A 55958-nucleotide genomic window follows, 5' to 3' on the forward strand; every position below is an offset into this window, starting at 1 on the left:
GGCACCGAGGCGGGCGTCGGCGTGAACGTGGGCGGCAACCTGGTTGCACTGACCGGCGACCTGGAAGTCAGCGCATCGGGCGACGTCCGTATCGCGCCCAGCGCCGCCGTGCAGGCGGCGCGGGATCTGCGCCTGGCATCCGGGCGTGACGTGTCGGTGGACGGCGCCGCGCAAGCCGCGGGCAACGTGGCGCTGGCCGCCGGCGGCAATGCCGCGATCACGGGGGCGGTCGGCGCGGGCGGTTCGATCGATGTGAACGCGGCAGGCAACGTAAGCGTCGCCGCGCAAGCCTCGGTGCAGACGCAGGGCGCGCTTCGCGTCGCGGCCGGACAGGACCTGTCGTTGGGCGGCACGCTGCTGATGGGCGGACAAGACGTGCGGGTTGAATCCGCGCGGAATGTGCGGATCGGCGGCGACATCGCGCCGGGAGGGACGCCGCCGGGCAGTGGCGCAGGCACGGGGAACGCGGGCTCCGGTGGTTCGAGTTCCGGTTCGGGCTCCGGCTCCGGGTCGGCGGCGGGCGGTTCGAACGCGGGCAACGGCGGCGCGGCGGGCACCGCCACCGGCGCGGCGCAAGTCGGCACGAATTCCAGCGGTCTGGTCACCGCAGCAGGCGCGGTAGCGCTCAAGGCGGGCCGCGACATGGTGCTGCCTGGCCAAGTCACCGCCGCGGGCGCGTTGCATGCGCAGGCTGGCGGCGACCTGACGACGGGGGCGACCGCTCAGATTCAATCAGGGGGACCCGCCCAGATACGTGCAAGCGCGGACCTGAACCTGGGCGGACTTGTCGGCGCGCGCGGCGACTTGTCGCTGATGGCCGGGCGCGACGCACGGGTGACGGGCAAGGGGTCTGCCACCGGCCGCATCGGCATCGACGCGGCGCGCGATCTGCGCATGGACGCGCCCGCCCAGTGGGACGCCGAAGGCGAGATTGCCGCCAAGGCGGGCGCCGGCATGACGCTGGCTGGCACGCTCCGCGCCAACGGCAACACTGCGCTGACGGCGGGCCAGACGCTGGCGGTCAACGGCACGATCACGGCCGCGTCCGGCAGCATGACGGTCTTGACCGACGGCGACGTCGCCCTCGGCGCGAATGCACAGTTGGCGGCGGCCGGTCCCGTTGGCCTGACGGCTGGCGGCAGCCTGCAAAGCCTGGGTAAGGTCACGTCGCTGAAAGACCTGTCGATGCAGGCGGCGCGCGACATGACGCTTGATGGCGCAACGCTCGCGACTGGCGATCTGCAGGTGCAGGCGGGCGAAACTCTCGCCACATCTTCCGCCTCACGCCAGCAAGCGGACGGGTCGGTGACGGCCATGGCAGGCGACGCGTCGCTGGCGGGCGCCCTCATCGCGGGCCAATCCGCGCAGATCACTACGCAAGACAGTCTGCGGGTGGACGGCACGCTACTGGCCGACGCTGGCACGCTTCAGGCCGCCAGCGGCGGCGACATGACGCTCGGCTCGGCCAGCACCCTGCAGGCCGCGCAGCAATTGACGGCCCAGGCTGGCGGCAACCTGCTCGCAAATGGCGCCCTCTCCGGTGAAGCCGACATTCATCTTTCCGCAGATTCCCGCGCCGAACTGAACGGCAAGACGGTCGCCAACGGCACCCTGCGCGCCGAAGCGGGCACGGACCTGACGGTGGGCCAGGGCGGGCTGGCGCAAGGCAACGCCAATCTTTTCCTCGGCGCAGGCCAGGACCTGCGCGTCGCTGGCACCGCAGGCACCGCGGAGCCTGCTGCGGGTCAGGCAGGCCTGCTGCAAGCCCAGGCTGCCCGGGATCTCTTTGTGACCGGCCTCGTCACGGCGGGCACGCCCGCGAGCCTGACGGCACAGCGCAATTTGGGCGTCGACGGCACCGTGGCGGCGCTTGCCGGCAACCTGACCGCCGACGCGGGCGGGCAATTGCGCGTCGGCGCCACCGGCCGCATGCAGGCCGCGCAGAACCTCATCGCGCAATCGGGCGCCGACCTGGCGTCCGACGGCGTCATCGTCGCGGGCGGCGGCCTGACGCTGGCGGCGACCGGCGATGCGCGTCTGGGCGGCACGGCTGCTGCGCTGGGCGAGGCGGGCGCGGGCAATTTGCTGGTTACCGGGCGCGATGTGATCGCCAAGCAGGGCGCGCAGTTGCAGGCGGCGGGCACCCTCACGGCGCAAGCCCAACGCGACGTCAGCGCCGCCGGAGCGTTGGCGTCCGTGGGCGACATGATGCTGTCGGCCGCGCGCGATGCGCGCGTGGACGGCACCGCCGCCAGCGATGCGAACCTGACCCTGACCGGCCGCAACGTCGCGGTCGGTGCGGCAGGCCTGGCGCAAGCCGCCGGCACGCTCACGTCCACCGCGCAAGGCACATTGCTTGCCGCCGGCAGCATGCTGGCAGGCATCACGCAAACCCTCAGCGCGGGCAGTGGCATGACCCTCAACGGCACCGTGGCCGCGTTGGAAGGCGACCTGAAGCTGGAGACGCAAAACGGCAATCTCGACACGGGTTCTGCGTCCAGCCTGCAAGCGGGCGCAGCGCTGACCGCCACCGCGGGCGGCGCGCTGAACCTCATGGGTTCGGCTGCCGCCGGACAAGCCATGACGCTGCGCGCGGGCGGCGACGCCACGCTGGGCGGCGTCGCGGCCACCCAGGCCGGCAACGTCACCATCGATGCCCAGGGCGCGCTCTCAACCACGGCCGACGGCCGCATCCAATCCGCCGCGGATATCGGCCTCCGGTCCGGCAGCCTCTTGAAGAACGCAGGCATTGTGTCCGCGGCAGGCGCAGCCTCCCTGCTGTCAGATACCGGCCTGACCAACACCGGCTCGGTGCTCGCGGGTGGCGACGTCACCGCCACGGCAAAAAGCGCGCTGAACAACAGCGGCCGCTTCATCGCTGGTGTCGGCGAGGACGGCACGCTCAGTCTGCCCGGCAGCGTCAACTTGACCGCAGCCTTCATCACGCACCCGGGCATCAGCGCGGCCGGCAAGGACATGACCCTGGCCGCAGGCGGTATGGATATGTCCGGCGGCAACGTCTCGGCCGTCGGCAAGCTCGGGCTCACAACCTCCGGCGACATCACCACGCGCAACGCCGTCCTGCACGGCGGCAGCGTCGACATCGCCGCCTCCAACTTGCGCAATCAAGACGGCAAGATCACGTCTGCCAGTGAGGCCGTCGTCAAACTGGGCGGCGAACTGGATAACACCGCCGGCCTGATCGCCGCTGCGGGCGATGCACGCATCGACGCCGCGCGTATTGGCAATGCCGGCGGCACGCTGGCGGGCGCGAATCTCACCTTGGTTGCGACCGGCACCGTCGACAACCAGGGCGGCCTGATTCAGGCCGACGACACCCTGACCCTGAACGCCGCCAGCCTGGACAACCGCGCCACGCTGACCGCATCCGGATCGCCGCCCAAAGGCGTGCTGGCCAAAACGGCCACCATCGTCGCCGGCGGCATCAACAACCAGTCCGGCGCCATCAGCGCGGGCCAAGACCTGACGCTGGATACCGGCGATCTGGACAACACCGGCGGCAACATCGCCGCTGAGCGCTACGCGACCATCAAGGCCGCAATGCTGAAGAACCACCAGGGCAAGTTGCTGGCCGGCGAACGCCTCGCGGTCACGATCCAGGCGCTGCAAGGCCTGGGCCTGCTCCAATCCGCGCAGGACCTGTCCTTCACCTACACCGGATCGCTCAACCAGACCGGCGACCTCGCCGCCGGCCGCGACCTGACGATGTCGGTCGGCGGCAACATGGACAACAGCGCCACCGTCAGCGCCGGCCGTGACCTGACCATCACGGCCAACGCGCTCAACAACCAGGCCAGCGGCGAACTGCTGGCCGGACGCAACAACACCATCAACGTCACCAACGGCCTCACGAACTCGGGCCTTATCGACGGCGGCGCGACCCACATCAACGCAGGTCGCGTCGACAACTTCGGCCGCATCTACGGCAACACCATCGCTATCCGTGCGGGAGAAATCGTCAACGGAGCAGGGCCCGGCGGCGGCGCGGTCATCGCGTCCCGCGGCGATCTGGATATCGGCGTGGGTTCGCTCGTGAATCGCGAACATGGGCTGATCTACGCGGCCGGGGATATGCGCATCGGGAGCGCGCTGGACGCGAATCGCAAGGCTATCGGGCAGGCTGCGTCGCTCGTCAATGCGTCGGCGACGATTGAGGCTGCAGGGAACGCGGTGATTTCCGCGGTGTCGCTGCAGAACATCAATACGAACTACGCCAGCGAAGTTGTGCCGGTGTTGACCGTGCCGAAGGTGTACGTGACGCCGGCGGGCTCCACCGAAATGTACGACATGGAATCCAACTGGTTCTGCGTCAAAGACCGCCCAAGGTGCGAAAAGGGCATCGACCTTCTTGAAAACGACTCCCAGCACGGGTTCTTGCTTCCGTCCGACAACTATCCCGCCTCTCGATATGGTCCTCCCTTCGATTACGCGCCTTGGTACACGGGCATTACGGATGATGAGGGTCCCATCGCACGGGTGGAGGTTCCGCGCAGAATTCATTGTTCAATCACGAATGACATCGAAGTTTGTACGCCCGAAACTCGGTTTGGGGACAACTGGGTGTACCCGCCGGTTACGCACCCGTACGGTACCGATGAGCGAGTCTGGGCCGTCTTCGGTGTGACGCCGCCGGTTGGCCCGGAGCCGCAGTGGGTACCGCGAGATCCTCCATGCCGCGCGAACGACGGCGCTTGCTATGCGGCGGAAAAAGTCCGACGGCAGGCCTACGAAGAAGCGCATTACGCTTACAAGGTGCCGTTCGATGAGCTGGATGCGCGCATAGCGGCGTTCAATCTGGATTTCCAGAATCGCATGAGGTACACCCTCACGATCTACGACGTCCAGGAAACCGTCACCGAAACCCGCACCATCTCATCGGATCCTGGAAAGATTCTGTCTGGCGGCGCCATGACGCTCGTCGGGACCGTCACCAACGATAAGAGCCAGATCGCGGCTGGCGGCACGCTGTCGGTAAGCGGGCCGGCCATCAACAATATTGGAGCGGGAGGCGAGCGCGTGGTGACGCGCGTTGGCCGCGCCATCTTGTCCCAGCCGAGCGGCAGAAAGCGCAAGGAACACATTGAGGACTACAACCGCACCCTCGCCGCCGAAGCCATCGAGCTGCCCGTCGGTACCTCCGGTGGCAACCTGTCGGTCTCACTCAGCGGCGCGGCGCCTGGCGCCAACGGCGCCACCGCAACCGGTCCCGTACTGGTTGCCAGCCTTGGTCTGCCCGGCGGCAACGTCGTGCGCACCGTCTCCAACCCGGCCACGATTCCCGACAGCCAACTCTTCGCCGTCAGCGGTACACCCGATGCCCCCTACGTCGTTGCAACCGACCCGCGTTTCATCGGCAACCACGAGTCCGTTTCCAGCGACTACCTGTTCGGCCTCCTGCAACAGCCCGGCGCACCGGTCGGCAACGCGGGCGCTTCCGGCGCCATCAAGACGGGCTTGGGCAACACCCCCGGAGGTCTTAACGCCCTGATTCCCGCCGGCGCAAAATTCCTCACGCCGTCCGGCGAACCCCGCCGCCTGGGCGACGGCTTCTACGAACAGAAACTCGTCTCCGACCAGATCCTCGCCACCACCGGCCAGCGCTTCCTGGACGGCTTTGGCGACAACGACAGCCAGTACAAGCAACTGCTCGCCAATGGTGCGCAGTTCGCCCTGACCAACGGCATCAAACTCGGCGCCGCGCTCACCGACGCCCAGCAACGCCAGCTCACCACCGACCTGGTCTGGCTGGTCGAGCAGACCATCACGCTGCCCGACGGCACCACCGAGACAGTGCTAGTCCCGCAGGTCTACCTCTTGGTGCGCGAAGGCGACCTGAAGGGCGACGGCACCCTCATGGCCGGCCGCGACGTCAAGCTCGCCGCCGACGGCGATATCACCAACAGCGGCACCATCGGCGCGCGCGATGCCACCGTCATGACCGCCGCCAACATCGTCAACCAGGCCGGCGGCCGGATCCAGGGCGCCATCGTCGACCTCGCCGCACGCGAAGACCTGATCAACCTGGTCTCGCTCATCAAGGGCGACAACGTCGCCCTGTCGGCAGGCCGCGACATCGCGCTTACGTCCACCTCCGCCTCGGAGAACAACGGCGCCACCTGGGGTTCGTACGTCTCGGGCGTGTCCCGCGTCGACGCCGGCAACCTCAGCATGCAAGCAGGCCGCGACATCAACCTGACGGCCGCGCAAGTCACCGCCACGGAAGACGCACGCCTGCAAGCGGGTCGCGACATCAACCTGGCCACACTGCAGGAAAGCCACGGCGAATCCCTGGTCCGCAACAAGAAGAACCGTCACGACCTGAGCACCAGCTCGGAAGTCGGTTCGTCCATTGCGGCGGATGGCAACCTTACGCTGATTGCCGGGCAGGACGTCAATGCGCGTGCCGCGGACGTGACGGCGGGCGAACAGCTGGCCGTGGGTGCCGGACGAGATATCAACCTGATGGCGGGCGTGCAGACCGGCTCGGCGTATGACGAAAGTCACTACACGAAAAAAGGGTTCATGTCGTCGAAGACGACGCACATCAAAAAGGCAGTTGACTGGGAGCAGTCCCTGGCCACTACCTTTACCGGCGACTCCGCTGTTCTGATGGCAGGGCGTGACCTGAATGTATCGGGCTCGAACGTTGGCGCGCAAATGGACTTGGTGCTGTCCGCCGAGCGCGACGTCAACATCCTAGCCGGTCAGAACGCCCAGGACAGCTACGACTACAAGATGGTCAAGAAGTCCGGCTTTGGCGCGATGGGTGGTCTTAGCTACGGTTCCAGAAAACAGACGGACTCGCTCGACAGCAAAAAGGTATTCCACAACGCCAGCACCGTTGGCAGCGTTGAAGGCGGTGTCCTGATCAACGCCGGCAACGCGCTGAGCATCACGGGCAGCAACGTCATTGCACGCCAGGGCGATATCACCTTGATCGGAAAAGAGGTGAACATCGGAGCGGCATTTGACACCACGCAGGAAAGGGAATTTCACGAGATCAAGCAGTCTGGGCTGACCCTTACTGCCAGCACTCCAATCGCCGATGCCGTGCAGACGGGCGTGCGCATGGCTGATGCTGCGGGTAAAACGGACAACTCTGTGATGAAGGGGCTGGCGGGCGCGACGACTGCATTGGCAGCCGTCAACGCGTACGATGCCGTCCAGCAAGCGGCCAATGTGAAGGACGCCAATGCGGTCCAGCAAGCCGGCGGCGTCAGCATCAAGCTCAGCCTAGGCAGCAGCAAGAGCAGCAGCACAACCGACCGCAACGCCTCAAGCGCCTTTGGGTCGACCGTTGCCGCAGGCAAGGATCTGACCGTCGTTGCGCAAGGCGCGGGCAAGGACTCGAACATCACGGTCACCGGCTCCACGCTGTCGGCTGGCAACAACGCGGTGCTCAAAGCCGAAGGCGACATCGTGCTGGAGGCCGCGCGCAACGTCTTCGAGCAAAAGACCACCAGCAAGAGTAGCAGCGCCAGTATCGGTATCGGGTACTCCTCCGGCGGGCAGCAAAACGGCTTCACGCTTGAACTTGGCGCTTCGGTGGGTCGAGGCAACGCCAACGGCAAGGACGAAAGCTGGACCAACACCAACGTGACCGCCGGCAATGTCTTGGCGATCCAGTCCGGCGGCGACACCACGCTAAAGGGTGCGGCCGCCAAGGCAGATCAGATCATCGCGTCAGTCGGCGGCAATCTCTTGCTGGAGAGCTTGCAAGACAGCAGCAAGTACGACTCGAAGAACAAGAGTGCGGGTTTTGGCATAAGCCTGTGCATCCCACCATATTGCGTAGGGTCGAGCAGCATCTCGGCCAATGCCAGCACGGGCAAGATCAACAGCAACTTCAAGACCGTGACTGAGCAAGCCGGCTTGTGGGCGGGCGATGGCGGCTTCCTGATCGACGTCAAGAACAACACCACGCTCATCGGCGGCGTCATTGCCAGCAGCGACAAGGCGGTCGCCGACGGCCTTAACAAGCTGACCACGGGAACACTGGTCACTGAAGATCTCAAGAACACGGCGCGCTACAGCGGCAGTCAGGTGTCCATCGGGGGCGGGTTTGGGTTTGGCGGGAAGTCAGGCGACTCGGACTTGGGTACCACCAAGGGCGGCCAAGTCGCAGGGGGCGCGTCCAAAGATGCGGGCACGTCCGTTTCCACGGGCAGTAGCGGCTTTGGAATGGGCACCCCGATCGTGGTCGCGGCAAGCGGCAACAGCAGTTCCACGACGCAAAGCGGCATCAGCGGCGGGACGATCGTCATTCGTGATGAAGCGGGGCAACTGGCGTTGACCGGTAAGACGGCTGCAGAGACGATTGCGGGGTTGAACCGGGATACGTCGGACACGTTGAATGCGCTCCAGCCGATCTTTGACAAGGAGAAGATCGAGGCGGGGTTTGAAATTGCGTCGGAAGCCCAGCGGCAGATGGGGCAGTTTTTGACGAATCGGGCGAAGGAAGCGGATGCGTTGGAAAGCGAACTGGCCAACGAGCTAAAGAAAGTGGGCGGCGGTGATCCTGTACGCATCGCCGGACTAGCCGATGCGCTGGAAGACGCAGCGAAGTGGGGACCAACTGGCGAATATCGATTGATTGCCACAGCGATCCTGGGTGGTGCGGCAGGCAACGTTACAGGCGGCGCTTCCGAATTCGCTCGAGCCAGCGCTGTGAATTACCTGCAGGGACTAACGACTCAGCAGGTAAAACTCTACGCCGATATGTTGGGAGATGGCGCTGAGGCGCAGGCCGCTCGCGCGGCACTGCATACGGTGGTGGGCTGCGCGGCCGGTGCCGCACGCGGTGATGGCTGTGGGGCGTCCGCCTTGGGGGCTGGTGCGGCATCGGTGTTGAACGCGCTTCTGGACGCAGCCAGCGGAAAAGCCGGGTCAGCGCTGTCTCGTGAGGACAAGGAGGCTCGTAACAACTTGGTTTCCGTGCTGTTGGCGGGAGTGTCTGTCGGATTGGGGGCGGACGTTGCCACAGTGGTTAGCAGTGCAAGGTTGGAGACAGAGAACAACGGTGTAGGGACTCTGTTAAAGCGGGGAGGGATGGCGGGCTTGAGTGCTTGTTTCCGTTCGCCAACTTGCCGTGAAACGGTGCTCAGTCCAGCACAATATTTGACGATCAACCTTCTGGCGGCCGAACTAATGGCCAAGACGCCGGGGCTGCAGGACAACCAAGCGCTATTGCTTGCGGTGACGAAAATCATCGCAGGTGATGTGCCGGAGGGTTTGCCGGGACGGCCGGGCGAACCAATTCCACCGGTCGGGCTTCCGCCAAGTGACGGCACCGGCAAGATTCCGGAGACACAGTTGCCCGGTCAGTCGGGGCAAATACCCAACGTGGGCGGTGTGCCGGGGCAGGAGAATAATGGGCCGACAGGCGGGATGATAATGCCGTCGCCGCTGCCAGAACAGCAGGGCTTACAAATCATCCTCAATGAAATCGAGAGTGATGCGTGGGGAGATGTAAGTAATAATGGCCTCCCCGGCATCGACAGACCATTTCGAGAGCCAAATGAGGCATTTCCGCCAAATCAAAAGATTCTTGAAGTAATGAGTGGCTCTTACGTCCAGGGGATGGTGTCGAACGTTAGCTGCGTCGATTGTTCGGATATAGCGCAGTATTTGTACGAATCGGCTGGTGGTGAGGGATATATCTTTAAGGTAACTCCATCTGTTCGCAACAATTTAAACGTTTACGAAAATGGAAACGTTGAAGAACGTCAAAGTTACCATCAGGTTTATTCGGATGGCAGGTACGTGTACGACCCTCGCGTGTCCTCCAATCCGATACCAAAAGGGGATTGGGTGCAGTTGATTAATGGTACAAATCCAGGCGGAGTTAAGATGACGGTGCTTAAATAGGAGGTTACGTGAAACGACTTGCTGATGGTAATGAGTTGTGTGATGTAATCCGAAAGTTTGCAGATCTTGAGTGGAGTAAATATCAGTCGCGTGTGGTAGAGCTGGTTTTTAAAAATGGAAGAATGTACAGGAGTGACAACTCAGCGATGCCGCCATATACGACGATTCGATTTAAGGATAAAGACAATCATCTGGTTGATAAGCTGAAACAGGCAATTGATAGCTATAACGGTAGTGTGAAATGGATTATGTTTCCCCACCAGCGGGTGAGCTTTCCTAACGTTAATTGGGTTATTGAACCGGCGTTTGTTGCTCAAACGATTGAAAGTGAGGCAAGCGGGGCGGCAACAAATCCGCAGAAGTATATGGCCGAGCATTATCCCGACTTTGCTAGGTTAGCGTATGCGGACTTGCCGAATTTGGCGAAGCATGTGGAATCGATTTTGGGAAATGAGTTCTAGGCGTTGGATTGTATTAATAGCTATCGTAAGCTCCCCCCTTGACAAGGTCCGCGAGCAACTAGAGTTCCAGCAGACATTCGGTCAGTTGGGGACGCAGATTGCAGGGATGTTCAGAAGGATCTGAAAAAGGATGAGCCGGATCTTGGGGCAGGGAAAACCTGGCGCGTTTGCGCTCCATGCCGCGGTTGGGGGACTTGGTGCCGCGCTGGGAGGGAATGTTGCTGGAGCAATGGCAGGGACGATTGCAGGCGAAGTAGCCACCAGCTCGGTGCGCGAGCAAGGCGACTCGCGGTCGCAGGTATGTCAGGGCGAAAATGGACCAGGCCACGAAGGTGTGGGGAATGCCCGGGTGCTTGAAGAGATTGTTTGAATTGTTGGAATTAGAAGTCCGAAAGTCCGCCCCAAAAGATCCTATACGCATCGCCGGACTAGCCGATGCGCTGGAAGACGCAGCGAAGGGGAGGCCAACTGGCGAATATCGTTTGATTGCCACAGCGATCCTGGGTGGTGCGGCAGGCAACGTTACAGGCGGCGCTTCCGAATTCGCTCGGGCCAGCGCTGTGAATTACCTGCAGGGACTAACGACTCAGCAGGTAAAACTCTACGCCGATATGTTGGGAGATGGCGCTGAAGCGGATGCCGCTCGCGCGGCACTGCATACGGTGGTGGGCTGCGTGGCCGGTGCCGCACGCGGTGATGGCTGTGGGCAGTCCGCCTTGAGTGGAGATGAGTTGTTATGAAAGGTGATCGCCGGCGGATATATGATTCCATGGAGGACTTTTTCAATCTTGATGGGAGCATCTTGATGAAACTAACGCCCGGGGCAGCCATTTCGGTGTGCGCGACTGCGGAAACTCGCGAGCTTTTTGTGCTTCGGATAGAAGGAGGGATGTGGCGCCGCCCCGGGTTTGAGGCGAGAGTAGATTGCATTTGGGATGGGGTTCCAAATTGCATAAACACGGGTCAAGCAAAATTGAACAATCAAGCTGCGGCCGCATTTATTCGGTCGAGGTCGGACATGCACGACGTTTTTCTATTAACTGTTGGTAAGGTAATGGTTTGAAAAAGCAGAGCCGGCGCTTTGAATTTTAGGCCTGGGCATAGTAGCTGTCTTAGTCGATAGATCTTATTTGCACGCTCACGGATTCAGTTTTCTGGTCATGGGGGCTGCGGCGAGTTCTGTGCTTGCGAAGCTGGTCGGCACGGCTGCGGGGATGAGCTGTCCTTGGAGGAGCGCGAAGCACGGGGTGATTTGATCGCCAGTATTGTGGCCGGTATGTCCGAAGCAATTGCTGTGGTTTCAACAACCAGCACTATTGCTGCAGTGACCGAGTTGACGAACACCACCTGACTCTGTCCGAGCTTAAGCTGTTTGAAGCGGACGCCTCTACCTGCGAAGCGGCCACCAAGTGTGGTCAAGTACAGCAAAAGTTTCTCGATCTCAGTACAGAGGCTCCGGAAGTCTTGATAGCTGATGCAATAGATGTAGCGTTTGACAAGGCTCCGCGGACTTGGAAAACGCCAGCAGGCCTAGACTATGGAGAAAGGTCGGTTCAAGGAATCAGAGTTTTGCATGTTTTAGAGCATGCGTAAGCCGAACCCGGCCAAGACGACGCATAGCGTCTTTAGTATGGACAGAAAAGAAATATTAGGCGTTGTCGATGAAGCGTGGCTGAAGAAAGGTAGTCCCGTAGTAGGGGATCCGGGTGCATATGTTGTCCCGATGGGCCGACCGATTGGCACTTCGGGAGAAACGAGTATTAAAATTATTGTGCGGCCTGGGACCAATCAGGTAATTACCGCCTATCCTGCTAAGTAGAGAGGATTTATATGTTGTGTCCGAGGTGTGGGCAGGGAGATATTGTCAAGGCAAGGATTATAGCTGGCGACACTTGCTTGTTCGTATGTCAAGAGTGCGAGGCCTCATGGTTTTTATACGAAGATATTGGGGTTAAGGGCTTTGTCGACTTTGGGACTTATATGGAAAGTTTAGGGCTGAAACCATTATGGAGTGAGGTCCAAATCATCCCAGAGTAGATGACCTGTATCGAGATGAAGCCACAATTGGCACCGGAAGCAACGCGGATGCGGTGAGAGTTGAACTTGCGACAGGGGGGCGAAACGGTAATCCCCCCCGTAAAAGCGATGAGGTCAGAAGTAGAACTTTTTCGTTGAGGAGTTCTACCGCATGAAGAAGTCGAGATGTACGGATGGCCAGATCATTGAAGCCATCAAGCGCGTGGACGCAGGTCTTGCCGTTCCTGAGCGGTGCCGAGAGATGGGCATCAGCTCGGCTACGTTCTACAAGTGGCCTTCCAAGTACGGCGGCATGGACGTATCTCTGATGGCGCGCACGAAGGAGCTGGAGGCCGAGAACGCTTAGCTACGCAGGGTGTGCATCGAGGAGAAGCTTATGGCTGAGATCGTAACGGAGGCGCTAGAAAAAAAGTGGTGAGGCCATCTCGCCGCCGCGAGATGGCCCAACGTGCAGTGCAGGATCGCGGCGAAGCAATCCGGATGGCCTGCGAGGCGTTCAAGGTCAGCCAGACTTGTTCTCGGTACGTTATCAAAGCGGACGCTGAGAACGAGGAGATCGCCAACTGGCTACTACGTCTGACCGACAACCACCGCAACTGGGGCTTTGGTCCGTGCTTCCTTTATCTGCGCAATGTTCGAGGCTTCGGCTGGAACCACAAGCGTGTGTACTGGATCTATCGAGAGCTCGAACTGAACCTGCATATCAAGCCGTCCAAACGGCTGATGCAGCAGACACCTGAGCCACTGACCGTGCCCACCAACGTGAACCAGGTATGGTCCATGGACCTCATGCATGACCAGCTTGCCGATGGGCGCAGCATCCGCGTGTTCAACGTGATTGACGATTTCAACCGCGAGGCGCTGGGCATTGAGGTTGACTTCTCGTTGCCGTCCGAGCGCGTGATCTGCACACTCAAGCAGATCATCGGCTGGCGGGGAAAGCCCTTGGCCATTCGGTGCGATAACGGACCCGAATATCTGAGCGCGGCAATTGTCGAGTGGGCCGGGGCATGGGGCATAAAACTCGAATATATCCAGCCGGGCAAGCCACAGCAGATTGCCTACGTCGAACGGTTCAACAGCACCGTGCGTTACGAATGGCTATCCCAATATCATTGGGACGATATAGATCACGTGCACCGCGTCGCCACGCAGTGGATGTGGTCCTACAATCACGGACACCCAAATATGGCTCTGGGCGATTTACCCCAAAACAGCGGTTAGCCATGGCCGCGTAGCGTTTCTACTTCTGGCGATTGCTAAAAATAGGGGGGTTACCATTTTTAAACTCTGAGCGAATTCTTCCCTCCGCGCCTGGTCGGACTTGGTTTGAAACAGATATAGGAATTAATAATCTGAGCTCTAGAGGAAGTCAACGTGGCACTCGATTGATGTACTCGAATGATGGGCTTCTATACATTACAACGGATCACTACAAGACTGTTACGCCTGTCGGGAAATGGAGATAAATAATATGGAAATAAAAATAGAAGGTTCAAAAGTTTTTTCAGATAAAGATTTTCACTATCAATTGGCCAAAGACCTCGGCGTGCAACAATTCTATGGTCACAACTTGGACGCGTTGTGGGATCTGTTGTCCGTCGGCGTGGAACGGCCGCTGATGCTAATTTGGAAAGATCACGCTCTATATGAAGCTCGTTCAAAAAGCAACTACGCGAAGATCATTGATGTTTTGAATAGAGTGAAGGCTCAAGATGAACGCTTGAATTTGAAATTCAAATTCACGTACGTCCTGGACTGAGAATTTGATTGTTATGAATAAGAGTATGAAGGGTCTTGCGCTTGGAGATAGGGCATGCGTAACGGATTATCCCCTGTTGCCAGCGGATCTGAAGAAGATTGTGGACGAAGGATTCATTAAAAAAAAATGAGTGCTATTTTTTTAAAAGATTTATGTCCGATGGAGGAAATTTGTCTGCGGCTCTCGTGCGCCATAAGTTTGGAGATTTTGTTGGATATGAGATTTCAAAAAACACAGTCCATATCGATGACTTTGCCAATGACCGAAGCCTGAGTGTGGGGCTGGCATTTTGCTGGGAATTCTCATAACGTTGGGGCTTATGGTCCAAGGTGCCGTGTGAAGTAGTTCTTGCGTCAAAAGAAGGCGAGTTTGGTGAGGATACTACCTTCAGGTTTTATGTGCCAAGAGTTGGTGAAGAGTATATGGACTTTGAAAGAATAGATGATTTGGATGAAGCTATTATGGTTGTCGATGTGCTCCCCGGAGGTGACACGGACTCTTTGAGATTAAAAAAATATTGAGCCTTGCAGGTTCGCAGTAAGTGAAATCGAGGCAGGCAGCGGCCGCTGAGGTCAAACCCGTGGAGAGGTGAGCAAAACAGTGCAAGGCATGAATGTCATGTCGAACGTTCTGTGGGTCGTGTCGAACCCCAAAAATTATGTTGTCGAGAAAGCAGGCTTCGTATCTAGGTTTGGCTGATCAACACAGTCGCTAGCGATAGAGTGCATAGCACTGGAGACTTTGCTCTAATGACGTTAATTTACTAAAATATGAAAAAACACTCGTCAGATAAATGGCCCGAAACCTTGAAATCTGTATTGATCAGAGACGGTAATTTCAAGCCGTTCTTTCGGTTTTTGTTTGTAGTTGTTGGTGTCGCTATCATTTTTTTGGATTTGAATGTCTGGCGCACAGGTTGGTTGAACATCCTCGGGTTTGTGATGGGCGGAATAGGGGGATATTCTGCGAGGGCGCATTCGCTGGGTATTAAGCCCTTTGAGCCGTCTCCCTATCCAGACGGATGGTTAAAGAAACGGAGGGCAGCCAAAGCCGTAAGTGAGAGTGATCCCGAAAGGCCGGATCTGTAGTTGTACGTACTGTGGAGGATGTCCCACAGATAATCCCGTTCCATGCGCTCTGGTCGCCTGAGCAATTCTTTTCGTACCTCTCGCGAAGTATGAACCGGGAGTGTCAGTATTTTTGTGTTTGAGGCGTTAGAAGCCTGATAGTTGTTTCTATCAGGCTTATTGATGCTATCTCAGCGATACGGGTCGGTGAAGCGTTCTGCATAAATCACGGCGAACTGGTTCATAGCGGCCTTCCAGTCGTGCGTGGCGCTGCCCCAGGCTCCGGTGATGTTGCGCAAGACCAGCCACAGTAGCTTGGTGGCGGCTTCGTCGCTTGGGAAGTGACCTCGCGTTTTCACCGCGCGGCGCAGTTGGGCATTAATGCTCTCGATCGCATTGGTGGTGTAAATCACCTTGCGGATCGCCGGTGGGAACGTAAAGAACGGGATCACACGGTCCCAGGCCCGGCGCCATGCGTCAGCGATCGGGGCGTAGCGCTGGCCCCAAGGGCCTTGCTCGAACTGCACGAGCGCGGCCAGCGCTGCCTCCACGGTCGCTGCCGTGTAGATCGGCCTTAGCGCCGCAGCCACCGTGCGGCGCTCCTTCCAGCTGGCGTATTCCAGGCTGGAGCGGATCAGGTGCACGATGCAAGTCTGCAGCGTCGTGGCCGGGAACACCGCATTCAGCGCCCGCTCCATGCCCTTTAGACCGTCAGTGACAGCGATCAGGATGTCCTGCGTGCCACGGGTCTTGAGCTCGTTGAACACCTTCATCCAGAACTTGGCGCCCTCAGTCTGCTCGATCCACAGGCCCAGGATGTCGCGCGTGCCGTCTGGCAACACCGCCAGCGCCAAGTACACGGCCTTGTTGCGCACCACGCCGTCCTCGCGGATCTTGACCCGCAGCGCGTCGAAGAACACCACCGGATACATCGTCTCCAGAGGCCGCGTTTGCCAGGCCGTGACCTCGTCCATCACCGCGTCGGTCACCGAGCTGACAAACTCCGGCGAGACTTCCGTGCCGTACTGCTCGAGCAGAAACCCTTGGATCTCGCGCACCGTCATGCCGCGGGCGTACATGGCGATGATCTTGTCGTCGAACCCGGTAAAGCGGCGCTCGTGCTTGGGGATCAGGATCGGGGCGAAGCTGCCATCGCGGTCGCGTGGGATCTCCACCCGCAGCGGCCCGTCATCGGTCAGGACTGTCTTGGAACTCTTGCCGTTGCGTTGATTGGTGGCCTGCTCGGGGCGCTCGCCGCCCGCCGGATAGCCCAGGTGGTGGCCCAATTCCGCTCCCAGGGCCCGTTCGATCAGCGCCTTCTTGAACGCCATCGACAGGTTCTGCACCGCCTCGGCGGTCATAGGGCCTTTGACGAATTGATCAACCAACTCTGCGGGAATCGCCGGCAGTTCCCTCAGCGGTGTCTTTTTCTTGGTAGCCATACATGCTCCTTGAGCAACATGTTAGGCCCCAAACACAAAATTTATGACACTCCCGTGCTAATTGATCCCTCATCGGCCGACCCTTCATACCGCAGTCAGCCGCCAGCCTCGAACTCCCCGCACCAATTCATGCGTAGGCGCAATCCTCCCCAAAAACGCCTCATCATGCGACACCACCACCATCGCCCCGGGATACGTTCGCAGCGCCTTCTCCAATGCCTCCATCGACTCAATATCCAAATGATTCGTCGGCTCATCCAGCAGTAGCAACTGCGCGGGCGTTTTCCGCCACAACGCACATGCCAGCGCAGCCTTGAGGCGTTCCCCGCCGCTCAAGGTCCCGGCGGGCGCATTGACTTGCTCAGATCCCAAGCCCAGCAACGCCAACCGACTGCGAAGTTCACCTTCCGATAACGTGGCGCCCAGCGCATGAAGCGTCTCCAGCAGGGACTTATCTTCCGGAATGACGGACGCCCGCTGATCTAGCATCGCTGTCGGCACGCGTACGTCGCAGAGGCCTTCGTGCGGAATCAACTCCCCCGCCAGCATCGATAGCAACGCGCTTTTGCCGCAGCCATTCGGCCCGCGAATTGCCAACCGGAAAGGGCCCGACAGCGTCATCGTCAGCGCGAAAACGTCCGCTGGATAGGGCGGTCTCGCATGCTCCAGATGCAGTACGCGGCGGCCCTGCGGCACCGCGGTTTCGGGCAAAGCCAGTGCGACGTTGGCCGATTGATCAATCTGTGCGGCTGCCTGCCTAACCGCGTCATCCAGCGCGGCAACCGTATCCTGCCGCCGCACGTTTTCTCTGCCCGCATGGGCTTGGGCATTCGCCTTCTTCATCCCCAGCAGGATCGGCGCCTGGTTCGCATCCCGGGCCTTGCGGGTGTCGCGGGCGGTGCGTTGTTGTTGGGCGTCGTGTTGCTGGCGCAGCGCGCGCAGAGTGGCGGCCCGTTCGTTGCGGGCGTGTGCTAGGGACGCTTCGTTCGCGGCGGTCAAGCGGTCGCGGTGGTCGCGGTAGGCGGAATAGTTGCCGGAATGGGCGTTGAGGTTGCCGCGATCCAGTTCGACGATGGAGGACATGGCATCGAGCAGCGTCCTGTCATGGCTGACGACAATCAAGCCGCCGCGCCAGGTGGTGATCTGATCCATGAGCCAGCGGCGGGCGCCTGCGTCCAGGTGGTTGCTGGGTTCGTCCAGCAGCAAGGCGTCCGGGGTTTGCATGAGGGCGCCGGCGAGCGCGACTCGGGTCAGTTCGCCTCCACTGGCGGCCGATGCGGGATGTTCGGGCTGCCACGCAGGTAAGCCCGCGTCGGCAAGCATGCGGGTCCATTCATCTCGGATGCGCCAATTGCCCTCGGCGAGGTCGTAATCCGCTTGGCGGGTGCTGCCGGATTCGATGTTGGACAAGGCGTCAAGAATCGGCGCGATGCCGGCGACTTGGGCCAAGGTGGCGAGGTCGGATCGTGGTTGTTCCTGCGGGACGTAGGCGATGCGGCCGTGACGCACGATGCGGCCGCTTTGTGTGGCGATAACGCCGTGCGCCAATTGCAGCAGCAAGGACTTGCCCGCGCCGTTGCGGCCGATGAGGCCGTGGCGGATGGGGGCGAAGTCGTGGCTGACGTCACGGAGCAGGACGCGGCCGTCTGGCAGCGCATGGCTGACGTGACGCAGGCTGAGGAAAGGCGCCGACGCGGGCGGCTGAAGATGCGCCGGCGCGGGCGCGTGAGAAGACTGGGCCATGGAAAGCTCTCCGGAATCGACAAGGCGCGTTGCGCGTAGCGCAAGCGGTGATCTGGGGGAGGGCTTAGAGGGTCATGGCCGGACGAGTCTCCGCGATGGGGGAATAAGTGAGATTCGAGCAGTGTGCCGCGGGAAAGTTCCGGGCTGCACGCTGCGAAGCATTTTAACGGGCGGGCGGCACCGTAGGTGCATTGCCGTTTCTACACCGGCAACTGGCAAGCGAAACGCTGGGCCGTTTTGAAAGGGCGGCTGGCATTTAAACCTGTGAACGGTAGGACATAGGCGGCCGTTATTGAAACACATGACCGTTAAGGCTCAAGCAGCCGGTAAAAAAAACATGCGGTCGTCAGCGACGCCGCCCGATTCCCCTCAATCCTCCAGCAGCCGCAAATCAGGCGGCCGGTTTTCGATAATGGCTTCCATGCTGAAGAACCCCGTCACCGTGGACAGCTCAAAATCCGTGATCAGCTTCTGATAGAACCGGTCGTATCCCGCCATGCCACGGCAGACGACTTTGATCAGGTAGTCCCAATCGCCGCCGATGCGATAGAACTCGGTGACTTCGGGCAGCCGTTCGACGTGCTGGCGGAATCCGTCGGCCCAGGCCTTGGCGTGGTGGCTTGTGCGGATCATCACGAAGACCGTGAGATCCAGGCCCAGGGCGACCAAGCTGACCTCTGCGCGCGTGCCGCGGATGATGCCACAAGCGTTCAGGCGTTGAAGCCTGCGCCAGCACGCGTTCTGGGACAGGCCGACCCGATCGGCTAGCTCGCGCTGCGACAAGGAACCGTCTTTTTGCAGGCAGTTGATGATGCTTAGATCAAGCTTGTCTATTTTTTCCATGAATTCGATCTTATGACCCGTTTATACGAAAAATCAGCAAAAAAACGGTGATGTTTCATCTTGGCATCCATCGTATGATATTTCCGAACTTTTCGGATCTATTGCCTCATGAACACGACCCTCGCCGGTGCGCCCGCAGGCGCCCCGGCTTCGCCTTTGCAGCAGTTCCAGGACAGCTTGAAGACTTCCGATATAGCCGCCGCGCTTGCCGACGGGCTTATCGGAAAGGACGCCAGCATTGACGGACCGTTTGGTTCCAAGCCGCTTGTCTACGCCGATTACGTGGCGTCGGGCCGTGCGCTGATTCAGGTCGAGCGCTTTGTGCTGGAACAGGTGCTTCCGTATTACGCCAATTCGCACACCGAAGCCTCGTTCTGCGGCGGCTTCATTACGCGGCTGCGGCGCGAGGCGCGTGCGGCGATTGGCCGCGGTTGCGGGGCGGGCGACGAACACGCGGTGATTTTCTCGGGCTCGGGCGCTACGGCCGGCATCAACCGGCTGGTGAATCTGTTTGGCGTGAAGGCGGCGGTGGCGGCTGGCCGGAAGGTCCGGGTCATTATCGGACCCTACGAACATCATTCGAACATCCTGCCATGGCGCGAATGCGGCGCTGACATCGTCGAACTGGAAGAAAGCGCCGAAGGCGGGCCGGATCTGGCTCAACTGGCTCAAGCGCTGGACGCGCCGGCGGGCGCGCTGGTCGTGTGCGCGCTGTCGGCGGCGTCGAATGTGACGGGTATCGTCGCGGACGTCGAAGGCATCACGCGGCGGGTGAAGGCAGCCGGCGCGAAGATGTTGTGGGACTATGCAGGCGGCGCGCCGTACCTGCCGATTCGGATGTCGCCGGCGCCTGATGCGCAGATCGACGCCATCGTGTTTTCGCCGCACAAGTTCATTGGTGGCCCGGGTGCCTCGGGCGTCCTGATCGTGCGCCGCGATGCGGTGCTGGATACGACGCCGACGTGGCCGGGTGGCGGCACGGTGAAGTTCGTGTCGCCCGTGGGTCATGACTACAGCGGCAGCCTGGAGTCGCGTGAGGAAGCGGGTACGCCGAACGTGGTGGGGGACATCCGCGCCGCGTTGGTGGTGCTGGTCAAGGAAGCATTGGGCGCGGATTTCATGCAGCAGCGCCATGCGCATTTCGTGCAGCGGGCGCTGGCGGCGTGGAAGGGCGCCGAGCGCCTGGAACTGTTGGGGTCGTTGACCGCAAATCGCCTGCCGATCTTTTCTTTCCGGGTGCGCGACGGCAAGGGCGGGTTCGTGCATCAGCAGTTGGTGACGCGGATGCTGAGCGACCGTTTTGGCATTCAGGCTCGTGGCGGATGTGCGTGCGCGGGTCCGTACGTGCATCGTCTGCTGGAAATCGATGACGCGCAGTCTTTGCAGATGCGGCAGGCCATTCTGGATGGCCGAGAAATCGAAAAACCCGGCTTTGTGCGCTTGAACTTCAGTGCGTTGCTGTCGGACGCGAAGGCGGATTTCATTCTGAAATCGGTGTTGGCGCTGGCGGCCGACGCCACGGAATATGCGCATCTTTATGGCTTTGATCCCAGCCGCGCCATTTTCTTTCCGCACGACGCCCAAAAGAAGGCAGCTTGACGTGCGTTAGCGGATGACTGCGGTTGCGGCGCTTGAACGGCCGCAATCGCAGGCCTGCGTTCAATTCTTCATGTGCAGGCCGCAGGTCCGGATCCACGACGCCTTCATGTCCGTGAGATCGTCGGACGCGCCCGTCAGCGTGCGCGTGACCTGATCCGAAAACTGCACACCGTCGCGGCGGCAGGCTTCAAAGTCGTCGCTGAGCGCGAAGCGCGCGTCTAGCAGGTCCAGCCGGCCTTGGCAAAGCTCCCGGTTCAATTCCAGATTATTGGCGGCCTCGCGCGTGCGCTGGACGTCTTGCGCCTGTTTGATGCGGGCCAGCTCCGCATCGACGCGCGCGATGCAGCCGTCGTCGGCAAAGGCGGGCGCGCTGGCGCACGCGGCGATGAGTAGTGCGATGCCGAGTAACGGGCGATGGAGTACGGGCATGCTGGAAAACCTTGATGTAGCGCGATGATCGGCTTGCATCATAACTGTTGCTTGATCGGCATTCCTGGCGCGCTGCCCCAGCCACTTGCGGCGCAGGCGTCGTGCACTGTGCAAAAAGCCAGTTTACCGATGTCTCAAACTGTCCTACCGTCGTTTCCAGATCATTGGCTCACGAAGCCCGGGTGTGCGCTTATCGCTTCCATGTAAGCAGCCAGCGGTCAACCCTTCTGTTTTATCAACGCTTTACGACGGAGATGAAAGAGAATGACCAACACGCTTATCAGTGTCGATCTGGAACAGTCCCCCTACGACAACAAGCAGATCCATAACCGCTGGCATCCGGATATTCCGATGGCGGTGTGGGTCAAGCCCGGGGACGATTTCATTTTGGAAACCTACGACTGGACGGGCGGCGCGATCAAGAATGATGACAGCGCCGACGATGTGCGGGATGTGGATCTGTCCACCGTGCACTTTCTGTCCGGGCCCGTGGGCGTTGAGGGCGCGGAGCCGGGGGACCTGCTGGTGGTCGACCTGCTGGATATCGGTGCCAAGCCCGACAGCCTGTGGGGGTTCAATGGGTTTTTCAGCCGCAACAATGGCGGCGGGTTTCTGACGGATCACTTTCCGCATGCGCAGAAATCCATTTGGGATTTTCACGGCATGTTCACGTCGTCGCGGCATATTCCGGGCGTGAGCTTCGCGGGTCTGATTCATCCGGGACTGATCGGGTGCCTGCCGGACCGCAAGCTGCTGGACGAATGGAACCGGCGTGAGCAGGCGTTGATCGATACCAATCCGAATCGCGTGCCGCCGTTGGCCAATCCCCCTGCGCCCAAGACCGCGCACATGGGCGCGTTGCAGGGCCCGGACCGCGATCGGGCGGCGGGCGAGGGGGCGCGCACGGTTCCACCGCGCGAGCATGGCGGCAATTGCGACATCAAGGACCTGTCGCGCGGGGCGCGGGTGTTTTTTCCTGTGTATGTGAAGGGCGGCGGGTTGTCGGTGGGCGATCTGCATTTTTCGCAGGGCGACGGCGAGATCACGTTCTGCGGCGCGATCGAAATGGCCGGCTGGGTGCACATGCGCGTGTCGCTGATCAAGGGCGGCATGGACAAGTATGCGATCCGCAATCCGATCTTCAAGCCCAGTCCGATCACGCCGGCCTACAAGGACTTTCTGATTTTTGAAGGCATTTCGGTCGATGAGGCCGGCAAGCAGCATTACCTGGACGTGAACGTGGCTTACAGGCAGGCGTGCCTGAACGCTATCGAATACCTGAAGAAGTTCGGCTATTCGGGGGCGCAGGCCTATTCGCTGCTGGGTTGCGCGCCGGTGCAGGGGCACATCAGCGGCGTGGTCGACATTCCCAATTCGTGCGCGACGCTCTGGTTGCCGACGGAGATTTTCGATTTCGACATCCAGCCGTCGGCCAGCGGACCGGTCAAGCACATCAAGGGCGACGTCGACATGCCGCTGTCGCGCGATTTGTAGGAGACGACGATGCCGATGTATGACTATGCCTGCGCGGATTGCGGCGAGTTTGCCGTGTTGCGGCCCTTGGCGCAGTGGCGGGATCCGGCCGCATGCCCGCAGTGCGGAGTGCTGTCGGGCCGCATCGTGGCGGGTGCACCGGCGGTGTCTGCGCTGTCCTCGGCGATGAACCGTGCGCACGCGGCCAATGAACGCAGCGCCAATGAGCCGCGCAGCACGCGGGCGGGGCACGGCATGAACTGCGGGTGCTGCAGCAGCGGGCGTTCGCGGGGCCGGACGCGCACGTCGGGCGATGGCGCCAAGTCATTCGCGGGCGCAAGGCCCTGGATGATCAGCCACTAGCCCGATCGCCGCCGGCCGGGCCGCTGATTGAAGACGCCCGGCCGTGCGGCGTTCCCGCGCCTAAGACTACGTCTACGACTGTACTGCCGGTTCCAGCGGCGCCACGGCGGCGCCCTGGATCTTGTGGCGCGCCAGCGCCTCGGCGACGAAGCCCGATTTCTTCATGGCTTCGACGAAGGCCGAGAGGTAGGCGCTGGCCTTGTCGCCGCGGCGCTTGGGCACGCCCATCGCCTGGCGGATCAGCATGAAATGGCCGTCCAGAAGGCGCAAGCCGCCCAGGCGTTGCGCGTCGGCTTCGAGCTGCTGTTTGACGCCTGCGGCGACTTCCATGTTTTCCTTCAAGAAGGTTTCGACGACGGCGGGCGAGGTGGGGGCGCGAAAGATCTCGGCTTGCTTGAGTTCGCGCGTCAGGTACAGGTCATAGGCGCTGCCCTTGCCGACGACGACGCGCTGGCCCGCACGGTCAACTTCGTCCATGGCGGCAATCGGCGAGTCCTGGCGGACGAGGTACGCGCCTTCGATGACGACATACGGCGCCGTGAAGGCGATCTGCTCGCCACGCAGCGGGTCGATCGCGAAAAAGCCGACGTCGGCCTGTTCGGCGGCCACCGCGCTGACGGATTCGCCCGCCGATTTGAAGACGACGAGTTCCAGTGTCACGCCCAGCCGGCGCGCAAGTTCGGTCGCCAGGTCTACCGACACGCCGCCAGGTTGGCCAGTGGCGGGGTCGGCGTTCGCGAGAATGGGATTGCCCAGGTTGATGGACGCGCGCAGCACGCCCGTGGGGGCGAAGGCAGACAGCAGTTCGTGATCGGTCTTCATGGCTTCCTTGCGGGAGGGGACGCGCCGCCGGGCGCGGTCGATGCCAGAGGATAGCCCCAAAGCCCGCAGCGGCGCGATGCCTTATTGCGCGCGGCGCAGCACGTAATGACCCGCGAGCGGTCCGGTGGGACGCGTGCCGTCGCGGTACAGCATCGTTACCTGGTTCTCGCCGACGAAGTAACGCTGGCTGTCGCCCGCGGCGTCCAGACGGATCGTGCTGCCGTCGGACTCCCAGCTGAAGGTGCCCGACACGACTTCGGGCTGGGGCTGGCGGTCCAGATACTGCGTCAGCTTCTCGTAGCGGCCGTCCTTCATGAGCGTCAGGCGCGTGCGGATGCCGGGGCAATCGGCGCAGGGCAGCACGCCTTCATAGCTGCCCGGCCAATCCAGGGAATTGCGAGCGGTGTGGTTGTCCACCGGCACGGAGCGGGCGGTGATCGGCTTGGACGGGGCGCAGCCCGCAAGCAGCGCAAGACTCAGGGTGCAGGTCAGGGTGGTTTTCATCATGGCGAGCTCCTGTGTGACGGCCTGACGGACGGCCAGACGAGTTTTCACGATACGGACAGTAACTGTCCGATGCTGAAACGGGATGTAAGACCGCAGCGCCGCCAGTTTGGCCAACCGGGACAAGCAGGCCTGCGCTAAGCTCGGCGTTCCTTGCGCGGGAGGCGGCATCGGGCTGCCGGCGCAGCGATAGGGCGACAGGCATGAAAGGCGAACACCATTACAAAGTTTCCGTCGAATGGACCGGCAACACCGGCGCCGGCACGGCCGGCTACGCGGCCTATTCTCGAGACCACCTGATCCGGGCCGCAGGTAAGCCCGACGTGCCCGGATCGTCGGACCCGGCCTTTCGCGGCGACCCCGCGCGCTGGAATCCCGAGGACATGATGGTGGCCTCGTTGTCGGCCTGCCACAAGCTCTGGTATCTGCACTTTTGCGCGGTCGAAGGCGTGACCGTGCAGGCCTACCGGGACGAGGCCGAAGGCGTCATGGTGGAGGACCCGAAGCGCGGCGGCGCGTTTGCCTCGGTCACGCTCAAACCCCAGGTCACGATCGCGGCGGGCGGCGACGCCGCGTTGGCGCAAGCGCTGCACGAGCGCGCGCACCATTTCTGCTTCATTGCCAATTCCGTGAATTTTCCGGTACGGTGCGAGCCACGCATCGTGATCCAGTCTGCCTCCTGACCACATTCCATGAATACCGCTCTTATCGTGATCGACGTGCAGCGCGCGTTGTTCGAAACCTCGCCGCCGCCTTTCGAGGCCGAGCAGGTGCTGTCGCGCATCAACGCGCTGGCCGCACGCGCCCGCTCGGCCGGCGTGCCGGTTATCTATGTTCAGCATGAAAGCCCCGGCTCGGACCTTGCGCATGGCGCGCCGGGATGGGATCTGGACACGCGCCTGGCGACCTCCGCGCAAGACATCCGCATCCGCAAGACGACGCCGGATTCGTTTCTGCGCACGGATCTGGCGCTTGTGCTGGCGGACCGGGGCGTAACGCAACTGGTTGTATGCGGCTACGCCACGGAGTTCTGCGTGGACACCACAGTGCGGCGCGCGGCGGGGCTGGGCTTGCCCGTGACGCTGGCGGCCGATGCGCACACCACGCACGACAAGCCGCACGCGGATGGCGCGCAGATCCGGGCGCACCACAACGCGACGCTGCCGGACATTTCGAGCTTTGGCGTGAAGATCGCCGCGGTGCCGTCCGCCGAACTCTTTGCCGGCGGCGGGCCGCGATGAACGTGATGGACCCGGCACTGCTGTCGCTGCTGGTCACGCGCGACATGCCCTTCGGCAAATACAAGGGGCGGCTGATTGCTGATCTGCCGGGGCCTTATCTGGCGTGGTTTGCGCGCAAGGGCTTTCCGCCTGGAGAGCTGGGGCGCCTGTTGGCGCTGATGCACGAACTGGACCATAACGGGCTGTCGTCGCTGCTGGATCCGTTGCGCCAATCGCGGCGCCCATCTTGAGGGCAATCCGGCAAGCGGGGCTGACCGGAAATGCGAGGAAACAACTGGCGGCTTCCGTGTAGCGTCTTGGCACGACGCGGGCGCCACGCCGCGTAATACGATAGGGTCGCAGCCGGCCATCGGACCGGGCGCTGACTTATCGAAGAGGTTTCCATGAACAAACACCACGTCTCTGCCTTCCTGCTTGCTGCCCTGTGCGCGGCGGGCGCCGCCCAAGCCCAGAACGCCGTGCCCGGCACGACGCAGGAAATGCAGTTTCCGTCCAGCCAGGGCAGCCTGTCGCCGCCGTCGACGCTGCGCATGACGGTCACGCCCGAGACGCCGCCGGTGGTGATCCGCGATACGCCGCAAAGCCAGGCCGAATTCCAGCGCTGCCGCACGGTGTCTGACCGTGCCGCCACGTCGCGCACGCAGATGCAGGCCGGCCTGGAGCAGTGCCTGCGCGAACTGGAGCAGCGCCGCCAGCAGCAATAGAAGCGGGTGGGAATCCAGGGCCGGAGCCAGAGCGGGTACACTTGTGCGCCGTTTTGCTCTAAGCGCCTGAATTCCCATGATTTCCACCGCCTGCGGCGTCGACTTCGGCACCTCCAATTCCACCGTCGGCTGGAGCCGTCCCGACCAACATGCGCTCCTGACGCTGGAAGACGGCAAGACCACCTTGCCGTCGGCCATCTTCTTTCATGACGAGGACGCCGAGGTCAGCTATGGCCGGGCGGCCATCTCCGACTACCTGGCCGGCTACGACGGGCGCCTGATGCGCTCGATGAAGAGCCTGCTGGGCAGCTCGCTCATCGACGGCTCGACCGAAGTGCAGGGCCGCTCCATTCCGTTCCGTGTGCTGTTGACGCGCTTTATCGCCGAATTGAAGGCGCGCGCCGAAACGGCCGCCGGACGCGGCTTTACCCGCGCCGTGCTGGGCCGTCCCGTGTTCTTCGTGGACGACCATCCCGCCGCCGACCAGACGGCACAGGACACGCTGGAAGAGATCGCGCGCAGCGTGGGCTTTACCGACATCGAGTTTCAGTTCGAGCCGCTGGCGGCCGCGTTTGACTACGAGTCGCAGATCCGCCGTGAAGAGCTGGTGCTGGTGATCGACATTGGCGGCGGCACGTCGGACTTTTCGCTGATCCGGCTGGGACCGGACCGCGCACCCAAGCCCGACCGCCGCGACGACATCCTGGCCTATGGCGGCGTGCACATCGGCGGGGTCGATTTCGACAAGCAGCTGAGCCTGGCGCACGTGATGCCGCTGCTGGGCCTGGGCAGCCAGCTGCGCAGCGGCAAGGACGTGCCGTCGACGCAGTACGGCAATCTGGCCTGCTGGCACACCATCAACCAGGCCTACACGCGCAAGGCCGCCGAGCACTTTGCCTACATCCGCGCCGAGGCCGGCGACCGCCAGAAGATCGACCTGCTGCTGAACCTCGTCAAGGAGCGTGCGGGCCACTGGGTGGCGGTGCAGGTGGAAGAAGCCAAGATCGCGCTGTCGGACGCGCCCGCCACGCGTATCGACCTGTCGCGCGTCGCGCCGGACCTGGGCGTCGAGGTGACGCGCCCGTCGTTCGACGCATGCGTGGGGCGGTTGATCGACAAGGTCGAGACCACCGTGGGCCAGCTGCTGCGCGATGCGGGCGTGTCCACGGCGGACGTGGATACCGTGTTCTTCACCGGGGGCTCCAGCCGCGTGCCGCGCCTGCGCGAAAGCGTGTCCCGGCTGGTGCCCGAGGCGCGCAGCGTGGAAGGCGATTTGTTTGGCAGCATCGGGGCGGGCCTCGCGCTGGACGCGGCGCGCAAGTTCGGCTGACCGGCGGCCGGCGGGGCGATGGTAAGCTGCCAGGCGTGCCTCGTACGGCCATCCGCCCCTTCCTGTCCATGATCCAGACGTCCTCATGACCCGACCCGCCGATACCCATCTCGTCGAAACGCTGCTCACGAGCGAGGCGCCGTACGACGGCAGCTTCCTGAAGATCCGCCGCGACACCGTCAGTCTGCCCAACGGCCACACCGGCATCCGCGAATACGTGGTGCACCCGGGCGCGGTGGTGGTGATTCCGCTGCTGGACGACGGCCGGGTGCTGCTGGAGCGCCAGTTCCGTTATCCCATCGGGCGCGTGATGACGGAGTTTCCGGCGGGCAAGCTGGATCCGGGCGAGGATCCGCTGGTGTGCGCCAAGCGCGAACTGCTCGAGGAAACCGGTTATACGGCCGCCCAATGGGCCCACGCGGGCGCCTTGCATCTGGCGATCGCCTATTCCACCGAGATCATTCACATCTTCTTTGCGCGCGGCCTGCAGGCGGGGGAACGCCAGCTTGACCAGGATGAATTCCTGGACGTGATCAGCACGCGCCCCGAAGACCTGATCACCGCCTGCAGCCAGGGCGAGGTCACCGACGCCAAGACCCTGACCTGCGTGCTGTGGATGCAGAACGTGCTGTCCGGTGCCTGGAAGCTGGACTGGCAGGACAACGCCGCCTGAACGGCGGCCGCCGTCCCACCGCCCATGTCCTCGTACCCCGTTCTTGTCCAGCCGGCAGGCCTGCGCTTTGAGGCGCCCGCCGGCACGTCCGTGCTGCTGGCCGCGCAGGCGGCGGGCATCAAGCTGCCCAGTTCGTGCCGCAATGGCACGTGCCGTGCCTGCATGTGCCTGCTGGTCGAGGGATCGGTCGTGTATGGCGTCGAATGGCCTGGCCTGTCGCGGGACGAAAAAGAAGAGGGCTGGATCCTGCCGTGCGTGGCGCAGGCGACGTCCGCGTTGGAGATCCAGGCGCCCGGCGCGGCGCCAATCGAGGCGCGGCCGCCCGCCGTCCGCCCGCTTACCGGCGCCAGGCGTTGAGCGCGGCCACCGGCAGCAGCGCGGCGGCCATGCCGGCGGTCATGCCCAACACCATTCCCCAAAAAGGTGCGGTTCCCAGCGCCTGCGCCGTTTGAACGCCCAGGCGCGCGCCCAGCACCATTCCGATCGCCATCAGGATCAGGCATAGCAGGCGGCTTGCCAGCGGCGTTTTTGCCCCCGGACGCCGGGACCAGGGAAGCCAGGACCAAGGCAGCAGCGCTGCCAGCGCCATCGCGGCGGAACTGGCGGGCATCAGCGCCGCGTGCCGCCATGCCAATTGCGCCAGGGTGCCCGGCGCACCGCATTCGCTGGCCAGCAGCGCGGCAGGCGTGCGCCATGTGTCCACGACCAGTCCGGCGCCCATGGCCGCCAGGCAGGCCAGCCAGAGGCGCGCCATGCCGGCCGTGGCCGGCGGCTTAGCGCTGGCCGTGGCAGGCGTGGCGGGGGACGTCGCCGTATTGGTCATGGTGGCGCACCCAGTCGCGTACGTCGAAATACGGGCCGTTTTCGTTGCGGCCCAGCGGCGCGATGTCCAGATAGTTGTACGCGCCCGCCAGCCGCTCCACGCCGCGTTCGAAGGCCGAGTAGGTGTGGAAGATCTCGCCGTCGGGATCACGGAAGAAGGCGCTGGCTCCAGGACGTTCCTCGACCGCGCCATCCGCCTGCGGCACGGACGCGCCGAAATCGAAGTTGAAGTCGCTTTCCGCCGAGGAATACCAGTCAAATGCCCAGCCCATGCGGGCTTTGAACGCGGCCAGCCGGGCGTACGGCGCGCGCGAGACGGCCACCACCGACACGTCGTGGTGCCGCAGATGCAGGAGCGCGCTGTCCAGGTGGTCGGCCAGCAGCGAGCAACCCACGCAGCCTTCCTCCCAGTCCGGACCAAACATGAAGTGATAGACGATGAGCTGGCGCTTGCCGTGAAAGAGGGTCTGCAGGCGCTGCGGCCCCTGCGCGCCTTCGAACAGGTAGGGCTTGTCCACCTGCACCCACGGCAAGGCCATGCGGTCACGCGTCAGGGCGTCGGTGGCGCGGGTCAGTTCCTTTTCGCGCCGCAAGAGCGCCTCGCGCGCTATATGCCATTCGTTGCGGGATACGACGGGATGATCGGTTTGCATCTTGCGTCTCCTCTTCGTGCCGGGCGCGTTCGCCCGGGCTCGGGTTCAGCGTCAGGCCGCGCCGGCCAGGTGATTGGCCAGCCGGTCCAGGGCGCCCGACCAGCCGTCTTCGTGGCCGTCGCGCGTCGCTTCGTCGACGAAGGGCGTCTGCAGGAAGGCAAGGTCGGTGCCGGCGCCCGCCGCCGTGAATTCCAAGGTGATCAACGAGACTTCCTGCGGGGTGTCGCGCCACGCCCAGGTGAACACCAGGCGGCGATGCGGCGCGACTTCCTGATAGCGGCCGCTGGCGTAGTGCACCGCGCCGTCGGCGGTGACGAAGCCCACCTGATAGGCGCCGCCCGCCCGCACGTCGGTTTCGGCCAGCAGCACGCGCTGCGTGCCTGCCGGGCCAAACCAGCGCATCAGCGCTTGCGGGTCCGTCCAGGCTCGCCAGACACGTTCGACGGGGGCGTCAAAGCGTCGCTGGAGCCGCAACTCGATGGGGGAGAGTCGGTTTTCCATGGATGGATTTCCTCTTCGTGATACAGGTATCGCGCCAGCGAATCCAGTTGGCCCGTCCAGAACTTCTCGTAGCGCGCCAGCCAGTTGGCGGCGTCGCCCAGGGGCTTGGCCGACAGCGTGCAGCTCACGACCCGGCCATCCTTGGCGCGCGCGATGAGCCCGGCGTCTTCCAGCACCCGCAGGTGTTTCATGAAAGCGGGGAGGGACATGGCATGCGGCTGGGCCAGCGTGCTGACCGAGGCCGTGCCGTTTTCCAGGTCGGCCAGCACCCGGCGCCGCGTGCCATCGGCCAGCGCGGAAAAGATGGCATCGAGGGCGTCATCATTTAACTTAACCATAAGGTTAACTTTTAGGCCGGCCACGAACGCCTGTCAAGCCGGGAGGCTGCGGATTTTCCCTAGGGGGAAGGGTTATTTAGCGCGAGGCTTGATGATGTCGCAGGCCGCGGCGGTGCGGCTAGCCTGGGCGTCGCCGCCCAGCAGCGCCCGCACGCCGCAGATCGACCCGAACATGCGCTTGCCGTCGTGGCCGACGCCGCCGACTTCGAAGGCGGTGTGGCGCAGGGTGACGGGCTTGCCGCCGCGCGCGGCCAGTACGTGTTCGTACTGCACGTAGCCCGTGCCGCGCGCCAGCCGGGTGGCACCCTGGGCTTCGGCGCCGCAGGCCTTGTCCAGCAGGCGGTGTTCGGGGTTGTTGTCGGCGCCGCCCAGCAGGTAGACCACATCGCGCGCGGCGTAGCGCACGAAGAGCGTGGCGTCGTCGGTTTCGCGGGCGTAGGCGGGCAGCTTGTCGGTGCCGTACTTGTACTGGTTGTAGGTCGGGCAGATGCCGCGTTCGTACGGCGCATAGCCTTTGCCGTCGGCGCGGGGCCGTTCGTTGGTCAGGTACAGGTAGGACGACGGATTGGCAATCACGTAGCGCAGCGTGAGGCCGTCGCGGCGCAGTGCGCCATCCAGATTGTTCAGCACCGCGTACCGGTGCACCAGTTGCGCGCCGGCTGAATGGCCGGCCAGCACCAGCCCGGTCAGCGACGGCAGCCGTTTGCGGTCGTTCAGGCTGCGCAGCAAATCATCCAGGACCTGGAACGAGGCGACGGGGGCGGGGCGGCCTGCGGCCTGAATACTTTCCTGGCCGTCTTCCCAGCTGGCCTTGCGCCAGGCGGCCATGCCGGCAAACCCGGAGTCGATGGAGCCGGAAAACCGGGGAGCGAGCACCAGCGTGTCGCCGGCGCGCGCCGGGTCGGCGGCGACCAGCGCCGCGGCGGTTTCGAAGTATTGGTCGGCGTCGCGCTTGACGCCGTGGATGACGATGAGCACCTGCTTGATGCCGCGCAGATCGTCCTTGGTCAGGTCGCGGTTGGCGTAGACCGGCATCTTGTACCGGTGGCCGGGCCGACCCAGTTCAACGGTCTGCCAGCGCAGCGGCGCCGCGCGCTTGGGCGCGGGCGTGGCTTCGTCGTAGTCGTAAGGGTCCGGCAGCGGCGTCTGGGCGTGCGCGCTGGCAAATGCCAGCACGGCGGCCACCGCCAGCGCGGCAGGCAGGAGGGCAGGCGCCCGACGCATGGCGCGGCGACTGCTCAGCAGCTCTCGTGTCCCAGCAGTTGCTTGAGCGCCGGCAGGTCCAGGATGCGGACTTCGCGCTGGTTGATCTTGATGAGACCGTCGCGCGCAAAACGCGAGAACAGCCGGCTCACCGTTTCCAGCGTCAGGCCCAGGTAATTGCCGATTTCTTCGCGGCTCATGCGCAGCACGAACTCGGTCGAGGAATAGCCCAGCGAGGCATAACGCTGCGACAGGTTCAGGAGGAAAGCGGCCAGGCGCTGTTCCGAACGCATGGAGCCCAGCGACGCGAGCATCTGGTGCGAACGCGTGATTTCTCGGCTCATGAGGCGGCGGAATTGCTGCTGCAGCGAGGGCAGGTGCGAGGCCACGCGATCGACTTCGTTCAGGCGGATGACGCAGACCTCGGAGTCTTCGAGCGCCACGGCGGCCGACACGTGCTTGCCGTCCAGCATGCCGTCCATGCCGACGATCTCGCCGGGCAGGTGAAAGCCCGTGATCTGGATCTGGCCAGTGGCGTCTTCAAGTTGCGTCTTGAGGCTGCCGAAGCGCACGCCATACACGGCGTCCAGCGGATGATCCAGCGAGTAGAGCGTCTTGCCTTTTTCGACGCGGACGCGTTCTTTCACCAGCTCGTCCAGCTTTTCGACTTCAGCGGCTGCCATGCCCACGGGGACGCAGACATGGCCCAGCATGCACGTGGAACAGTGGGCGGCATCAGGGGCAATGGGGACCCGTTTTTGCATACGATGACCTTTAGAGTGCCCATTGCGCGGCGGGCGCCGGAACGGGTGTGAAGCACGAGACAGGCGTCTATTGTAGTCCGTTGTTACTACGGACGTCTTACGAGGGGGCCTTCCGGTCGTCCGGCGTTGTCCGGGAAACTCGGTGGACGATCCAGTCGTCCCCGGCGATATCGACCGCCGTGGCCCGCCACGCGGGGTCGATCGGGTAGTACTCGCAGTGCAGCAATAGGGGTTCGCCGGGGCCTTCAAGGCGGGCGCAGACCGTCCTGCGCACGAAGCAGCAAGGCTTGCCGGGCTCGTATTCCTCGATCTCGTCCATCAGGGCGAGCAGCGCCGGGCCCACCCGGAAGACGTCGCCGCGGACCCGCCTGCCGTCGTCCACGGGGATGAGTCCGGGCCAGTCGCCAAAATCGACCAGCATGCCGGGCACGCTGGCGGCGCCGACATGGCTGGCCGGGGGCAGGCCGCGCCGTGAGGCGGCCCGGGCGAGGTCGTTGATTTCGCCTGCCCGTAGGGTTCCGTACACAAAAACGTATATGCTCATCGCTAGGTTTGCTGCTGCACGTCGAAAACGACCATGAAGGGCGCCGGGTGTTGAAATTGTCTCATCCGGCCACATATTCAGGTTATCGAGCCAGCCGGCACGTATCGGTCAGGCTCCCCACAAGCCAATACGACCATTATGCGATTCGACAAACTTACGACCAAGTTCCAACAAGCGCTGGCCGACGCGCAAAGTCTGGCCGCCCGCAACGATCATCCCTATATCGAACCCGTCCACGTGCTGTCCGCCCTGTTGTCGGATTCCGACAGCGGCGCCGGCAGCCTGCTGGCGCGGGCGGGCGTTGCGGTAAATCGTCTGGGCCCCGCCCTGGAGACGGCGCTCAAGTCCCTGCCGCAAGTGCAGGGCGATGACAACGTCCAGGTGGGCCGCGACCTGCAAGGCGTGCTGACGCGCACCGACAAGGAAGCCGCCCGCCGCGGCGACACCTACATCGCCAGCGAACTGTTCCTGCTTGCGCTGGCCGACGACAAGGGTGAGGCCGGCCGCATCCTGCGCGAGGCGGGCCTGCAGAAAAAGGCCCTTGAAGCCGCGATCGACGCCGTGCGCGGCGGCGAGAACGTCTCCGGCGCGGAAGGCGAGGCCAACCGCGAAGCCCTGTCCAAGTACACGCTTGACCTGACCGAGCGCGCCCGCCAGGGCAAGCTCGACCCGGTCATCGGCCGAGACGACGAAATCCGCCGCACCATCCAGATCCTGCAGCGCCGCACCAAGAACAACCCCGTGCTGATCGGCGAACCCGGCGTCGGCAAGACCGCCATCGTCGAAGGCCTGGCGCAGCGCATCGTCAACGACGAGGTGCCCGAGACCCTGCGCGGCAAGCGCGTGCTGTCGCTGGACCTGGCGGCGCTGCTGGCGGGCGCCAAGTTCCGGGGCGAGTTCGAAGAACGCCTGAAGGCCGTGCTGAAAGAGCTGGGCCAGGACGACGGCCGCAACATTGTCTTCATCGACGAGCTGCACACCATGGTGGGCGCGGGCAAGGCCGAAGGCGCGATGGACGCGGGCAACATGCTCAAGCCGGCGCTGGCGCGCGGCGAACTGCACTGCATTGGCGCGACCACGCTGGACGAATACCGCAAGTACATCGAAAAGGATGCGGCGCTGGAGCGGCGCTTCCAGAAGGTGCTGGTCGACGAGCCCGACGTGGAGTCCACCATCGCCATCCTGCGCGGTCTGCAGGAACGCTATGAAATCCACCACGGCGTCGAGATCACCGACCCCGCGATCGTGGCGGCCGCCGAGCTGTCGCATCGCTACATCACCGACCGCTTCCTGCCCGACAAGGCCATCGACCTGATCGACGAGGCCGGCGCGCGCATCCGCATGGAGATCGACTCCAAGCCGGAAGTGATGGATAAGCTGGACCGCCGCATCATCCAGCTCAAGATCGAGCGCGAGGCCGTCAAGAAGGAAACGGACGACGCGTCCAAGCGCCGCCTGGGCGTCATCGAGGACGAGCTGCAAAAGCTGCAGCGCGAATACAACGACTTCGAGGAGATCTGGAAGGCCGAGAAGGCCGCCGTGCAGGGCACGCAGGCCATCAAGGAAGAGATCGACAACGTTCGCGCCGAGATGGCGGAATTGCAGCGCAAGGGCCAGTTCGACAAGCTGGCCGAGCTGCAGTATGGCAAGCTGCCGGACCTTGAGGCGCGCCTGAAGGCCGCCGAAGTGGGCGCCGCCGAGGCCGCTGAAAACGCTGAAGGCGACGAAACCCGTCCGCGCCTTTTGCGCACCCGCGTCGGCGCCGAGGAAATCGCCGAAGTCGTCTCGCGCGCCACCGGCATTCCGGTGTCTAAGATGATGCAGGGCGAACGCGAAAAGCTGCTGCACATGGAAGAGTTCCTGCACAAGCGCGTGGTGGGCCAGGACGAGGCTGTGCGCCTGGTGTCCGATGCCATCCGCCGCTCCCGTGCCGGGCTGGCCGATCCGGCGCGTCCGTATGGGTCGTTCCTCTTCCTGGGGCCGACCGGCGTCGGCAAGACCGAACTGACCCGGGCGCTGGCCGAGTTCCTGTTCGACTCCGAAGAGCACATGATCCGCATCGACATGAGCGAGTTCATGGAGAAGCATTCGGTGGCGCGGCTGATCGGCGCGCCGCCGGGATACGTGGGTTACGAAGAGGGCGGCTACCTGACCGAGGCCGTGCGGCGCAAGCCCTATAGCGTGGTGCTGCTGGACGAAGTCGAAAAGGCGCATCCGGACGTGTTCAACGTGCTGCTGCAAGTGCTGGACGACGGCCGCCTGACCGATGGCCAGGGCCGCACCGTGGACTTTCGCAACACCGTCATCGTGATGACGTCCAACCTGGGTTCGCAGCATATCCAGACGCTGGCCGGCCAACCGTACGACGTGGTCAAGGAAGTGGTGTGGGATGAGCTGAAGCAGACGCTGCGGCCGGAATTCCTGAACCGCATCGACGAAGTGGTGGTGTTCCATGGCCTGGAAGCGCAGCACATCGAGTCCATCGCACGCATCCAGCTTCGCCGCCTGGGCGAACGCCTGGAAAAGCAGGAGATGCGGCTGGAAGTGACCGAACCGGCGCTGGCGGAACTGGCCCGCTCCGGCTTCGATCCGGTGTTTGGCGCGCGCCCCTTGAAGCGCGCGATCCAGCAGCAGATCGAGAACCCGGTGGCTCGCCTGATCCTGGAGGGCAGGTTCGGCCCGCGCGACGTGGTGCCGGTCGACTGGCAGGACGGCAAGTTCGTCTTCACCCGCACCTTGCAGTAAGCCTGCTGCACCAACAAAAATGCCCGGCGCGAGCCGGGCATTTTTTTGCCTGCGCTGCGCCGCCGAAATCGGCGGCGCAGGGGGGGCGATCAGATCAGTTTTCGACGGTCACGAACACCGGGTTCGAATAGAACCACAGGTCGTTGTAGTTGCGTGCGTTGATCGCGTTAAAGCGCGCCGCGTTGTCGGCCAGGTCGATCTTGGCGTCCGGCAGCGGTTCGCCCGCAGCGGTTTCGCCGGCCACGTCCACGCCAAGGTTGGTGCCGCGCAGGCGCAGGTACTGGCTCTTGTCGGCGGTGATCGTGGTGGTGATGACGTTGTAGCCTTCGTCGTCCACCTTCCAGTCCGCCTTGGTGAAGCGGGCCAGCACGCGCGTCGTGGGATTGGTGTCGGCGTCGTATTCCGGCGTGCCTGCCTGGGCGCGTTCGGTCACGTCGCCCACGATGAGGTCCACGTGATGCACGGTGGGCTTCACGTAGGTCGGGTTGCCGCTTTCGATCGGGTACTCGTAGTTGTTGCTGTCGGGGCTGCGAAAGCGGATGGTGACTTCCACTTTTTCACCCTTGGCCACCTTCAGCTCGCCGCCCATGTGCGCGGCGCCAGCCAAGCCCTTGGCCTGGAACTCCAGCGCGTCGATCAGGTCGCCGAAGACGCCGAACATGCGGCCGCTCTTCAGGCCGGCCACCACCGCCGCCATGTCGTCACCGTCTTTCCAGACGTGCGTCTTGCTGTATTCGCCGGGCGCGTAGCCGCTGCTGTACAGGCCCGAGGCCGTGCGGAAGTGATAGTCCGAATCCGCCACGTTCCAGATGCGCCGGCCTTCGCCCAGCAGCGCGTCCCACGTGCCGCCCAGGTGCGCGACCAGGTAGTCCGTGCCGCCATAGGTGCGGTTGGGCAGGAAGGGCGTGGTGTACGCGGTGGCGTAACCGCCGCGGTCCGGCTCCATCTGGTTGCCGACCATGCCTTCGATGGCGAAGAAGACGGTGGGCGCCAGGTCGTTCATCTCGCGCAGTTGGGCGATGGTGTACTTGCCCGCGTAACGCGAGGGGTGGTTCAGCAGCATATAGCTGTCGGGGTGCTTGTCGCGCAACCACTTCAGCGCGGCCAGCGCGTCGGCGTGCGTGGTGTAGGCGCGCGTCTGGCCGGACAGGCGCGAGACCAGCAGCGGGTCGAACTTGATCGGATCGCGGTTGGTGAACAGGTATTCGAACTCGGCAACCGCCTCCAGCGACTTGGCCGACTGCGGATCGTTGTAGCCAATGCCGATGTTGACGTGGTCGTGCGTGGGCATGTCCCATTCGAACGACGAGAAGATGATCTTGCCGGCGTAGCGCCCCGCGGCCTGCGCCTGCTTGATGAAGGGCACCTCGTACTGCGCCATGCCTTGCGAAAACGGGATCGAGCCGCCCGGCAGGTTCACGCCCGTATGGTCGCGCGCGGACAGACGCAGGTGATTCGAGATCGCGGCCCAATCCAGCTTGTAGCGGTCGAACGCCTGGTCCAGCGCGCTTTCCAGGCTGACCTGGGCGTCGTCCGACTGGAACGTGTGCACGTGCAGGTCGCCCGTGGACCACGCGCCGGTCTCGACCGGCTTGGGCTGCTCGGCGGGCGGCGTGGGATCCGTCACGACGGGAGGCGCCGGTTCGGGGGTGACTTCGTCATCGTCATCGCTGCCGCCGCAAGCGCTCAACAGGGTCACGCAAGCCAGCGACAAAGGCATGAGGGCTCGCCGCAGGCGGGATACTTCGAACTGCATCTACAACACTCCAACGTCATGGCGGCGTGCAACACGCACTGCCGCGAAGCGCGCCACTATGCGGGCGGGGAATGACGTGGGAATGACAGCGGCGCGCGGAAGGTAGATAGGATCCGCTGTCCGGGCCGGTCTATTTCTTGCCGGCTTTGGCTTCGGCCAAGGCCTGGGTGATGATGGCGTTGGCGGTCCAGCGCACGACGTCGGTGACGCCGGGCAGGTCGAGTTTCCAGATGTCCTTGAGCACCAGGAACACCTCGGTGCCGTACACCAGCGACAGCGCCTGCGCGACGCGCTCCTGTTGTGCCGGCGTCAGGTCGGCGGCAAGCGGGGCGATGGCACGCTTCAGGATGTCGACCCGATGGCCGCGCACCAGCCGGGGCTCGGCGTCGGCTTTGCCGGCGCTGGCTTGCGCGTGCTGTTGCAGCGACACCTGGATGGCGGCGCGCAAGGGCGCTTCGTGGGCCTCCAGCCGCGGATAGGCGAATCGCAGCAGCTCGTCGACACGGGCCGCGGCGTCGGGCGCGTCGGAATTCCAGGCGAGGATGGGGCCCAGGCTCTCGTCCACCACGGCCGCGATCAGCGCGCTCTGGCTGGGGAAATAGCGGTAGGCGGTGGCGCGCGAAACGCGGGCGTGCTCGGCCAGTTCGGCGACGGACGGCGTGACCCCTTGCGCCATCAACTGCTGGGCGGCCTCGAGCAGCGTCTTGCGCATCCGGGCGCGCGGCCCGTGGGGCGGTTCGCCACTGGCGGCCGCCTGCGGGCTGGCCGGGGCGATCAGCTTGGCGCCGCCTGCGGTCGCGTGCCCCTTGCGGACAGGGGAGTCGGATTGACGTGAGACAGGTGTCTCAGTATGATTCTTTCGTCTCATTTCTGGATTCTACAGGCCTTTGGCCTCACATATCGAGGCGCGCACGGAGTGTAGCCGCCCGCGGAGGAGTCATGACGCATACCAAGCAGCGGGTGTTTGTGGCCGCGACCTACGACACCAAGGGCCGCGAGGCCGAATACGTGGTGGATCTGCTCCGGCGCGACGGGCTGGACGTGGTGTCGGTGGACGTCTCGACCTCGGGCGCGCCCAGCGCCGCCGCGGTCTCGGCGCAGGAGATTGCGCGCAGCCATCCGGAGGGCGCCAGCGCGGTCTTTACCGGCGACCGGGGCTCGGCCATCGAGGCCATGGCGTTGGCGTTCGAGCATTATGCGGCCGGCAACGCCGAGATCGGCGCGCTGCTGGGCCTGGGCGGATCGGGCGGCACCGCGCTCATCACGCCCGCGATGCGCGCGCTGCCCATCGGCACGCCCAAGGTGATGGTGTCCACGATGGCCTCGGGCAATGTCGCGCCCTATGTGGGACCGTCCGACATCGCGATGATGTATTCCGTGACCGACGTGGCGGGCCTGAACCGAATCTCGCGCCGCGTGCTGGCCAATGCGGCCGGGGCGATCGGCGGCGCGTTCCGCCAGGCGGCGAATGCGGCCGCCGACGACGGCCGGCCCGCCGTGGGCATCACCATGTTCGGCGTCACCACCGCCTGCGTGCAACAGGTCACGCCGCTGCTGGAATCGCAGTTCGACTGCCTGGTGTTTCATGCCACGGGCACGGGCGGCCAGTCGATGGAAAAGCTGCTGGACAGCCGACTGCTGGCGGGCGTGCTGGACCTGACCACCACCGAAGTCTGCGACCTGCTGTTCGGCGGCGTGCTGGCGTGCACGCAAGACCGTTTCGGCGCCGTCGCGCGCACGGGCGCGCCCTACGTCGGGTCGTGCGGCGCGCTGGACATGGTCAATTTCGGCGCGATGGACACGGTGCCCGAGCGCTACCGCGGCCGGCTGTTCTACCCGCATAACCCGCAGGTCACGCTGATGCGCACGACCGCCGAGGAAAACACCCGGCAGGGCGAATGGATTGCCGACCGGCTGAACCGCTGCGACGGGCCGGTGCGTTTCCTGATCCCCGAGGGCGGCGTGTCCGCGCTGGACGCGCCGGGCCAGGCGTTCTGGGACCCCGAGGCCGATGCCGCGCTGTTTGCCGCGCTTGAAGCCAACCTGCGGCAGACGGCAGACCGCCGGCTGATCCGCGTGCCTTGCCACATCAACGATCCGCTGTTCGCGAAAACGGCGGTCGACCACTTTCTTGAAATTGCCGCACATTAAGGATTGCCGCCATGCCGCGTTTTGACCGTCACGAACTGCTGGACAAGTTTCGCGCCATGGTGCGCGCCCGCACGCCCATCGTGGGCGGGGGCGCGGGCACCGGGCTGTCGGCCAAATGCGAGGAAGCGGGCGGCATCGACCTTATCGTGATCTACAACTCGGGCCGCTACCGCATGGCCGGCCGCGGCTCGCTCGCGGGCCTCCTGGCCTACGGCAACGCCAATGAGATCGTCGTGGACATGGGCCGCGAAGTGCTGCCGGTGGTCAAAAAGACGCCGGTTCTGGCCGGCGTGAACGGCACCGACCCCTTCTGCGATTTCGATGTCTTCCTGGACGACCTGAAGCGCCAGGGCTTTGCCGGCGTGCAGAACTTTCCCACCGTCGGCCTCATCGACGGCAACTTCCGCGCCAATCTTGAAGAGACGGGCATGGGGTACGCGCTGGAAGTGGACATGATCCGCCTGGCGCACCAGAAGGGAATGCTGACGACGCCGTATGTCTTTAACGAGGACGACGCCGTGGCCATGGCCCGCGCGGGCGCGGACATCATCGTGGCGCACATGGGCTTGACCACCGGCGGGTCCATCGGCGCCGAGACTGCCCTGACTCTGGACGATTGCGTGGGCGCCATCGACCGTATCGCCGAGGCCGCGCTGGCCGTGCGCCCGGATATCATCGTGCTTTGCCATGGCGGTCCGATTGCAATGCCCGAGGATGCGGCGTACGTGCTGCGCGCCTGCAAGCATTGCCACGGCTTCTACGGCGCCAGCTCGATGGAGCGTCTGCCGACCGAACAGGCCCTGACGGCCGCCACGCGTGAATTCAAGAACCTGACCTTCTGATCCGCATTGCCGCAGTTTCCCCCTCATTCGACGCGCATCGCGTCCGCCGGAGCCCGTATGCCGCACACCGTACACATCACCGCCATCGTCAACGCGCCGCTGGACAGGGTCTGGCCGTTGTTCCGCGACTTCAATGGTCTGGGGGGCTGGCATCCCGGCGTGGCGCAAAGCCGCCTGGAAGAGGGCGGCCGCCACGACGCCGTGGGCTCGGTGCGGCACCTGACGCTCAAGCCGTCCGGCTTCGTGCGCGAACAGCTGCTGATGCTGGACGATCCCAATACCGCACTGCGGTACTCGATCATCGAAACCGACCTGCCCATGCGCGACTACGTCGCGGGCATATCGCTGCATCCCGTCACCGAGGGGGGCGGCACGCTAGTGCAGTGGTGGGCAGACTTCCGCGTGGAAGGCGCGCGGCTCAGCGATGTGGCCGAGGCCGTGGGACAGAAAGTGTTCGCGGCGGGATTGGCTGCGCTGGAGGAAAAGCTGCGCGGGAAGTGAGGGTGTCAGACACCCATTGGCTCGATTAGTGCTTCTGCCGCCCCGCGGATAGTCGGCGGCAGCCTGGAGGTAGCTGAGCCGTTCGCAGGTAGTCGTGGATGGCCGCGATCAATGCCTGTGCCGCCGGGCTGAGCGGGTAGTCCTTGTTGCGGATGATGCACAGCGTGCGCACCACGGTCGGGCGCGCCAGCAGTGCATAGGCCAGGCCCGGCTCCATCACGCGCTGCGCAGCCAGTGCCGGCAGCAGCGCCACCCCCATTCCCGCTTTGACCAGCGCCGCCTGCGACGTGGTGCTGGACGCTTCGTAGAACGGCGCCGCGGCCTCGATCGGCAGGTCCGCGCGGGCGCGCAGCAGCGCCATGATCCCTGTTTCATCCACCACGCCCACCAGCTTGCGGCCGGCCAGATCGGACCAGCGCATCGCGCCGTCGCGGCCCGGGTGCAGACTGGCGTCGTCCTGCCGGTAGAGCACGCCAAAGCGGTCCTCCAGCAAGGCGTCGAACTGCAGGCCGGGGGCGTCGGCCCAGCGGCTGGTCAGGCCAAAATCGACCTCGCGCGCGGCCACCTTGCGCTGGATGCGGCCGGAGTTGTCGTCGCTGAGATACACGCGCACCGCCGGATATTGCGCGGCGAACACGGCGGCCGCCGGTGCGATGAGTTGCGTGATGGCGGACGGCGCCGCCGCCACGCCTACCCGCCCGCGTTCCAGCGCGCCAAAGCGCACCACGTCCTCGATCACGCCGTCAAAATCGGCCAGCAGCCGCATGACGCGTGGCAGGAATTCCTCGCCGGCCGGGGTCAGCAGCACGCGCCGGCTGGTGCGCGCGAAGAGCTGCGTGCCAAGCGCGTCCTCAAGCTGGCGCACCAGGCTGGTGACGGACGACTGGGTCTGGAACAGGCGCTTTGCGGCGTGCGTGAAACTGGATTCCTGCGCCACCGCGACGAACGCGGTCAGGTGCTTCAACGTGACGTGCTTGGGCAGACGATGCATTTCAAAACGCGATAGATGGATCAATAAAAACAATTTTTCCAGATTGATCGCGCCGACGATACTAGGGCCTTCATCAAGGCAGGAACACCATGCAGGGCACTCTGGATCTGATCATCGAAGGCGGCTGGCTCATCGACGGGCTGGGCGGTCCGCGCCAGCGCGCCGACGTGGGCGTGGCGGGTGAACGCATCGCGGCCATTGGCGACCTGTCGGCAGTCAAGGCCGCCCGGCGCGTGGACGCTGCCGGCAAGATCGTGGCGCCCGGCTTCATCGACGTGCATGGTCATGACGATCTGATGTTCGTGGAAAAGCCGGACCTTGCCTGGAAAACCAGCCAGGGCGTCACGTCGGTGGTGGTGGGCAACTGTGGCGTAAGCGGCGCGCCCGCACCGCTGCCGGGCAATACCGCGGCCGCGCTGGCGCTGCTGGGCGAGACGCCGCTCTTTGCCAGCATGCAGGCCTACTTCGACGAATTGCGCGAGCGCCAGCCGGTGATCAATGTGGCCGCGCTGGTGGGGCACGCGAACCTGCGCCTTGCGGCGATGCGTGACCCGGCGGCGCAACCGACCCCCGCCGAACAGGAATTCATGCAGCGCATGCTGGCCGACGCGCTGGACGCCGGCGCGGTGGGCTTCAGCACCGGCCTGGCCTATCAGCCAGGGGGCGTGGCGCAACCGTCCGAACTGGAAGGTCTGGCGCGCGTGGCGGCGGTACGGGGCGCGATGCACACCAGCCATATCCGCAACGAAGGCGATGCGGTCGAGGCCGCCGTGGACGAGGTGCTGAGCATCGGCCGCAACACCGGCTGCGCCACCGTGCTGTCGCATCACAAGTGCATGATGCCGCGCAATTGGGGCAAAAGCGCCGCCACGCTTGCCAACATCGACCGCGCCCGCGCCGAAGGCGTGGACGTGGCGCTGGACATCTACCCGTATCCCGGCAGCTCGACCATCCTGATCCCCGAGCGCGCCGACACCATCGACGACATTCGCATCACCTGGTCGACCCCGCATCCCGAGTGCAATGGCGAATATCTGAGCGATATCGCGGCGCGCTGGGGGTGCGACAAGACGACGGCGGCCGAACGCTTGTGCCCGGCGGGCGCGATCTATTTCGCAATGGACGAGAACGAAGTGCGCCGCATCTTCCAGCACGAGTGCTGCATGGTGGGCTCCGACGGGCTGCCGAACGACGCGCATCCGCATCCCCGGCTGTGGGGCAGCTTCACGCGCGTCCTGGGCAGGTATGTGCGCGAGGCCCGTCTGGTGACGCTGGAGGCGGCCGTGGCCAAGATGACCGCATTGCCCGCCCGCGTTTTCGGCCTGACGGACCGCGGCCGGATCGCCGTGGGCGCGTGGGCCGACATCGTGGTGTTCGATGCCGAGACGGTGATCGACCGCGCCACGTGGGAAGCGCCCACGCTTGCGTCCGATGGCGTGGCGCATGTGCTGGTCAATGGCACCCCTGTATATCCGGCCGCGGCGAACATGCCGCGGCCCGGCCGCATCCTTCGCCGCGATCCGGCCGCGGCGCAACCCCTTTCATAACAACAGCCGTTCCAGGAGATCCACCATCATGTTCCGCAAGACTTGCGCCGCCCTGGCGCTGGCCGCCGCGCTGCCGGCCGCCCACGCTGCCTTTCCCGATCGTCCGATCACCCTGATCGTGCCGTTCCCGGCCGGCGGCCCCACGGATATCGTCGGCCGCGTGGCCGCCGCCAAGGCGGGCGAGATCCTGGGCCAGCAGATCGTGGTCGAAAACCGCACCGGCGCGTCCGGCACCATCGGCATGACCGCCACGGCGCGCGCCAAGCCGGACGGCTACACCGTGGGGCTGGCCACCGTCAGCACGCACGGCACGGCGCCGCACCTGTTTCCCAACCTGGCCTATGACCCGGTCAAGGACTTCACGCCCATCAGCAACCTGGTGACCAGCCCCAACATCCTCAGCGTGAATCCGAATTTTCCGGCCAAGACGCTGGCCGAATTCGTGACTCACGTGCGCGCCAATCCCGGCAAGGACGGCTACGCCAATGCGGGCGCGGGCGGCGTGAACGACCTGGGCATGATCTGGTTCCTGCAGATCATCGGCGGCAAGATGAACAGCATTTCGTACCGCGGTTCGGCGCCTGCGCTGACCGACACGGTGGGCGGCGTGGTGCCGGTGATCTTCGACAATTTCCCGTCGTCGCTGCCCTACGTCAAGAGCAATCACCTTAAGGCGCTGGCGATCACCGGCACGGCGCGCAACCCGCGCCTGCCGGACGTGCCGACCTTTGCCGAGCAGGGCTACAAGGATTACGACGTGACGGCGTGGTACGGCGTGGTGGGTCCGGCCAACATGCCGGCCGACGTGCGCGACAAGCTGGCCGATGCCTTTGCCCGCGCGGTGCGCGACCCGGCGACCGCCGCAAAGATGGAAGAGACGGGCGCGTTTCCGCTGGGCAATACGCCGGCGCAGTTTGGCGAGCAGATCAGCACCGAACGCGATCGCTGGAAGACGGTGATCGACCGCGCGCAGATCAAGCTGCAGTAACCGGTCCGGGCAACCCGGCGCGCGTTCAGTACACGTCGCGCCGGTAGTCCCCGGCATGCTGCAGCGCCTGCAGGCGGTCCTCGCCAAGGATCTCGCGCAGCGCGGCATCCACGCCGCCCGCCATGCCTTGCAGGCTGCCGCAGACGTACACGGCGGCCCCTGCGTTCACCCAGTCGCGCAGGGCGCCGGCCTGTTCGCGCAGGCAATGCTGCACGTAGCGGCGTTCGGCCTGGTCGCGCGAAAACACCCAATCCACGCGCGCCAACGTGCCGTCTTGCCGCCACGCGTCGATTTCGTCGCCGCAGAACCGGTCGTAGGCGGCATTGCGCTCGCCAAAAACCAGCCAATTGCGAAGGTGGCCGGCCGCGCGGCGCGCCTTGATGAGCGCGCGCAGGCCGGCCAGGCCCGTGCCATTGCCAATCAGGATCAGCGGGCGGCCGTCCTCGGCCGGATGGAAATTGCGGTTGGCGCGCACGCGCAGCGCGATGTCGTCGCCGGGCTGCGCAATGTGCGTGAGCCAACCGCTGCCCAGCCCCAGCGTGCCGTCCGCGCCGCGCATCTGGCGCACCAGCAGTTCGATGGCGCCGTCAGCGGGCAACGAAGCGATGGAGTATTCGCGATGCGCCTGCAATTCGCCGCCGCGTTCGCGCCGGGGGCCGATCTCGGCGATGTCGCCCGCCTGCCATGCCGCGGGGCTGCCGGCAGGCGGCGTCAGCGTCAGCAGGTAGCAGGGGCCGCCCCGGCTATCGGGATTGAGCAACGTCCGGCCGGCCAGGCGCCAGGTGTCGTAGACCGGCGCTTCCCAGTCGGGCAGGTCGCTGCGGCCCGCCAGCAAGCCCAGGTGATGCTGCCAATGACGCAGCGCGGCCGCGTCGTCGTTGTCCACCTCGACCAGGTCGAAGAGCGGCGCCGCGCCGTGCGCGTGCAGCCAGTCGTCCAGACGGTGGCCGAAACCGCAGAACTGCGCGTATTCACTGTCGCCCAGCGCCAGCACGGCGTAATGCGCGCCCGCCAGCGCGGCGCCGTGCGGCGTGGCTTGCATCATGCCGGCAAAGGCCGCCGCGGCGTCGGGCGGATCGCCTTCGCCGTACGTGCTGACGACAAACAGCATGCGCCGGTACGCCGCCAGCCGTGCAATATCCAATTGGTCCAGCGAGGCGACGCGCACGGTCAGGCCGCCGGCGCGCAGCGATTCCGCGGTCTGCGTGGCCAGGGACTCGGCATAGCCGGTCTGGCTGGCATAGGCGACCAGCAGGGCGTCTTCGGGCGCGGGGGCGCCAAGGGCCTGCAGCGCCAGCGCATGTTGCGCGTCTTGGCGGCGGGCGCGCCGCCAGGCCCACAGGCACAGCAGTAGCCAAGCCAGCACCACGCACGCCGCTGCAATCAACCGGGTATGAGGCATCAGCATTCAGGGCGCAAGGGCCAGAGCCTCGAACTGCGGCGTGGCCACGACGCGCCAGGCGTCATCCCCGCGCAGAATGAAAAGCGCCGCGAGACCATGGCGGCGCGCGTAGGCCAGCCCGTCGGTGTCGCCCAGCACCGTCAGCACGGTGGCCAGCGCGTCGGCCTGCATGCAGACAGGATGCAGCACCGTCACGGACGCCACCGCATTGCGCACCGGCCGGCCGGTGCGCGGGTCGATGGTATGGGCGTAGCGCGCATCGCCGTCGCCCGCGTGGCGCCGGTAGTCGCCGGACGTTGCGATGCTGCAGTTCTCAAGCGGCAAGGCCAGCGCATGGTCGTCGCTGGCGTCGGGCACCTCGATGGCCACGCGCCAAGGCTGTCCGTCGGGGCGTTTGCCGCGCGCGCGCAATTCGCCGCCGACTTCGACCAGGTAATCGGTGATGCCCAGGGCATCGAGCGCCATCGCCGCGCGGTCCACGCCGAAGCCCTTGGCGATGGACGACAGGTCCAGATACACGCCGCCGGGCTGCCACGCCGCGCCGCGGTCTTCGTCCAGCGGCACACGTTGCCAGCCGCAGCGGCCGCGCGCCGCCTGGATGGCGGCGGGCGAGGGCGGTTCGAAGGCGCGCTGGTGCGGACCGAAGCCCCACGCATTGACCAGCGGCCCCACGGTGGGATCGTAGGCGCCGCCGCTGTCTTGGGCCAGCATCAGCGCATGGCGCAGCACATGGAAGAATTCGGCCGGCAGCGTCTGCCAGCCAGGCGCGGCGCGGTTGTAGCGGCTGATGTGGGAGTCCGCCTCCCATGTGCTCATCTGCGCGACCACTTCGTCCAGCGCGGCCTGGATGGCCTGCCGCGCCGCCGCGTCGGCCACGCCCGCGGGCAACGCCATGCGCGCGGACCACGTGGTGCCCATGGTGGCGCCGGCCAATGCGGCCGGGCGCGCGGGCATCGCGCCATAGGCGATGCGAACGGCGGGCGCCGCCGCGCCGCGCGGCGCATAGGAAGGGGCATTGGCCACGCGCGCCGCTGCCTTACGGTTGCAGCACTTCGACGGTGCCCGCGTACGACAGGCGGCGCTTCTTGGCCTGCGGCACGGTGACCTTGGCGTCTTCCATGCCGGCTTCGATCCAGTACAGGCCGGGCTGCGGCCACTTGATCGAGAACTTGCCGTCCTTGCCGGTCTTGACCGCGATCTCGCCGACCTTGTCGCGATAGCGGCTGCCGCCGGGCACGACGGTCACGTCCAGGTCCGCGGCGGGCTGGCCGTCCAGCAGCATCTGGAACGTGGCGGCCTCGTCCGTGAAAAGGTCGTTGGGGTGCGTCACCGGCGCCAGCTCCAGGCCGCGGCCCACGGGCTTGACTGGCGACGGCTTGCCCGCGGTCACGAAGGTTTCGACGCGGCCCAGGCTTTGCGACACTTCAAGCTCATCGGCCTTGGCCGGAACGGCCTGCGCCAGTCCATCGGCCTTGCCGAAATAGCGCTTGTTCTTGCCGTCTTCCTTCCAGCGCGCGAACACGCCGTCGTTGACCACGGCCACGCGGTAGGTGCCGGCCTGCTTGAGCTGCAGATCGAAGGTGCTGCGCAGCTTGCCGCGGTTGATGTTCTCGGCTTCGGCGGCATTGCCGTCCGGCGCGGTCACGGTCAGGCCGTCCAGGCGCAGCGGCGCGTGATTGAAGTAGAACTTGTCGTTGCCGACCGCGGCGTCCACGGTGATCCAGCTATCGGTGCCCGACAGCACGGTGGAGGACGGCACGATCCAGACGTCATGCGCGTGGGCGGCAAAGGGCAGGCACAGCGCCAGCGCGGCGGCCAGTTTGGCGGCGGTTTTCATCGTTGCGTTCCTTTAGGACGGGGTCAGGGTTTGAGGTCGAGCGCGATGGCGCCCAGTTCGTGTTCGCCGCGCGCGGCCAGTTGCTCGGCCTTTTGCGGCGGCCACTGGAAGGGGATGCGCACCAGTTCGCGGCCGCCCACTTCGCGAGCGGCTTCGACCACCACGGCGTACTGTCCCGGCTTGAGCTGCGCCAGGGGCTTGCTGGCCGCATCAAAGGACAGCGCGTGCTTGCCCACGGGCTTGGTCGCGCCGCTGACGCCGTCCACCGGGAACTGCTGGTTGCGGCCGCTGCGGCGCCACCACTGGCGCATGTCCTTGAGCCATTCGGTGCCTTCGTTGTTTTTCTTGGCCACGTCGTACCAGACCGCCAGGTCGGCCGCCACGCTCTGGTCGGGGTTCTCGATCCAGATCGCCACGTAAGGGCGGTGGTATTCGGCCACGTCCAGACGCGGCACCTCGATGGAAAGGCCGATGTCTGCCGCGTGGGCCGTTCGGGCGATCAGGCCGGCGAGCAGCGCCGGCAACAGCAACTTGCGCATGGAAATCTCCAGGGCGTATCGATGGAATCAATGGATGAAAAGCAGCGCCAGCACCAGCGGAATCACGAGACCCAGGCCCACCATCGGCCAGGTCGCGCTGCGGTTGCCGGCGTGCATCTTGAGCAGCACCAGCCCGGTGAGCGAAAACACCAGACAGGCGACGGCAAAGATGTCCAGGAACCAGCTCCAGGCAAGGCCCGTGTTGCGGCCCTTGTGCAGGTCGTTCAGGTACGAGATCCAGCCGCGGTCGGTGCGCTCATATTCCACGTCGCCGCTCGCGCGGTCGATGGACAGCCAAGCATCGCCGCCCGCGCGGGGCAGCGACAGATAGACCTCGCCGGCGGACCATTCGGCGGGCCTGCCGGCCGTCGAGGCGTCCAGCGCGTCGTCCAGCCAGGCGGCGACGGCGGGGGGCAGGGGCGCCTTTTTTTGCGTGGGCGTGGCGGCAAGCTGCTGGAGCTGGGCGTCGGGAAGGCGGACCTCGCGGCTGGTCACCACGGCCTTCGATTCGATGTGCGACGCGTTGTTCAGGGTCAGCCCCGTCACTGCGAAGAGCAGCATCGCCACCATGCACAGCGCAGCGCTGATCCAGTGCCACTGATGCAGGGTCTTGAGCCAGTAGGCGCGGCGTCGGGGAGCGGGTTGGGTGTCCATGGAATATGAGGCGGGAAGCGGGCGGATTCTAACATTTAATGAGAATTACTCTTAAAAAAGCCCGGCGTTTGCGCTCGCGAAAATTTCAATCGATTTCGGCCGGAAACGCGCGCCGCGCCGAGTCTGAACAACAGCTGAATGCGGGCCGCCGGGTGCGCGCGCTGCCCGGCGGGGCTAAGATAGGCCACCCTTTGCAAACACCGGAGGTCGTCATGCTGCAACAGCAAGTCGTGGATCAAATCGGTCGTCATTGGGGGTGGGTGGCGCTTCGCGGCGTCGTCGCCATCCTGTTCGGGTTCATGGCCATGTTCATGCCGGCCATCACCTTGTCGGCGCTGGTGCTGGTGTGGGGCGCCTTTGCGCTGGTAGACGGCGTGCTGGCGCTGATCGCGGGATTGCGCATCCGGGACAACGGCAAGCCGTTGTGGGCGCTGATCGTCGTGGGCCTGCTGGGCGTGGCGGCCGGCATCGTCACCTTTCTGTGGCCGGGCCTTACCGCGCTGATCCTGCTCTACATCATCGCCATCTGGGCGATCGTGGCGGGCGTGTTCCAGATCATCGCCGCCGTGCGCTTTCGCAAGGCCATCCGCAACGAATGGCTGCTGGGCCTGGCCGGGCTGGTGTCGGTGATCTTCGGCGCCATGCTGATCATGCAGCCGGGCGCCGGCGCGCTGGCGCTGGTGTGGGTGATCGGCATCTACGCCGTGTTCTTCGGCATACTGCTGCTGGTCTTTTCCCTGCGTCTCAAACAACACGGCATCGCCTGAACTCCATGTCCGCTTATCAAACGCTGGTTCCCCTGAATTTCCTGGCCGTGGGCCTGGGCGCCATGTTGGGCGCGTGGGCCCGCTGGCTGATGGGCCTGTGGCTCAATGCCGGCTCCTGGCCGTGGGGCACGATGGCGGTGAATCTTGCGGGCGGCTACCTGGTGGGCGTGGCGCTGGCGCTGGTGGCCGGGCACCCGGAATGGCCGGCCTGGGTGCGGCTGGGGGCCATCACGGGTTTCATGGGCGGGCTGACCACGTTCTCGACCTTTTCGGCGGAAACCGTGGCGATGCTGGAACGCGGGGCGTACGTCAGCGCGCTGAGCTACGCCGGATTCAGCCTGGCCGGGTCGCTGGCGCTGACGGCGGCGGGTCTGGCCACGGTCAGCCTGCTGCGCTAGCCGGCACCACCTGCGGCGCTCAGGCGCCGTCCGGGGGCGTGGTGACGGGCGCGGGTAGCCACGTGGGCTGGCCGGGCATGTCGTGCGCCTGCATGTCCATGCGGTATTCGTAGCGGTCCGGCCGATAGCGGGCATGCAGCCATTCCACCGGCCGGCCGGACGCATCGCGCACCACGCGATGCAGGCTGAGCAAAGCCGACCCCACCGGCACGTCCAGAAGCTCGGCAACGCCGGGCTCGGCCAGCACGGCCGAAATCGATTGCTCGGCCCGCGCCACGTGCACGCCCAGATCGCGGAAGATGGCGAGCAGGGGTTTGGCGCCCAGGTCCTTGCGGCGGATGCGCCGGCCGATGTCGTCCGGCACGAACGTGGTCAGGTACGAGAACGGCTGTCCTTCGTGGCTGCGCACGCGCACGGCGCGCTGCACAAGCGCGCCCGGCGGCAGTTCCAGGCGCGCGGCCACCAGCGGCGTGGCCGGCGCGGTGTCCAGTTCCAAAAGGCGCACCTGGGTGTGCATGCCCATGCGGGCCAGGTGTGCCATCAGCGCGTCGATGCCCGCGCCGTGCTGCGGCGCCCCAAACGTGGCGGGCGCGACGGCAAAGGTGCCGCGCCCCTGGCGCCGCTCGATCAGGCCATCGGACGCCAGCGCGTCGAGCGAGCGCCGGATCGTCAGGCGCGACACGCCGAACTCGGCGGCCAGCGCGTTTTCGCCCGGCATGGCGCTGTCCGTGGCGAATCCGCCCGCTTCCAGCCGTTGCTTCAGCAGCAGATAGACCTTGTGATAAAGCGGCAAGGGGCTGGCGGGCACGATGGGGCTCCTGGTTGGGGTTCAGTCGACGGTCGCGCCGGTGAACTTGACGATCTCGGCGTAGCGCGCGATGTCCTGGCGCACGAATTCGTTCAGTTCCTGCGGGCTGCTGCTCACGGCGGTGGCGGCCTCGCCTTCAAGCAGTTTGCGGAACGACGGCGTATCGACGGCCTTGCGCGCGGCCGCGTTCAGCGCCGCCAGCTTGTCGGCCGGGAGCTTCGCGGGACCGAAGAGCGCGAACCACGCGTTCGATTCGAAACCCGTGATGGTATCGCCGATGGGCGGCACGCCGGGAAACTGCGGCAGCGGCTTCGGGCTGGATACCCCCAACGCGCGCAATGCGCCGCTCTTGATGTGCGGCAGCGCATTGAGCGAACTGGCGAACATCATGTCCACTTGCCCGCCCAAGAGGTCGGTGATGGCGGGCGCTGTGCCCTTGTACGGCACGTTCAGGATGTCCAGGCCCGCCATCATCTTCATGCGCTCGCCGGCCATGTGCAGAGAGGATCCGATCGCGCCCAGCGCCATCGTGTACTTGCCGGGGCTAGCCTTCACCAGCGTGACGAACTCCGGCATGGTGCGCGCCGGGAAGTCCTTGCGCACGACCAGCACGCTGGGCACGTTGGCCAGCATGCTGATGGGCGTGAAATCGGCCTCGGGGTCGAAGGGCAGGTTCCGGTAGAGCGTCGCGTTGATGGAGAAGCTGGTGAACGTGACCAGCAAGGTGTTCCCGTCGGGATTGCTCTTGGCCACGTAGTCCGCGGCGATGTTGCCGCCTGCGCCCGGTTTGTTTTCGACCACCACGGGGCGTTTCAGGTCCAGCGCCATGTGCTGCGCGATGCTGCGCGCCACGGTGTCGGTGGTGCCGCCCGGCGGCGCGCCCACCACCAGCCTGATGGCGTCGTTCTGGGCAAGGGCGGGGGCTAGCGGCATGGCGCATGCGGCCAATAGCGCGCAGCCCGCGGCGATTCGATGCAGTCCCGGCATGAGTTGTCTCCTGATATGTTGTATTGAGGACAATACAAGTATAGGAAGACTGCCCGAGGCGCGCCAGCGCGTTTGCCCTACCTGCGTCATTGCTGCCGCGTTGCCGCGTTGCCCGTTCCTGGCGCCTTGGCGTATTCCATGATGGCAATGTCCCGGAAAGCCTGGATCAGCGCCAGGCGCGGCGACACGCGCGACCAGATCAGGCCAAAGCGGCGCGGCTCGCAGTGCTCGGGCAGCGGCAGCGCCAAAAGGCCCAGCCGTTCGATCGTGCCATTGGTGGATTGGGGCAGGATCGCCACGCCAAGATCCCGGCTCACCATGACCGCGATCGATTCGATCGCGTTCAGCTCGAACCGGTCGCGCGGCGTGATGCCGACGCGGCGCAGATAGTCATCGACATGGCGTCCGCTCCAGTCGCTGCGCTGGTAGCGGATGAACGGCTCCGCGGTCAGCAGGCTGTGCGGGTGCCGCCCGGCATGGCGCGGGGCGGCCGCCAGCACATAGGGTTCTTCGCGCAGCAATTGCCAGCCCAGGCTCTTGGACAGGGGGTAGGGGGCCTCCAGCGCGATGGCGGCGTCCAGCTCGCCGCTTTCGATGGCCGGATAGAAGCGGGCGGAATGCCCGGGCTGGATCTCCACGCTGATGAGCGGGTGGCGTCCGACCAGGTGTTCCAGAATGGCCGGCACCATGGAGTTCAGCGCCGTGTTGCCGGCGCCCAGCCGAAGCTCGCCCATCATCTCGCCGGACCGCGCCAGATACCGGATCTTTTCGATCCGCTCCAGGACCTCGCGCATCGGTCCGATCAGCTCGATCGCCTTGGCTGTCAGGTGCACGGTGCGCCCGGCGCGCGCGACCAGCGGCACCCCCAGCTCCTGTTCCAGCTTGCGCACCTGCTGCGCCACGGCGCCGTGCGTCAAGCCAAGGCGGCGCGCGGCTTCGGCCATGGAGCCGTGCTGGGCGACGGCGGATAGCGTGTGCAGGAAGTCGGTATTCATGATGATAGGAATTCTATCTTTTTATCGTATGCCCGCTTTCCCCTGGCAAGCGCCCGCGCGATCACAATGCGCCCAGGAGACCACAATGAGAAGCAAGCTTTTTGTGCCGGCGTCGCGCCCGGAACTATTCGACAAAGCCCTGGCCAGCGAAGCAGATGCGCTGTCTTTCGATCTGGAAGACGCCGTCGCGCCCTCGCGCAAGCCGGCGGCGCGCCAAGCGCTGGCCGACTGGCTGGCCTCGCCGGCCTTCCGGGCGGCGCAATCGGAACATCCCAAGAAAATTATCGTCCGCGTCAATGCGGCGGACACGTCGTATTTCCCCGAAGACGTGGATGCACTGGGCGGCTTGCCGATCGACATGGTGAATCTGCCCAAGGTCGAGTCCGCCGATGCGCTCCGCGAGGCCGCTGCGCGCGCCGCGCAGGCCGGCTTCGAGGGCGAATTGCTGGTCACCGTGGAAACGCCGCAGGCGCTGGCGCGTGCGGCCGAGTTGGCAGCGGCGCATCCGCGCGTTGCCGGTCTGCAACTGGGGCTGGCCGATCTGTTCGAACCGTTGGGCATCGACCGCTACCAGCCCGAAACGCTGCGCGCGGTGATGCTGGCGTTGCGCCTTGGCGCCGGCTGCGCGGGCAAGTACGCCATGGACGCCGCCTACGCCCGGGTGCGCGATGGCGAAGGCTTTCGCGCCGAGGCGCAACTGGCGCGATCCCTCGGTTTCCTGGGCAAATCCTGCGTGCATCCCAGCCAGGTCGCCATCGCCAACGAGGTGTTCGGCTTCAGCGCCGAAGAGATCGGCGCGGCCGAACGCATCGTTGCGGCGAGCGAGGCCCAGGCGGGCGTGGGTGCCTTTCTGCTGGACGGAAAGATGATCGACGCGCCTTTCGTGCGCCGCGCCCGCGACGTGTTGCTGGCGGCCGGGCGGGCCGCCTGAACCGGTCTGCGCGACGCGCGGCCGAGCCATTTATCGGATGAATTGCATGATGGAATTTGAAACCCCGGGTCAACTGCCGCTGGCCGGCGTCAAGGTCCTGGATTTGAGCGCCTACATCGCGGGCCCCTACGGTTGCGCGCTGCTGGGCGACATGGGCGCGGACGTCATCAAGGTCGAGCCGCCCGAAGGCGACAATCTGCGCAAGTACCCGTCGACGCTGCCGGCCGAGAGCCGGGCGTTTCTGGGCATCAACCGCAACAAGCGCGGCCTGTGCCTGAACCTGAAGGACCCGGCAGGCTACGAGGTGCTGGTCAGGCTGGTGCGCGAGGCCGACGTGCTCGTCCATAACTTCCGGCCCGGCGTTCCGGAACGTCTGCGCATCGACTTCGCGACGCTGGCCGCCATCAACCCGCGCCTGATCTACTGCGCGATGACGGGCTATGGCGCGGCCGGTCCGATGGCGCGCCACGCCGGCTACGACCAGGTGCTGCAGTCCATGACGGGGATGTGCGCGGCGCAAGCCAAGCCTGACGGCCCGCCGGAAGTGCTGTACGGATCGGTGGTCGACTACTACGGCGCCGCGCTGATCTCCAATAGTGTGTCCGCCGCGCTCTATCAGCGCGAGAAAACCGGGCGGGGTCAGGCCATCGAAGTGTCGCTGCTGGGCAGCGCGCTGGCGATGCAATCGGCCCGTCTGGTGTGGGCCGAGGGCGAACCGCGCCACATCGAACGCGACATGCGCTCGGGCGGGATCACGGGCATCCATCCCACGCGCGAAGGCCATCTCTACATCTCGGCCAATACGCCGCACTTCTGGCGCGCGCTGTGCGGCCATCTGGACCTGCCCGATCTGGCCGACCATCCCGATTACGACACGGTGAAAAAGCGCGCCGCGCAAGCCGCGGTGCTGGTGCCGCTGGTGCGCCAGGCCTTGGCGCGGGCGTCGGCACGCGAATGGGCTGAGCGCTTTGGCCAGAGCGTTCCCTGCGCGGAGGTCCGGCCCGTTGAAGATATGTTCGACCACCCGCAGGTGGAGGCGATGGGATTCATGCGCCCCTATCGCAGCGAGCAGGCGGGCAACTATCTCGGGCTGGCGCAATGGGCGCACTTCGGCGGCGCCGTGCAGGATGGCGCGCAAGCAGCCGCCCATGAAGCCGGACAAGACGCCGCCCGACGCGCCGCGCCGGCGTTGGGCGAGCACAGCCGCACAATTCTGTCCGCCCTGGGATACACCGCGGACGAAATCGACCACTTGCTGCACGCCTCCGTGGTGCAATAAGCCGTAACAAACAAAGACAGGCATCGTCCGGCGAAAAGGGCGAGGAGACACAAATCATGAATGCAGCGCAACGGTATCTGCGCCGTCCGGATGGATCGAACTGGGGCGATTTTGGCAGCGAAGACCAGCTGGGCACGCTGAACCATCTGGACAGCCAGGCGCGCCTGGCCGCCGTCGCCGAGATCCGCACGGGCGTGTCGTTCTCGCTGAGCCTGCCGCTGACCGTGCCGCGCGCGCCGGTGCTCAATCCGCGCCGCAAGGGGCCGGTGATCCAGCCGGCCGAGAAAAACGGCGTGCCGGTCTACCGCTATCCGCTGGATCGCGATGTGCCGGGCGCCACCGACGTCATCAGCGATGACCGCGTCACGCTGTCGCCGCAATATTCCACGCAATGGGACGCGCTGGGCCACGTGGGTTCCATGTATGACGCGCACGGCACGGGCCAGCCGCAGCCCACCGGCTACAACGGCTTCGCGGTCAGCGAGCCCGCCGCCGAAGGCTTTACCGGCACGCGCGACCTGTCGATTGCGCCGATGGCGCGCCACGGCATCCAGGGGCGCGGCGTCATGGTGGACCTGCGCGCGCATTTTGGCGATGCGCAGCGCAAGGTATCCCACCGCGAACTGATGGACGT

The 55958-nt window shown here is 64.8% G+C and carries 52 protein-coding genes and 1 pseudogene (2 of these 53 only partly in view); 29 read left to right on the forward strand and 24 right to left on the reverse strand.

The window, feature by feature from the left end; translation table 11 throughout:
* From ASD87_RS17225 to ASD87_RS17240, 8 genes and pseudogenes are all read left to right on the forward strand, one after another.
* Positions 1–9888, forward strand: partial view of a hemagglutinin repeat-containing protein gene (locus ASD87_RS17225; RefSeq protein WP_056324078.1) — the 3' portion only. It extends 768 nt beyond the left edge of the window; only the last 9888 of its 10656 coding nucleotides appear in the window; its start codon lies off the left edge, out of view; it ends in the stop codon at positions 9886–9888.
* An 8-nt stretch (positions 9889–9896) separates the two neighbouring features.
* On the forward strand, positions 9897–10349 hold the full coding sequence (locus ASD87_RS26965; protein WP_156403444.1) for a hypothetical protein: 453 nt from the start codon (positions 9897–9899) through the stop codon (positions 10347–10349).
* A gap of 353 nt (positions 10350–10702) precedes the next feature.
* Positions 10703–11089, forward strand: a complete 387-nt coding sequence (locus ASD87_RS26970; RefSeq protein ID WP_156403445.1) for a hypothetical protein — start codon at positions 10703–10705, stop codon at positions 11087–11089.
* Between the two features lie 65 nt (positions 11090–11154).
* Complete coding sequence (locus ASD87_RS26640; RefSeq protein WP_235512738.1) at positions 11155–11412, forward strand: colicin immunity protein; 258 nt, start codon at positions 11155–11157, stop codon at positions 11410–11412.
* 162 nt (positions 11413–11574) lie between these two features.
* Positions 11575–11700, forward strand: coding sequence for a hypothetical protein (locus tag ASD87_RS27510; protein ID WP_255357266.1), 126 nt, complete (start codon positions 11575–11577; stop codon positions 11698–11700).
* Between the two features lie 837 nt (positions 11701–12537).
* A pseudogene (locus tag ASD87_RS17235) lies at positions 12538–13624 on the forward strand (IS3 family transposase).
* Between the two features lie 18 nt (positions 13625–13642).
* A complete protein-coding gene (locus tag ASD87_RS27610) occupies positions 13643–13855 on the forward strand; it encodes a ribonuclease domain-containing protein (protein WP_082586326.1) in 213 nt (70 codons plus the stop codon).
* 5 nt (positions 13856–13860) lie between these two features.
* Positions 13861–14148, forward strand: a complete 288-nt coding sequence (locus tag ASD87_RS17240) for a barstar family protein (protein ID WP_056324086.1) — start codon at positions 13861–13863, stop codon at positions 14146–14148.
* Positions 14149–15406: 1258 nt separating this feature from the next.
* Here the strand turns inward: ASD87_RS17240 and ASD87_RS17245 are convergent.
* The 3 genes from ASD87_RS17245 to ASD87_RS17255 form a co-directional block, all read right to left on the reverse strand.
* A complete protein-coding gene (locus ASD87_RS17245; protein ID WP_056324088.1) occupies positions 15407–16657 on the reverse strand; it encodes an IS256 family transposase in 1251 nt (416 codons plus the stop codon).
* 84 nt (positions 16658–16741) lie between these two features.
* Positions 16742–18400 carry an ABC-F family ATP-binding cassette domain-containing protein gene (locus tag ASD87_RS17250; protein WP_056324091.1) on the reverse strand — a complete coding sequence of 553 codons (1659 nt, stop codon included), beginning with the start codon at positions 18398–18400 and terminating at the stop codon, positions 16742–16744.
* 369 nt (positions 18401–18769) lie between these two features.
* On the reverse strand, positions 18770–19243 hold the full coding sequence (locus ASD87_RS17255) for an Lrp/AsnC family transcriptional regulator (protein WP_056324093.1): 474 nt from the start codon (positions 19241–19243) through the stop codon (positions 18770–18772).
* A gap of 108 nt (positions 19244–19351) precedes the next feature.
* Here ASD87_RS17255 and ASD87_RS17260 point away from each other — a divergent pair, with 108 nt between their 5' ends.
* A complete protein-coding gene (locus ASD87_RS17260) occupies positions 19352–20842 on the forward strand; it encodes an aminotransferase class V-fold PLP-dependent enzyme (protein ID WP_056324096.1) in 1491 nt (496 codons plus the stop codon).
* A 60-nt stretch (positions 20843–20902) separates the two neighbouring features.
* Here the strand turns inward: ASD87_RS17260 and ASD87_RS17265 are convergent, their stop codons facing one another.
* A complete protein-coding gene (locus ASD87_RS17265) occupies positions 20903–21271 on the reverse strand; it encodes a hypothetical protein (protein WP_056324098.1) in 369 nt (122 codons plus the stop codon).
* Between the two features lie 264 nt (positions 21272–21535).
* On the opposite strand from ASD87_RS17265, the gene fmdA reads away from it, so the two are divergent.
* Together fmdA and ASD87_RS17275 are read left to right on the forward strand one after the other, a co-directional pair.
* On the forward strand, positions 21536–22765 hold the full coding sequence (gene fmdA, locus ASD87_RS17270) for a formamidase (protein ID WP_056324102.1): 1230 nt from the start codon (positions 21536–21538) through the stop codon (positions 22763–22765).
* Between the two features lie 9 nt (positions 22766–22774).
* A complete protein-coding gene (locus ASD87_RS17275; RefSeq protein WP_056324104.1) occupies positions 22775–23107 on the forward strand; it encodes a zinc ribbon domain-containing protein in 333 nt (110 codons plus the stop codon).
* Between the two features lie 72 nt (positions 23108–23179).
* Here the strand turns inward: ASD87_RS17275 and ASD87_RS17280 are convergent, their stop codons facing one another.
* On the reverse strand, positions 23180–23929 hold the full coding sequence (locus ASD87_RS17280; protein WP_056324107.1) for an ABC transporter substrate-binding protein: 750 nt from the start codon (positions 23927–23929) through the stop codon (positions 23180–23182).
* Between the two features lie 81 nt (positions 23930–24010).
* Positions 24011–24436 carry a copper resistance protein NlpE gene (locus ASD87_RS17285; protein ID WP_056324109.1) on the reverse strand — a complete coding sequence of 142 codons (426 nt, stop codon included), beginning with the start codon at positions 24434–24436 and terminating at the stop codon, positions 24011–24013.
* 200 nt (positions 24437–24636) lie between these two features.
* Between ASD87_RS17285 and ASD87_RS17290 the strand changes: the two genes are divergently transcribed.
* From ASD87_RS17290 to ASD87_RS17320, 7 genes are all read left to right on the forward strand, one after another.
* Entirely contained in the window at positions 24637–25116 is a 480-nt protein-coding gene (locus ASD87_RS17290; RefSeq protein ID WP_056324111.1) for an OsmC family protein, read from the forward strand.
* Between the two features lie 9 nt (positions 25117–25125).
* A complete protein-coding gene (locus tag ASD87_RS17295; protein ID WP_056324114.1) occupies positions 25126–25674 on the forward strand; it encodes a cysteine hydrolase family protein in 549 nt (182 codons plus the stop codon).
* A 5-nt stretch (positions 25675–25679) separates the two neighbouring features.
* Positions 25680–25904, forward strand: coding sequence for a DUF3820 family protein (locus tag ASD87_RS17300; RefSeq protein ID WP_056324642.1), 225 nt, complete (start codon positions 25680–25682; stop codon positions 25902–25904).
* Between the two features lie 153 nt (positions 25905–26057).
* Positions 26058–26378, forward strand: a complete 321-nt coding sequence (locus tag ASD87_RS17305; RefSeq protein WP_056324115.1) for a hypothetical protein — start codon at positions 26058–26060, stop codon at positions 26376–26378.
* A 76-nt stretch (positions 26379–26454) separates the two neighbouring features.
* Complete coding sequence (locus ASD87_RS17310) at positions 26455–27708, forward strand: Hsp70 family protein (RefSeq protein ID WP_056324118.1); 1254 nt, start codon at positions 26455–26457, stop codon at positions 27706–27708.
* An 85-nt stretch (positions 27709–27793) separates the two neighbouring features.
* Positions 27794–28381: an NUDIX domain-containing protein gene (locus tag ASD87_RS17315; protein WP_056324121.1), complete on the forward strand. Its 588-nt coding sequence runs from the start codon at positions 27794–27796 to the stop codon at positions 28379–28381.
* A 24-nt stretch (positions 28382–28405) separates the two neighbouring features.
* Positions 28406–28738, forward strand: coding sequence for a 2Fe-2S iron-sulfur cluster-binding protein (locus ASD87_RS17320; protein ID WP_056324123.1), 333 nt, complete (start codon positions 28406–28408; stop codon positions 28736–28738).
* On the opposite strand, the gene ASD87_RS17325 is transcribed toward ASD87_RS17320, so the two are convergent.
* The 7 genes from ASD87_RS17325 to ASD87_RS17355 all read right to left on the reverse strand — a co-directional run bounded on the left by ASD87_RS17325 (position 28719) and on the right by ASD87_RS17355 (position 33206).
* Positions 28719–29204 carry a hypothetical protein gene (locus ASD87_RS17325; protein ID WP_235512731.1) on the reverse strand — a complete coding sequence of 162 codons (486 nt, stop codon included), beginning with the start codon at positions 29202–29204 and terminating at the stop codon, positions 28719–28721. The genes ASD87_RS17320 and ASD87_RS17325 overlap by 20 nt on opposite strands.
* Positions 29155–29856, reverse strand: a complete 702-nt coding sequence (locus tag ASD87_RS17330; protein WP_056324127.1) for a thioredoxin family protein — start codon at positions 29854–29856, stop codon at positions 29155–29157. The genes ASD87_RS17325 and ASD87_RS17330 overlap by 50 nt, the downstream gene beginning before the upstream one ends.
* Positions 29857–29907: 51 nt before the next feature.
* Positions 29908–30357 carry an SRPBCC domain-containing protein gene (locus ASD87_RS17335; RefSeq protein ID WP_082586327.1) on the reverse strand — a complete coding sequence of 150 codons (450 nt, stop codon included), beginning with the start codon at positions 30355–30357 and terminating at the stop codon, positions 29908–29910.
* Complete coding sequence (locus ASD87_RS17340) at positions 30258–30695, reverse strand: metalloregulator ArsR/SmtB family transcription factor (protein WP_056324133.1); 438 nt, start codon at positions 30693–30695, stop codon at positions 30258–30260. Before ASD87_RS17340 ends, ASD87_RS17335 begins: the two co-directional genes overlap by 100 nt.
* Before the next feature lie 72 nt (positions 30696–30767).
* Positions 30768–31919 (reverse strand): hypothetical protein, encoded by a 1152-nt coding sequence (locus ASD87_RS17345; RefSeq protein WP_056324136.1) that lies wholly within the window; start codon positions 31917–31919, stop codon positions 30768–30770.
* A gap of 14 nt (positions 31920–31933) precedes the next feature.
* Positions 31934–32662 (reverse strand): fumarate/nitrate reduction transcriptional regulator Fnr, encoded by a 729-nt coding sequence (gene fnr, locus ASD87_RS17350; protein WP_056324138.1) that lies wholly within the window; start codon positions 32660–32662, stop codon positions 31934–31936.
* Between the two features lie 97 nt (positions 32663–32759).
* A complete protein-coding gene (locus ASD87_RS17355) occupies positions 32760–33206 on the reverse strand; it encodes a gamma-glutamylcyclotransferase (protein WP_056324141.1) in 447 nt (148 codons plus the stop codon).
* 138 nt (positions 33207–33344) lie between these two features.
* Here ASD87_RS17355 and clpB point away from each other — a divergent pair, with 138 nt between their 5' ends.
* Entirely contained in the window at positions 33345–35951 is a 2607-nt protein-coding gene (gene clpB / locus ASD87_RS17360) for an ATP-dependent chaperone ClpB (RefSeq protein WP_056324143.1), read from the forward strand.
* A 94-nt stretch (positions 35952–36045) separates the two neighbouring features.
* On the opposite strand, the gene ASD87_RS17365 is transcribed toward clpB, so the two are convergent.
* On the reverse strand, positions 36046–37707 hold the full coding sequence (locus tag ASD87_RS17365) for a hypothetical protein (RefSeq protein WP_056324145.1): 1662 nt from the start codon (positions 37705–37707) through the stop codon (positions 36046–36048).
* Positions 37708–37837: 130 nt separating this feature from the next.
* Positions 37838–38485 carry a TetR/AcrR family transcriptional regulator gene (locus tag ASD87_RS17370; RefSeq protein WP_056324645.1) on the reverse strand — a complete coding sequence of 216 codons (648 nt, stop codon included), beginning with the start codon at positions 38483–38485 and terminating at the stop codon, positions 37838–37840.
* Between the two features lie 161 nt (positions 38486–38646).
* Between ASD87_RS17370 and ASD87_RS17375 the strand changes: the two genes are divergently transcribed.
* The 3 genes from ASD87_RS17375 to ASD87_RS17385 are packed head-to-tail and all read left to right on the forward strand — an operon-like array spanning position 38647 to position 41201.
* Positions 38647–39858, forward strand: a complete 1212-nt coding sequence (locus ASD87_RS17375) for a Tm-1-like ATP-binding domain-containing protein (protein WP_056324149.1) — start codon at positions 38647–38649, stop codon at positions 39856–39858.
* An 11-nt stretch (positions 39859–39869) separates the two neighbouring features.
* The gene (locus tag ASD87_RS17380) at positions 39870–40700 is read left to right on the forward strand and encodes a phosphoenolpyruvate hydrolase family protein (RefSeq protein WP_056324151.1); all 831 of its coding nucleotides are present in this window, start codon (positions 39870–39872) and stop codon (positions 40698–40700) included.
* Positions 40701–40757: 57 nt separating this feature from the next.
* The gene (locus tag ASD87_RS17385) at positions 40758–41201 is read left to right on the forward strand and encodes an SRPBCC family protein (protein WP_056324154.1); all 444 of its coding nucleotides are present in this window, start codon (positions 40758–40760) and stop codon (positions 41199–41201) included.
* A 25-nt stretch (positions 41202–41226) separates the two neighbouring features.
* On the opposite strand, the gene ASD87_RS17390 is transcribed toward ASD87_RS17385, so the two are convergent.
* A complete protein-coding gene (locus tag ASD87_RS17390) occupies positions 41227–42192 on the reverse strand; it encodes a LysR family transcriptional regulator (protein ID WP_056324647.1) in 966 nt (321 codons plus the stop codon).
* Positions 42193–42281: 89 nt separating this feature from the next.
* On the opposite strand from ASD87_RS17390, the gene ASD87_RS17395 reads away from it, so the two are divergent.
* Entirely contained in the window at positions 42282–43739 is a 1458-nt protein-coding gene (locus ASD87_RS17395; RefSeq protein WP_056324156.1) for an amidohydrolase family protein, read from the forward strand.
* 28 nt (positions 43740–43767) lie between these two features.
* A complete protein-coding gene (locus ASD87_RS17400; RefSeq protein WP_056324159.1) occupies positions 43768–44727 on the forward strand; it encodes a tripartite tricarboxylate transporter substrate binding protein BugE in 960 nt (319 codons plus the stop codon).
* Positions 44728–44752: 25 nt separating this feature from the next.
* Here the strand turns inward: ASD87_RS17400 and ASD87_RS17405 are convergent, their stop codons facing one another.
* Genes ASD87_RS17405 through ASD87_RS17425 form a run of 5 tightly spaced genes read right to left on the reverse strand, consistent with a single transcriptional unit; the run spans position 44753 to position 49159 of the window.
* Positions 44753–46129, reverse strand: a complete 1377-nt coding sequence (locus ASD87_RS17405) for a sulfite reductase subunit alpha (protein ID WP_056324650.1) — start codon at positions 46127–46129, stop codon at positions 44753–44755.
* 6 nt (positions 46130–46135) lie between these two features.
* Positions 46136–47152: an FAD:protein FMN transferase gene (locus ASD87_RS17410; protein ID WP_082586328.1), complete on the reverse strand. Its 1017-nt coding sequence runs from the start codon at positions 47150–47152 to the stop codon at positions 46136–46138.
* A gap of 13 nt (positions 47153–47165) precedes the next feature.
* Positions 47166–47966: a DUF4198 domain-containing protein gene (locus ASD87_RS17415; RefSeq protein WP_056324160.1), complete on the reverse strand. Its 801-nt coding sequence runs from the start codon at positions 47964–47966 to the stop codon at positions 47166–47168.
* A gap of 23 nt (positions 47967–47989) precedes the next feature.
* A complete protein-coding gene (locus ASD87_RS17420) occupies positions 47990–48505 on the reverse strand; it encodes a DUF2271 domain-containing protein (RefSeq protein WP_056324163.1) in 516 nt (171 codons plus the stop codon).
* A 27-nt stretch (positions 48506–48532) separates the two neighbouring features.
* Positions 48533–49159 carry a PepSY-associated TM helix domain-containing protein gene (locus ASD87_RS17425; RefSeq protein ID WP_056324164.1) on the reverse strand — a complete coding sequence of 209 codons (627 nt, stop codon included), beginning with the start codon at positions 49157–49159 and terminating at the stop codon, positions 48533–48535.
* Between the two features lie 212 nt (positions 49160–49371).
* On the opposite strand from ASD87_RS17425, the gene ASD87_RS17430 reads away from it, so the two are divergent.
* Together ASD87_RS17430 and crcB are read left to right on the forward strand one after the other, a co-directional pair.
* Positions 49372–49926 carry an HdeD family acid-resistance protein gene (locus ASD87_RS17430; RefSeq protein WP_056324166.1) on the forward strand — a complete coding sequence of 185 codons (555 nt, stop codon included), beginning with the start codon at positions 49372–49374 and terminating at the stop codon, positions 49924–49926.
* Positions 49927–49931: 5 nt separating this feature from the next.
* On the forward strand, positions 49932–50324 hold the full coding sequence (gene crcB / locus ASD87_RS17435) for a fluoride efflux transporter CrcB (RefSeq protein WP_056324169.1): 393 nt from the start codon (positions 49932–49934) through the stop codon (positions 50322–50324).
* A gap of 19 nt (positions 50325–50343) precedes the next feature.
* Here crcB and ASD87_RS17440 read toward each other — a convergent pair whose 3' ends face one another.
* The 3 genes from ASD87_RS17440 to ASD87_RS17450 all read right to left on the reverse strand — a co-directional run bounded on the left by ASD87_RS17440 (position 50344) and on the right by ASD87_RS17450 (position 53114).
* Complete coding sequence (locus tag ASD87_RS17440) at positions 50344–51132, reverse strand: GntR family transcriptional regulator (protein ID WP_056324171.1); 789 nt, start codon at positions 51130–51132, stop codon at positions 50344–50346.
* Positions 51133–51153: 21 nt separating this feature from the next.
* Positions 51154–52119: a tripartite tricarboxylate transporter substrate binding protein gene (locus ASD87_RS17445; protein WP_056324173.1), complete on the reverse strand. Its 966-nt coding sequence runs from the start codon at positions 52117–52119 to the stop codon at positions 51154–51156.
* A gap of 86 nt (positions 52120–52205) precedes the next feature.
* Positions 52206–53114: a LysR family transcriptional regulator gene (locus ASD87_RS17450; protein WP_056324176.1), complete on the reverse strand. Its 909-nt coding sequence runs from the start codon at positions 53112–53114 to the stop codon at positions 52206–52208.
* A gap of 85 nt (positions 53115–53199) precedes the next feature.
* Between ASD87_RS17450 and ASD87_RS17455 the strand changes: the two genes are divergently transcribed.
* The 3 genes in view from ASD87_RS17455 to ASD87_RS17465 are tightly spaced (at most 56 nt apart) and all read left to right on the forward strand, a layout consistent with a single transcriptional unit that may run on beyond the window.
* Positions 53200–54045, forward strand: a complete 846-nt coding sequence (locus tag ASD87_RS17455) for a CoA ester lyase (protein WP_056324180.1) — start codon at positions 53200–53202, stop codon at positions 54043–54045.
* A 49-nt stretch (positions 54046–54094) separates the two neighbouring features.
* A complete protein-coding gene (locus tag ASD87_RS17460; protein ID WP_056324182.1) occupies positions 54095–55324 on the forward strand; it encodes a CaiB/BaiF CoA-transferase family protein in 1230 nt (409 codons plus the stop codon).
* Positions 55325–55380: 56 nt separating this feature from the next.
* Positions 55381–55958, forward strand: the 5' portion of a protein-coding gene (locus ASD87_RS17465; protein ID WP_056324183.1) for a cyclase family protein. Its footprint extends 427 nt past the window's final position; only the first 578 of its 1005 coding nucleotides appear in the window; it begins with the start codon at positions 55381–55383; its stop codon lies beyond the right edge, outside the window.

The organism is Achromobacter sp. Root170, assembly GCF_001428165.1.
Lineage (GTDB): Bacteria > Pseudomonadota > Gammaproteobacteria > Burkholderiales > Burkholderiaceae_B > Achromobacter > Achromobacter mucicolens.

What these genes read in the sequence shown, in the direction of transcription:
- ASD87_RS17245 (WP_056324088.1), bottom strand. Translation starts at nt 16,657, where the DNA reads ATGGCTACCAAGAAAAAGACACCGCTGAGGGAACTGCCGGCGATTCCC.
- ASD87_RS17275 (WP_056324104.1), top strand. Translation starts at nt 22,775, where the DNA reads ATGCCGATGTATGACTATGCCTGCGCGGATTGCGGCGAGTTTGCCGTG.
- ASD87_RS17355 (WP_056324141.1), bottom strand. Translation starts at nt 33,206, where the DNA reads ATGAGCATATACGTTTTTGTGTACGGAACCCTACGGGCAGGCGAAATC.
- ASD87_RS17395 (WP_056324156.1), top strand. Translation starts at nt 42,282, where the DNA reads ATGCAGGGCACTCTGGATCTGATCATCGAAGGCGGCTGGCTCATCGAC.
- ASD87_RS17425 (WP_056324164.1), bottom strand. Translation starts at nt 49,159, where the DNA reads ATGGACACCCAACCCGCTCCCCGACGCCGCGCCTACTGGCTCAAGACC.
- ASD87_RS17260 (WP_056324096.1), top strand. Translation starts at nt 19,352, where the DNA reads ATGAACACGACCCTCGCCGGTGCGCCCGCAGGCGCCCCGGCTTCGCCT.
- ASD87_RS17365 (WP_056324145.1), bottom strand. Translation starts at nt 37,707, where the DNA reads ATGCAGTTCGAAGTATCCCGCCTGCGGCGAGCCCTCATGCCTTTGTCG.
- ASD87_RS17420 (WP_056324163.1), bottom strand. Translation starts at nt 48,505, where the DNA reads ATGCGCAAGTTGCTGTTGCCGGCGCTGCTCGCCGGCCTGATCGCCCGA.
- ASD87_RS17320 (WP_056324123.1), top strand. Translation starts at nt 28,406, where the DNA reads ATGTCCTCGTACCCCGTTCTTGTCCAGCCGGCAGGCCTGCGCTTTGAG.
- ASD87_RS17340 (WP_056324133.1), bottom strand. Translation starts at nt 30,695, where the DNA reads ATGGTTAAGTTAAATGATGACGCCCTCGATGCCATCTTTTCCGCGCTG.
- ASD87_RS17315 (WP_056324121.1), top strand. Translation starts at nt 27,794, where the DNA reads ATGACCCGACCCGCCGATACCCATCTCGTCGAAACGCTGCTCACGAGC.
- ASD87_RS17300 (WP_056324642.1), top strand. Translation starts at nt 25,680, where the DNA reads ATGGACCCGGCACTGCTGTCGCTGCTGGTCACGCGCGACATGCCCTTC.
- ASD87_RS17290 (WP_056324111.1), top strand. Translation starts at nt 24,637, where the DNA reads ATGAAAGGCGAACACCATTACAAAGTTTCCGTCGAATGGACCGGCAAC.
- ASD87_RS17375 (WP_056324149.1), top strand. Translation starts at nt 38,647, where the DNA reads ATGACGCATACCAAGCAGCGGGTGTTTGTGGCCGCGACCTACGACACC.
- ASD87_RS17295 (WP_056324114.1), top strand. Translation starts at nt 25,126, where the DNA reads ATGAATACCGCTCTTATCGTGATCGACGTGCAGCGCGCGTTGTTCGAA.
- ASD87_RS17430 (WP_056324166.1), top strand. Translation starts at nt 49,372, where the DNA reads ATGCTGCAACAGCAAGTCGTGGATCAAATCGGTCGTCATTGGGGGTGG.
- ASD87_RS17240 (WP_056324086.1), top strand. Translation starts at nt 13,861, where the DNA reads ATGGAAATAAAAATAGAAGGTTCAAAAGTTTTTTCAGATAAAGATTTT.
- ASD87_RS17310 (WP_056324118.1), top strand. Translation starts at nt 26,455, where the DNA reads ATGATTTCCACCGCCTGCGGCGTCGACTTCGGCACCTCCAATTCCACC.
- ASD87_RS17265 (WP_056324098.1), bottom strand. Translation starts at nt 21,271, where the DNA reads ATGCCCGTACTCCATCGCCCGTTACTCGGCATCGCACTACTCATCGCC.
- ASD87_RS17345 (WP_056324136.1), bottom strand. Translation starts at nt 31,919, where the DNA reads ATGCGTCGGGCGCCTGCCCTCCTGCCTGCCGCGCTGGCGGTGGCCGCC.
- ASD87_RS17390 (WP_056324647.1), bottom strand. Translation starts at nt 42,192, where the DNA reads ATGCATCGTCTGCCCAAGCACGTCACGTTGAAGCACCTGACCGCGTTC.
- fmdA (WP_056324102.1), top strand. Translation starts at nt 21,536, where the DNA reads ATGACCAACACGCTTATCAGTGTCGATCTGGAACAGTCCCCCTACGAC.
- ASD87_RS17415 (WP_056324160.1), bottom strand. Translation starts at nt 47,966, where the DNA reads ATGAAAACCGCCGCCAAACTGGCCGCCGCGCTGGCGCTGTGCCTGCCC.
- ASD87_RS17330 (WP_056324127.1), bottom strand. Translation starts at nt 29,856, where the DNA reads ATGCAAACCGATCATCCCGTCGTATCCCGCAACGAATGGCATATAGCG.
- ASD87_RS17285 (WP_056324109.1), bottom strand. Translation starts at nt 24,436, where the DNA reads ATGATGAAAACCACCCTGACCTGCACCCTGAGTCTTGCGCTGCTTGCG.
- ASD87_RS17305 (WP_056324115.1), top strand. Translation starts at nt 26,058, where the DNA reads ATGAACAAACACCACGTCTCTGCCTTCCTGCTTGCTGCCCTGTGCGCG.
- ASD87_RS26640 (WP_235512738.1), top strand. Translation starts at nt 11,155, where the DNA reads ATGAAACTAACGCCCGGGGCAGCCATTTCGGTGTGCGCGACTGCGGAA.
- ASD87_RS17335 (WP_082586327.1), bottom strand. Translation starts at nt 30,357, where the DNA reads ATGGAAAACCGACTCTCCCCCATCGAGTTGCGGCTCCAGCGACGCTTT.
- fnr (WP_056324138.1), bottom strand. Translation starts at nt 32,662, where the DNA reads ATGCAAAAACGGGTCCCCATTGCCCCTGATGCCGCCCACTGTTCCACG.
- ASD87_RS17255 (WP_056324093.1), bottom strand. Translation starts at nt 19,243, where the DNA reads ATGGAAAAAATAGACAAGCTTGATCTAAGCATCATCAACTGCCTGCAA.
- crcB (WP_056324169.1), top strand. Translation starts at nt 49,932, where the DNA reads ATGTCCGCTTATCAAACGCTGGTTCCCCTGAATTTCCTGGCCGTGGGC.
- ASD87_RS17405 (WP_056324650.1), bottom strand. Translation starts at nt 46,129, where the DNA reads ATGCCTCATACCCGGTTGATTGCAGCGGCGTGCGTGGTGCTGGCTTGG.
- ASD87_RS17280 (WP_056324107.1), bottom strand. Translation starts at nt 23,929, where the DNA reads ATGAAGACCGATCACGAACTGCTGTCTGCCTTCGCCCCCACGGGCGTG.
- clpB (WP_056324143.1), top strand. Translation starts at nt 33,345, where the DNA reads ATGCGATTCGACAAACTTACGACCAAGTTCCAACAAGCGCTGGCCGAC.
- ASD87_RS17325 (WP_235512731.1), bottom strand. Translation starts at nt 29,204, where the DNA reads ATGACCAATACGGCGACGTCCCCCGCCACGCCTGCCACGGCCAGCGCT.
- ASD87_RS17400 (WP_056324159.1), top strand. Translation starts at nt 43,768, where the DNA reads ATGTTCCGCAAGACTTGCGCCGCCCTGGCGCTGGCCGCCGCGCTGCCG.
- ASD87_RS17385 (WP_056324154.1), top strand. Translation starts at nt 40,758, where the DNA reads ATGCCGCACACCGTACACATCACCGCCATCGTCAACGCGCCGCTGGAC.
- ASD87_RS17460 (WP_056324182.1), top strand. Translation starts at nt 54,095, where the DNA reads ATGGAATTTGAAACCCCGGGTCAACTGCCGCTGGCCGGCGTCAAGGTC.
- ASD87_RS17250 (WP_056324091.1), bottom strand. Translation starts at nt 18,400, where the DNA reads ATGGCCCAGTCTTCTCACGCGCCCGCGCCGGCGCATCTTCAGCCGCCC.
- ASD87_RS17380 (WP_056324151.1), top strand. Translation starts at nt 39,870, where the DNA reads ATGCCGCGTTTTGACCGTCACGAACTGCTGGACAAGTTTCGCGCCATG.
- ASD87_RS17450 (WP_056324176.1), bottom strand. Translation starts at nt 53,114, where the DNA reads ATGAATACCGACTTCCTGCACACGCTATCCGCCGTCGCCCAGCACGGC.
- ASD87_RS17455 (WP_056324180.1), top strand. Translation starts at nt 53,200, where the DNA reads ATGAGAAGCAAGCTTTTTGTGCCGGCGTCGCGCCCGGAACTATTCGAC.
- ASD87_RS17445 (WP_056324173.1), bottom strand. Translation starts at nt 52,119, where the DNA reads ATGCCGGGACTGCATCGAATCGCCGCGGGCTGCGCGCTATTGGCCGCA.